Here is a 57671-nt window from a genome sequence, read left to right as displayed (position 1 = left end):
CTGCCAGCCGATGCCCTCCTCGCCGGCTTCGGCCGACTCGCGCGTGAGGCCGAGATAGCTCACCGAGATGACACGCTGGCCCTGCTGGTTGGCGCGGTCGCGATCCGCAAAGGTATAGAGCTGCTCGACGTAGCCCAGCGGATGATGGGTCTGCGTCTCCACCCAGGCGCGCAGCCCGGCCTGCAGCGAACGGTGCGAGGATTCGAACGGACCGGCCGGCAAGGCGTGGGCACCGTCGCGCGTCAGCACGCGGGGCTGGCCCTGGCTGACTGCGACCAGCACGGCGACCAGCTCGGCCGCGACCGCATCGGCGGAGGGCACGGGAGAACGGGAGTCGGCGGATGGCATGGCGTCGGAGAAAAGCCACATTGTAGAGGCTCGCCGCCCGGCAGCCACTCCTGCCGGGCCGCTCCGGCATGCCGCGGCCGCGCCCTCAGACGCCGAGATAGCGGTCCAGCCGTGCCGGCGCAGCGGCCAGGGCGGGCGCCGCCTCGTCGAGCACGACCTGTCCTTTCTCCAGCACGACGGCGCGGTCGGCATGCGCGAGCACCGCGCGGTAGTTGCGGTCGACCACCACGCAGGCGATGCCGGTCGCGCGGATGGTGGCGATGACCTGCCAGATCTCCCGCACGATGCGCGGCGCCAGCCCTTCGGTGGCCTCGTCCAGGACCAGGCACTCGGGATTGGTCATCAGCGCGCGGCCGATCGACAGCATCTGCTGCTCGCCCCCGGACAGCTCATGACCGCCGTTCGAGAGCCGCTCCTTGAGGCGCGGGAACAGGTCGAGCACGCGCGCCTCGTCCCAGTCGAAACGGCCGCTGCTGCCCTTGCCCGCCGCCATGATCAGGTTTTCCCGCACCGACAGGTTGGGGAATACGCCCCGCCCTTCCGGCACGTAGGCCACGCCCAGGCGGGCCACTTCGTGCGGCCGCGCGCGCGAGACATCGCGCCCGGCCACCACGATCTCGCCGCGGCGCTGGCGCACATGGCCCAGCAGCGTGCGCAACAGCGTGCTCTTGCCCATGCCGTTGCGGCCCAGCAGCCCGACCGTCTCGCCGCGCGCCACGCGGAAATCGATGCCGCGCAGCACGTGGCTGCTGCCGTACCATGCCTCGACGCCCGCAGCGCGCAGCATCGGCTCTCCGGAGGTCGGTTTCATGCCGCGTGCTCCTGCTCGCTCTGGGCGCCGGCATCGCCTGCGCGGTGCTCACCGTGCTCACCCTCAGCCATATCGTCCTCCCCCAGGTAAGCGAGTTGCACTTCGCGATTGACGCGGATCGCCGCGGGGCTGTCCGAGGCGATCACCGTGCCATTGACCATCACCGTGATACGGTCGGCCACGGCGAATACCGCCTCCATATCGTGCTCCACCAGCAGCACGGCATGGCCGTCGCGCAGGCCGTGCAGCAAGTCGAGCATGCGCGCCGACTCCTCCGGCCCCATGCCCGCCAGCGGCTCATCGAGCAGCAGCACCTGGGGCTGCGTCGCCAGGCACATCGCGACTTCGAGCTGGCGCTTCTGCCCGTGCGACAGCGCACTGGCCACGACCCCGGCCACGCCGGACAGACCGGCACGCTCGAGCGCCTCGTCGGCCAGGGCGCGGCTGAGGCGGCAGCCCTGCGCGCCCTCCCACAGCCGCCAGGCCCGCTGCGCGCGCGCCTGTGCGGCCAGCCGGCAGTTCTCGCGCACGCTCAGGGGCAGGAAGATATTGTTGCGCTGGTAGCTGCGGCCCACGCCATGGCGCGCCAGGCGCGGCTGCGCCCAGCCGGTGACGTCCTGCCCCTGCAGGCGCAGCCGCCCGCCCGACGGCGCCAGCTCGCCCGACAGCATATTGATCAACGTGGACTTGCCGGCGCCATTGGTACCGATCACCGCATGCACCTGCCCCAGTTCCAGCGACAGGTTCACCTCGGATACGGCCAGCAGGCCGCCGAAGCGGCGGCTCAAGCCTTCGGCCTGCAGCACGGGCGTGTTCATGGGCGTGCTCATGCTGCCTCCCCCGCGCCAGGGCTGGCGCCGCGCTGCGGCGACGGCGGCGACCGCCGCCGCAGCCGCGGACCGAGGCTGCCGCCCAGCCCGACCAGCCCGCGCGGCAGCAACGCCACGGCCAGGATGATGAAGCCGCCCATCAGCAACTGCCAGTGCCGGGTCAGGCCGCTGAACCACTCGGCCAGCAGCACGAAGGAGAAGGCGCCCAGCACCGCGCCGGCGAGGCTGCCTACGCCGCCCAGGATGACCATCAGCATAACGTTGCCAGACTGGTGCCAGGAGGCGATCTCCGGATTCACGAAGCCGAACTGGATGGCGTAGAGGTAGCCGGCCAGCCCGGCCAGCGTGCCGCCGGCGACGAAGGCGCCGAGCTGGTAGCGGTAGCTTGCATAGCCGGCCGCCCGCATGCGCTGCTCGTTGTGGCGGATGCCGACCAGGGCGTGGCCGAAACGCGAGCGCAGCAATTGCGCCAGCATCGCCACCGTCGCCGCCAGCGCGGCGAGCACCAGCCAATAGAAGGCGGCCGCCCCATCGACATTCAAGACCCGGCCGCCGGGCAGGCCGAATTCGGGCCGGAAGTAGATATAGGTGCCGTCGCTGCCGCCGGCCAGCTTGGTGTCGTGGAAGACGAAATAGACCATCTGGGCGAAGGCCAGCGTGACCATGATGAAGTAGATGCCGCGCGTGCGCAGCACCAGCATGCCGACGAGCAACGCCAGCATGGCCGCGGCGGCCATCGCCGCAGCCATCAGCAGCCAGCCGTTGCCCGGGCCGGACTGCGGCGCCAGCATCGCCGTGGCGTACGCGGCGGCGGCGAAGTAGGCGGCATGGCCCAGGCTGACCAGCCCCGTATAGCCGATCAGCAGCTGCAGCGACAGCGCGAAGATGGCCATGATCATCACCTTGCTCAGCAGCTCGATGTAGAACTTGCCCGCATCGCCGTCCAGCAGCGGCGGCAGCCAGGCCAGCGCACCCAGCGCCACCAGCCACGCCAGCACGGCCGGCCAGGCGGGACGCTCGCCCCGCCCTTCCCTCATTGCTCCTGCCAACATCCTCGCCTCCTCATGCTGCGCGGCCGCACCTGCGGCCGCCCGAGCCATCCGCCCGCGTCACCATCTATCCAGCCCGCCTTGAACAACCCTCCATGTTCAGCCCGCCTTGAACAGGCCCTGGGGCTTCCACAACAGGATCACCGCCATCAGCAGGTAGATCAGCACGCCGGCCGCCTCCTGCCAGAAGACCTTGCCGAAGGTATCGACGAAGCCCAGCAGCAGCGCCGCCACCAGGGCGCCCTTGACCGAGCCGATGCCGCCGATCACCACCACCACGAAGCATACGATCAGCACCTGCGCGCCCATGCCCGGATAGACCGAGGAAACCGGCGCCGCGATCATGCCCGCCAGCACCGCGAGCGCCACGCCCAGCGCGAACACCAGGCGGTACAGCAAGGTGATGTTGATGCCCAGCGACTGCACCATTTCGCGGTTGCTGGCACCGGCACGGATCCTCATGCCCAGCCGCGTGCGGCGGATCACCAGGTACATCGCCGCGGCGACCAGCAGGCACACCGCCGAGATGAAGAGCCGGTAGACCGGGTAGGTCATCTCGTTGCCGATCGGCAGCGCCCCGTCGAGGATGGCTGGCACCGGTACGCCATGCACGTCGTCGCCGGCGAGGATGCTGCGCAATTCCTCGAACACCAGGATCAGGCCGTAGGTCATCAGCACCTGCTGCAGGTGGTCGCGTTCGTAGAGATAGCTGAAGAACAGCCACTCCAGTACATAGCCGAAAGCCACCGCCAGTGCGATGCCCAGCGGGATGGCCACGAACAGGCTGCCGGTCAGGCTGGCCAGCGTGAAGGCCAGATAGGCGCCGAGCATGTAGAAGCTGCCGTGGGCGAGATTGATCACGCCCATGATGCCGAAGATCAGCGTCAGGCCGCTCGCCACCAGGAACAGCAGCAGGCCGTACTGCACGCTGTTCAGGCATTGGATGAGAAAGGAAACGATGTCCATGCGCCGTACCCCGGGAGCCGGTTCAAGGAAAAGGCCGCGCCCCGCGCGCGCACGGATGCCCATGCACGCGCAGTGTCGCACCGCGCGGCCGCGACGAGACCCGCCGGCTCAGAGCCGGCAGCCGCGCCCCGGGTCGGCCAGGGACTTGACGGCCACGCCGCTGACCTTGTTTTCGCGGCCGTCCACTTTGCGCAGGTAGAAGTCCTGCACGGGGTTGTGCGCCTTCGACAAGGTGAAGGCGCCGCGCGGGCTGTCGATGCGCGCGGCCTCGATGGCCTTGTAGAGTTCCGCCTTGCGGCTCATGTCGCCCTTGACCGCGCCGGTGCCGGCCGACAGCATCTGCGCGGCGTCATAGCCCTGCACGGCGTAGACGTCGGGCTGCAGCTTGAAGGTCTTGGCATACGCCAGCCGGAAGGTCTTGTCGCGCGCGCTGCCGAGACCATCCGCATAGTGCAGCGTGGTCTCCAGGCCCTGGGCCGCGGCGCCCTGTGCTTCGAGCGTGCCGTCGGTCAGGAAGCCGGAAGCGTACAGCGGGATCTTGTCCTTCAGCCCGGCCGCGGCCCAGTCCTTGACGAACTTGACGGCGCCGCCTCCGGCGAAGAAGACGAACACCGCATCGGGCTTGAGGGCCGCCACCTCGGTGATCAGCGCCTGGAACTCGACGTTGGGGAACGGCAGGCTCATCTCCTTGACGACCTTGCCGCCCTTGGACTCGAAGGCTTCCTTGAAGCCCTTGACCGACTGCTCGCCGGCCGCGTACTTCCACGTCAGCGTGACCACCTTCTTCAGGCCGCGCTCGGCCAGCACGTGGCCCATCGCATAACCGGGCTGCCAGTTGGAAAACGAGGAGCGGAAGATGTTGGCGCCGCACAGCGGGCCGGTGGCCTCGTCCACCCCGGCATTGGGGATGATCAGCAGCGTGTTGTTTTCCTTGGCCACCTTGACCAGGCCCATCTGCACGCCGGAGTGCACGGTGCCGACCACCACGTCGACCTGGTCGCGCTTGATCAGCTTGGCGGCGTTTTCCGGAGCCTTGGCCGGGTCCGACTCGTCGTCGACCTTGAAGTATTCGATCTCGCGCCCGCCCAGCTTGCCGCCCTGCTCCTGCACGTACAGCTTGAAGCCATTCTCGATGGCATTGCCGAGCGCGGCGTAGGTGCCGGTATAGGGCAGCATGAAGCCGACTTTGATCTTGCCGCCGGCGGCGGTCTGGGCGCTGGCGCCCCCGCCGATGGCCAGGGCCGCAGCCGCGGCCAGGCAGGCAGGCGCGAGCCTGCGCAATGCATTGCGATGCATGGTTCCGTCTCCTCCTGATACCCGGCCGTTCCGGGTGAACTTCGTCGTCGCCTGTCCGGCGGTGCGTGGCCACGAGGCATGCCCCGGCCGATCGCAACGGATCGGGCGGAGCCAGCCTGGCCAGCGCCCCGGTGGACTGGCGCGCAAATTATTTTAGGCTTGAAGTTTCTGCGTTTATATATGCGGATACGGCTGCCGTCAACTGCTCGGGCTGGTCACGATGGGGCGAGTGGCCGCACCGCGGCAGTTTAAGCAGGACCGTCTGCGACGCGTGCTGGTGGATACCCTCGATCTGCGCCATGGTGCCGTATTCGTCGTCCTCGCCCTGCACGGCCAGCACCGGGCATCGCAGCCCGGACAGCAGCGGCCGGAGGTCCCAGGCGCGGAATGCCGGATCCAGCCAGATATCGTTCCAGCCCCAGAACGCCGAGTCGGCATCGTCGTGGTGGCGTGCCAGCTTGTCGCGCAGGTCGCTTTCCAGATAGGCCCGCCTGGCCTGCTCGATGCTGCGCACCGACAGGTCCTCGACGAGGATGTGCGGCGCCACCACCACCACGCCCTCCACAGCCGGCGCGAAGCTGGCCGCGTAGATCAGTGCGATCGAGCCGCCGTCGCTGTGTCCGAACAACCACGGGCGGCCGTGTGCGCGCCCGGGGCCGATGTCGAGCACGTCGAACAGCGCCGGCAGCGCCTCTCGTGCCTGCCGGTGCATGAAATCGACACCCCACTTCTCTTCGTGCGGGCGCGGCGTCGAGCGCCCGTAACCGTAGCGCGAGATCACCAGGCCGCGAAAGTCGCCCGCCTCGCAAAGGCGGCGCGGATAGTTGCGCCACAGGCTGACCGATCCCAGGCCTTCATGCAGGAACACCAGCAGTGGCCGCCCGGCCCGCTCCGGCCGCAGCCACTGCGTCTCGATGCGGATGGGGCGCCCGTCGAAGCGGATCTCCGCCCACTGCGGTTGCTGCTGTTCTTGCTGCTGTTCTTGCTGCTGTTCTTGCTGCTGTTCTTGCTGCTGTTCTTGCTGCTGTTCTTGCTGATGCTGTTGCTGTTGCTGCTGTTGCACTCCGCATGGCTGCATGACTCGGTCATCCTTGGTGGCGATCCGGAAAGGCGGGGCCGGGCACGGGGTCAGGCCCCGCCCGGCGGCGTCGACGCGGCCGGTGCCGGCCGCTCGCGTTCGCGCAGCCGGAAGCGCTGGATCTTGCCGGTGGCGGTCTTGGGCAGTTCCTCCAGGCAGACGATCTCGCGCGGGTATTTGTAGGGCGCCAGGCGCGACTTGACGAAGGCCTGCAGTTCGGCGGCCATGCCCTCATGCCATTGCTGCCCGGGTCGCAGTACCACGAAGGCCTTGGGCTTGACCAGGCGGTCGGCGTCCTCGATGCCGATCACCGCCGCCTCCAGCACCGCCGGATGCTGTGCCAGCGCGGCTTCCACCTCGAAGGGCGAGACATAGATGCCGCCCACCTTCAACATGTCGTCACTGCGCCCGGCATAGGTGTAGTAGCCCTCCGCGTCGCACAGGTACTTGTCGCCGCTGCGCGTCCACGCGCCGACGAAGGTGTCGCGGCTCTTCTCGCGGTTGCCCCAGTACATCAGGGCGGCGGAGGGACCCATCACATAGAGGTCGCCGATCTCACCCGGCGCGCACGGTTGCCCGGCCTCGTTCAGCAGCTTGATCCGGTAGCCCGGCACCGGCTTGCCGGTAGTGCCGTAGCGCACCTCGCCGGGCCGGTTGGAAAGGAAGATGTGCAGCATCTCGGTGGAGCCGATGCCATCCAGGATGTCGCAGCCGAAGCGGGCGCGGAAGCGCTCACCGATATCCCGGGGCAGCGCCTCGCCGGCCGAGGTGCAGACGCGCAGCGCCACCTCCTCCCGCGCCGGCAGCCCTTGCGCCGCGAGCATGCCCGCGTACAGTGTGGGCACGCCACAGAAGACCGTGGGCCGCTGCGCCCGCAAGCGCTGGAACACGGCGGCCGGAGTGGGGCGCTCGGCCATCAGCACCGTGGCAGCCCCGACCGCGAGCGGGAAGGTCAGCGCATTGCCCAGGCCGTAGGCAAAAAACAGCTTGGCCGCGGAAAACACCACGTCGTCCTCGCGCAGGCCGAGCACCTGCCGCGCGTAGAGATCAGCGGTATGGAACAGGTTGCCGTGCGTGTGGACGGTCCCCTTGGGGCGACCAGTGGAGCCGGAGGAGTACAGCCAGAAGGCGATATCGTCCGGACCGGTCGCGGCGGCTTCCGGCAACGGCGGCGCCGTCACTGCCAGCGCGCTCACACTGCCTTGCGGCACCGCCCCCGCGTACGGCGCGGCGAGAATCATCAGGGGCTCGGTGCGGGTGCTGCCGATGGCCGCGCGCATCCGCTCCACCAGGGCCTCCGACACCACCACGGCACGCGCGCCGCTGTGGCCCAGCATATAGGCGTAGTCGTCGGCCGTGAGCAGCGTATTCACCGCCACCGGCACCACGCCAGCCAGCAGGCAGCCGAGGAAGGCGACCGGAAAATCGATGGTGTCGAGGGCGCACAGCAGGAGACGCTCCTCACGCCGCAGCCCCGCCTCCAGCAGGGCACTGGCAAAGCGTCGGCTGCGCTGCTCGAGTTCGGCAAAGGTGAGCGAAGCGGCATCGTCGAGATAGGCGATCTTGCCGGCACGGCCTGCCGCGAGGTTGCGCGCCAGCAAGTCGGCCGCGGCGTTGTAGTGCGCGGGCAGCACGGCGATCGGCGCGGCGGCGCCGGCGGTGGGGGGCGTCATCTCGGGTCTCCTCCGTTCTTCTGCGGCGCGGCGATCGGCGCCGTGTCCGCTGGCCGCACCGTGCTTGCGGGCGGTCTCCTGTTCTCGGGCGGATCGCCGCGCACGTCGATACGCGCCGCAGGCCTCCGCTCATGTCCATGCATTTTATTGCATATCGCCTATTATGCAAGCACCGTAGTGCAATATAGCGCAGCAACGACAGGGCTTATAATGCCGCCAGCCTAGGAATTCCATGCCTTGCCCGCCATGCCCCGCGATCCCTCCACCCTGCTCTCCCCCGACACCCGCGCCGCAGGTGAGCGCGACCCCTACCTGACACAACTGGGTGAGCGCATTCGTTCCCTGCGCGCCGCCCGCGGCATGTCGCGCAAGGATCTTGCACGCGGCGCCGACGTCTCCGAACGCTATCTCGCCAACCTGGAGACCGGCACCGGCAACGCCTCGGTACTGCTGCTGCGCCAGGTCGCGCATGCGCTCGATGTGCCGCTGCCGGTGGTTCTTGCAGAGGTGGACGACCAGGGCGGCCCGCGTGCCGCCGAGTTCACCCAGCTCATGCAGTGGATGGCCCAGTTGCCTGGCGACCAGCTCGCCCGCGTGCGCGAAGCCTGCCGCAACGCGCTGGCGCCTGCCGACTCGCGCGACGCGCGCCATCGCCGCGTCGCCCTGATCGGACTGCGCGGCGCCGGCAAATCGACGCTGGGGCGCGGGCTGGCGCAGGCGCTCGGTGTGCCCTTCGTCGAGTTGAACCGCGCCATCGAGGAAGAGGCAGGCGCCAGCCTGTCGGAGATCCACTCGCTGTATGGACAAGCCGCCTACCGCCGCTACGAAATGCGTGCGCTCGAGCGCGTGCTGCGCGACAACGAGCACATGGTGCTGGCGACTCCGGGCAGCCTGGTGTCGGAGCCGGCCACCTTCAACCTGCTGCTGGCACACTGCTACACCGTCTGGGTGCGCACCTCGCCGGAAGAACACATGGCGCGCGTGGTCGCGCAGGGCGACATGCGACCGATGCAGGGCAACACCGAGGCCATGACGGACCTGCGCCGCATTCTGCAGGCGCGCACGCCGCTGTATGCACGCGCGGATGTCACCATCGACACCAGCGGTCAGGATCCGCAGGCTTCGCTGCAGGCGCTGCGCGCGCAGTTGCGCTTGCTCGGCGCCTGAAGAACCGACGCGCGCCTTGCCTTGCACAAGGCGCCGCGCAAACCCGATCAAGAGCATTGCCACGATCGCGCCGAACCTGGGCGCTTGCCGGCAATCTAATGATCAGGTGCGGACGATATGGGGCCGCGGTGCACATCCAAAGTTCGCAGGGCAGCGGGTCTCACGAAATTTCCTGTTGCAATGCGCAAGCGGTTCCCATATAATCTTTTCTTCGACGGACGCGGGGTGGAGCAGTTGGCAGCTCGTCGGGCTCATAACCCGAAGGTCGCAGGTTCAAGTCCTGCCCCCGCAACCAACTACCGTCGCAGGCCTGCGGCCTGAATCACATCAAACGCCCTTCCGGGCGTTTTTTGTTTTGGGCGCGGCGATCTTTCCCTCGAAGGGAAAGGGACGCAGCCTCATGCACGACACCACCGGCCAGGCTCCTCGCACCGCCTGCAGCCGCGCTCCGCGCCCTACGACGCCCGGGTCGGGGTGATACACTTCCGCCATTCCTCCCGGACGCCCCTCATGAAATTCTGCTCGAACTGCGGCCATGCGGTCGTGCTGCGCGTGCCCGATGGCGACAGCCGCCCACGCCATGTGTGCGACAACTGCGGCACGATCCACTACGTCAATCCGCGCAACGTGGTCGGCACCATCCCGGTGTGGGAAGACAAGGTGCTGCTGTGCAAGCGCGCCATCGAGCCGCGCTATGGTTTCTGGACACTGCCGGCCGGCTTCATGGAAATCGGCGAGACCACTGCCCAGGGCGCGGCGCGCGAGACGCTGGAGGAAGCCGGTGCGCGGGTACAGGTCGGTGAACTGTACTCCATCCTCAATGTGCCGCATGTGCATCAGGTCCACCTGTTCTACCTGGCCCGGCTCGAAGATCTCGACATCGCACCGGGCGAGGAGAGCCTCGAGGTCAAGCTGGTCGCCGAGGCCGACGTGCCCTGGGACGAACTGGCCTTCCCCACCGTGGTCCATACGCTGCGCAGCTTCTACGCCGACCGTGCCGCCGGCCGCCTGCACGACGGCAGCTTCCGCGTGTACAGCTTCGACATCGACAAGCCCATGCGCCCGCTGGCCACGCGGGCGACCGTCGCTCCCTGACGGCCGGCGTGCCGCCGCGCCGCGCCGCATGATCGCCTGGCTGGAACCTCAAGACCCCTTTCCGCCGCTGGAGCGCGCGCTCGGTGCCGGCACCGACGCGCCCGGGCTGCTCGCGGCCAGCCGCGACCTGACCCCGCAGCGGCTGCTGCTGGCCTACCGGCAAGGCATCTTCCCCTGGTATTCCGAAGGCCAGCCGGTGCTGTGGTGGAGCACCGATCCGCGCATGGTGCTGGTGCCGCAGGCCTTCAAGATCTCTGCCACTTTCCGCAAGACGCTGCGCCGCGTGCTGCGCGAGCCCGAGTGGGAGATCCGCGTTGACGACGATTTCATCGCCGTGATGCACGCCTGCGCCAACACCTGGCGCGAAGGCCAGCAAGGCACCTGGATCACGCCCGACATCGTCGCCGCCTACGGCGGACTGCACCGGCAGGGCCTCGCCCACAGCGTCGAGACCTGGTACCGCGGCGAGCGCGTGGGCGGGCTCTACGGGGTGGCGATCGGCCGCATGTTCTACGGCGAGTCGATGTTCGCCCACCGCACCGATGCCTCCAAGATCGCCCTGGCGGCGCTGTGCGCCTTCCTCGGCAAGCACGGCGTGGCGATGATAGACTGCCAGCAGGAAACCGACCACCTGGCTTCGCTCGGCGCCCGTCCCATCTCCCGCGCCGATTTCGTGGCCCATGTGCGCGGCGCCACCCAGCTCCCGGCCATCGTGCCCTGGGACTTCGACAAGTCGGTGCTGGCGCGCTGGACGCAGGCGGCGGAGTCCTGAACCGGAGGCGCGCGGCAGCCCGTGGCCGATGTGCCGTCTGCCGTGCCTTGCCCGGCCGCCCCACCCGCAACAGGCGAATCATGAGCAAGCTGAAGGAATTGCCCCTGTCCGCGCTGCAGTTCTATGCCACGGCGCCCTATGCTTGCAGCTACCTGGACGGACGCATGGCCCGCTCGCAGGTGGCCACCCCCGCGCACCTGATCAATGCCGATGTGTACTCCCGCCTGGTACGCGCCGGTTTCCGCCGCAGCGGCATCTTCACCTATCGCCCTTATTGCGACGACTGCCAGGCCTGCACGCCCTGCCGCGTGCTGGTCGACCATTTCTCCCCCGACCGCAGCCAGCGCCGCGCCTGGGAACGCCACCACACGCTGCGCGCGCTGGTGGCGCCGCTGACCTACGTCGAAGAACACTACGCCCTCTACCTGCTCTACCAGTCGATGCGCCATGCCGGCGGCGGCATGGACCAGGACAGCCGCGACCAGTACGAACAGTTCCTGCTGCAGAGCCGCGTCAACTCGCGCCTGGTGGAGTTCCGCGAGCCGCCGGAGTCGCCCGAGGCCGGCCGCCTGCGCATGGTCAGCATGATCGACGTGCTGGACGACGGGCTGTCCTCGGTCTACACCTTCTACGACCCGCTCGAGGTGCGTGCCAGCTACGGCACCTACAACATCCTGTGGCAGATCCGCCAGACGCGCGAGCTGGGCCTGCCCCACCTCTACCTCGGCTACTGGATCGAACAGAGCCGCAAGATGGCGTACAAGGCGCGCTTCCAGCCGATGCAGGTATTGCGCGGCAACCAGTGGCAGCCCTTCTCCAGCGTCGAAGACGGCATCCGGAGCGACGGCGCCGGCGGCGCCTGAAGCCGGCACCCGAGGCCGGCGGCACCGCCAGTGCGCACCGCCCCGCGCGGGCCGCGCAGTTCCGGCCGCAGGCCGAAACGCTACAATGCCGCCTGGTCCGCGGCGCTTCGCCGCCGGCGCGCCGGGCCCACGCCGCCCGGCCCCGCGCCGCTTCCTTCCGTCTTCGCCAGTCTCCGGTCCTCAACGTGCTCAACGCGCTCTACCCCCTGTTTCGCCCCGCCCTCTTCTCGATGGATGCGGAGGATGCCCACCATTTCACGCTGAACAACCTGCGCCGCGCCCGGCGCCTGGGCTTTGCCGGCTGCATCGGCAACCGGGTGACCGACGATCCGCGCACTGTGATGGGCGTGCGCTTTCCCAACCCCGTCGGCCTGGCCGCCGGCCTGGACAAGGACGGCGCCTACATCGACGGGCTGGCCGCGCTGGGCTTCGGCTTCATCGAGGTCGGCACGGTCACCCCGCGCGCCCAGCCCGGCAATCCGCGTCCGCGCATGTTCCGCCTGCCGCAGGCCGATGCGCTGATCAACCGCATGGGCTTCAACAACGGCGGCGTGGACGCCTTCATCGCCAACGTGCAGGCTTCGCGCTGGAAAGCCGAAGGCGGCGTGCTGGGGCTCAATATCGGCAAGAACGCCGATACGCCGATCGAGCGTGCCGCCGATGACTACCTGTACTGCCTGGAGCGCGTCTATCCGCACGCCAGCTACGTCACCGTCAACATTTCTTCGCCGAATACCAAGAACCTGCGCCAGCTGCAGGGCGCCAGCGAACTGGATGGCCTGCTGTCCGCACTCAAGAACGCCCAGCAGCGCCTGGCCGACCAGCACAAGCGCTACGTACCGGTGGCACTGAAGATCGCGCCGGACCTCGACGCCGACCAGATCGGCAATATCGGCGACGCGCTGGTGCGCCACCGCATCGACGGCGTCATCGCCACCAACACCACCATCTCGCGCGAGGCCGTCAAGGGCCTGCCGCACGCCGAGGAGGCCGGCGGCCTGTCCGGCCGCCCGGTGTTCGCGCCGTCCACCGCGGTGGTCAAGGCGCTGCGCGCCGTGGTCGGCGATGCGGTGCCCATCATCGGCGTGGGCGGCATTTTCGGCGGCGCCGAGGCACGCGCCAAGATCGAGGCGGGCGCCCAGCTGGTGCAGTTGTACAGCGGCCTGATCTACCGCGGCCCGAACCTGGTCAGCGAGTGCGCCGCCGCGCTGCGCACGCGCTGACATGACGCGCGCCCGGCCGCTCGGCCGGGCCTCCCCATCCACGCTTCTCCCGGCAACGCACAAGGACACCCGCGCAATGGAAACCATCCGACTGGGCCGCAGCGACCTGCAGGTCTCGCGCATCTGCCTCGGCACCATGACCTTCGGCGAGCAGAACACCGAGGCCGAAGGGCACAGCCAGCTCGACTACGCGCTGTCGCGCGGCATCAACTTCATCGACGCCGCCGAGATGTACCCGGTCAAGCCTCGCGCCGAGACCTACGGCGAGACCGAGCGCATCGTCGGCAAGTGGCTCAAGCGCCAGCCGCGCGACCGCGTGGTGCTGGCCACCAAGGTGGCGGGCCCGGCACGCATGCCGTGGATCCGCAATGGCGGCGACCTGACGCCGGCCAGCATCCGCGAGGCCGTGGAGGGCTCGCTGGCGCGCCTGCAGACCGACCACGTCGACCTGTACCAGATCCACTGGCCGGCCCGCAACGCACCGATCTTCGGCCAGAAGGCCTTCGACCCGGCGCGCGAGCGCGAATGTGCCTCGATCCAGGCCCAGCTGGAGGCCATGGGCGAACTGGTGCGCGCCGGCAAGATCCGCTACGTCGGTGTGTCCAACGAGACGCCGTGGGGCGTGGCCGAATTCGTCAAGCAGGCCGAGCTGCATGGACTGCCGCGCATCGCCACCATCCAGAACCCCTACAACCTGCTCAACCGCAGCTTCGAGCAGGGGCTGGACGAAGCCTGCTACCGCAGCGAGGTCAGCCTGCTGGTGTACAGCCCGCTCGCTTTCGGCCAGCTCACCGGCAAGTACCTGGCGGGCCCCGCCGACGCACCGGTCTTCAACCAGGCCGCGCAGGGCCGCCTGACCCGCTTCTCGCCCGACTGGAGCCCGCGCTACATGCGCGCCGAGACGCTGGCCGCATCGGCCCGCTACGTGTCCCTGGCACGCGAGGCCGGGCTGTCACCGGCCTCGCTGGCACTGGCCTGGTGCTATTCGCGCTGGTTCGCCGCCAGCACCATCATCGGTGCCACCAGCCTGGCTCAACTGCAGGAAGACATCGATGCCTGGCAGGTCCGCTTGCCCGAGGACGTGATCGCGGCAATCGAGCGAATCCACGCTGAGATTCACAATCCCGCGCAATAATTGACCTCCCGGCAACGACTTTCTGGTGTTTCTGCGGCATTTTTGTGCACCGCAAAAGTCCAGCCGCCGCGGAAGTGGTATGCTCCCTGCCGCATCGCCGTCGTAACCGCCACGGCCCACGCCCGCACCCGCCCGCCGCCGGGTGCGCGGTGCCCGCGGCGGCCCGGCCATCCCGCGCCCCGCGCGGTCCGGCCAGGACGGCAAAACCATGATCCATGCGGCCTATACCACCCATGCTGCCAGTAGGGGGAGATCAAAGAAGATGAAGAGCCTCAAGTCGACCACAAAGACCATCCTGGGCGCCGCCGCCGCGCTCGCCTTGCTGTACGGCGGTGCCGTGCAGGCGCAGAGCGTCAAGGTCCTGTCGATCGTCGATCACCCGGCCCTCGACGCCATCCGCGACGGCGTGCGCGCCGAGCTGAAATCAGCCGGTTTCGACGCTGACAAGAACCTGAAGTGGGAATACCAGAGTGCCCAGGGCAACACCGGCACCGCGGCACAGATCGCCCGCAAGTTCGTCGGTGACCAGCCCAATGTGATCGTGGCCATCGCCACCCCGTCGGCGCAGGCCGTCGTGGCCGCCACCAAGAGCGTGCCCGTGGTGTACTCGGGCGTCACCGACCCGGTGGCGGCGCAACTGGTCAAGAGCTGGAGCCCGTCGGGCACCAACGTGACCGGCGTGTCGGACAAGCTGCCGCTGGACAAGCAGGTCGCCCTGATCAAGCGCGTGGTGCCCAAGGTCAAGACCGTGGGCATGGTCTACAACCCGGGCGAGGCCAACTCGGTCGTGGTGGTCAAGGAGCTGACCGGCCTGCTGGCCAAGGAAGGCATCGCGCTGAAGGAAGCCGCCGCCCCGCGCACGGTCGACATCGGCCCGGCCGCCAAGAGCCTGATCGGCAAGGTCGACGTCATCTACACCAACACCGACAACAACGTGGTATCCGCCTACGAGGCCCTGGTCAAGGTGGCCAACGAGTCGAAGATCCCGCTGGTCGCCGCCGATACCGACAGCGTCAAGCGTGGCGCCATCGCCGCGCTGGGCATCAACTACGGTGACCTGGGCCACCAGACCGGCAAGGTCGTGGTGCGCATCCTGAAGGGCGAGAAGCCGGGCGCGATCGCCTCGCAGACCAGCGACAACCTCGAGCTGTTCGTCAACACCGGCGCCGCCGAGAAGCAAGGCGTCACGCTCTCGCCGGAACTGGTCAAGGAAGCGAAGGAAGTCATCAAGTAAGCAGCGGCGCTCGCCGTGGCCCGCCCGCGCCCCGCGCCGGGCAGGCCCGCGCCCCCCGGGCCTATCGGCCCATCCCGGCGGCGGCGGCGCACGGCTTACCCAGGTGCTGCGCCACTGCCGGCCGCTTCCGGCCCAGCGCGCCGGAATTCGTCACAGGATTTCCCCATGTCCCTCTTTTCCCTTCTGGGCGCCCTGGAGATCGGCCTGATCTTCAGCCTGGTCGCCCTCGGGGTGCTGATCTCCTTCCGCATCCTGAACTTCCCCGACCTGACCGTCGACGGCAGCTTCCCGCTGGGCGGTGCCGTCGCGGCCACGCTGATCTCCGCCGGGCAGGACCCCTTCCTGGCCACCGCGGCCGCCATCGCCGCGGGCGCGGTCGCCGGCCTGATCACCGGCTGGCTCAATGTGCGCCTGAAGATCATGGATCTGCTCGCCAGTATCCTGATGATGATCGCGCTCTACTCGGTCAACCTGCGCATCATGGGCCGCCCCAACGTGCCGCTGATCACCGAGTCGACGGTGTTCACCCTGCTGCAGCCCGACTGGCTGCCCGACTACGTCCTGCGTCCGGCCCTGCTGCTGATCGTGGTGGTCGTCGCCAAGCTGGGCCTGGACTGGTTCTTCTCCTCGCAGCTCGGCCTGGCCATGCGCGCCACCGGCGCCAACCCCCGCATGGCACGCTCCCAGGGCATCGCCACCGGCCGCGCCACGCTGGCCGGCATGGCCCTGTCCAACGGCCTGGTAGCGCTGGCGGGCGCGCTGTTCGCGCAGACCCAGGGCGGCTCCGACATCTCGATGGGCATCGGTACCATCGTGATCGGCCTGGCCGCGGTCATCATCGGCGAGACCATCCTGCCGGCGCGCCGCCTCGTGCTGACCACGCTGGCCGTGGTGCTGGGCGCCATCCTCTACCGCTTCTTCATCGCGCTGGCGCTCAACAGCGACTTCATCGGCCTCAAGGCGCAGGACCTGAACCTGGTCACTGCCGCCCTCGTGACCTTCGCGCTGGTGCTGCCCGCCACGCGCAAGAAGCTGTTCGGCCGCAAGAACGGAGGTGCCTGAGATGCTGCGCGCTAAAGACCTGAAGCTCACTTTCAATCCGGGCACCCCGATCGAGACGCGCGCGCTGCGCGGGCTCAACCTGGAAATCCCCGCCGGCCAGTTCGTCGCCGTGATCGGCTCCAACGGTGCCGGCAAGTCGACCTTCCTGAACGCCGTCAGCGGCGACCAGATGGTCGACTCCGGCAGCATCACCATCGACGCCACCGACGTCACGCGCCAGCCCGCCTGGGACCGCGCCCACCTGGTGGCGCGCGTGTTCCAGGACCCGATGGCCGGCACCTGCGAGGCACTCACCATCGAGGAGAACATGGCGCTGGCGATGGCGCGCGGGAGCAAGCGCGGTTTCCGCGCGGCGCTGAACCGCCAGTCGCGCGAGCTGTTCCGTGACAAGCTGCGCCTGCTCAACCTGGGGCTGGAAAACCGCCTGACCGACCGCATCGGCCTGCTCTCCGGCGGCCAGCGCCAGGCAGTCAGCCTGCTGATGGCCTCGCTGCAGCCGTCGCGCATCCTGCTGCTGGACGAGCACACTGCGGCGCTGGATCCGAAGACCGCGGCCTTCGTGCTGGAACTGACGGCGCGCATCGTCGAGGAAAGCAAGCTGACCACCATGATGGTGACCCACAGCATGCGCCAGGCGCTGGACTACGGCCAGCGCACGGTGATGCTGCACCAGGGCCAGGTGGTGCTGGACGTCTCCGGCGACAAGCGCCGCGGCCTGGACGTGCCCGACCTGCTGCGCATGTTCGAGCAGACCCGCCACGAGCAGCTCGACGACGACGCTCTGCTGCTGGGTTGATGGCGCTCCGCCCCGCGCCGGGGCGGCGGCCCGGCCGGCAGATATGAACGCCCGCGTGCCTCGGCCCGCGGGCGTTTTCACACAAGCGAGGGCCGGCCTACTGTTGCGCCGCCTTGTCGAGCCAGCGCTTCAGCTGGTCGGTGACCGCGTTGCTGGAGAAAGAGCAGCTGTCCTGGGCGAACACGGCCGACATCTCCAGCCGGCGCAGCAGCTCTTCCATGGCCTGGCCGAACACCGGCGGCAGGCTCAGCCCTACCGCCGCGTCGCGCCAGACCTGCACCAGTCCGTCGGCGGCCAGCCGGCCCGCCACGTGTGCGTCCAGGGCGGCGCGCATGCTGGCCAGCGCCGCGGTATTGGCCGGATTGCCTTGTGCCGCCGGATGTGCATCGGTGCCGCTCATGCGCGTGCCCTCCTTTCCTTGTACAGCTCGCGGAACGTGCGTCCGGCCGGGGCCGGCATATCGCGCGTCTCCGTCCATCCCTTGCCCGCCAGCGGCAGGCTGGCGATCGACTTGCCACTGCCGCCCATGCGCGCCAGCAGGCGCGCGGCGATGCGCGTGGCCAGCGCATACAGCGCCGGGCGGCCGGCAACATAGGCCCAGGCCCGCAGCGCCACGCGCTCCTGCCACGGGCGCAGGCCCCGCTCCATCTGCTTCTCGCGCAACTTGCGCAGCAGGTCCGACAAGGGAATCGAGGCCGGGCAGACTCGGTTGCATTCGCCGCACAGTGTGGCGGCCTGCGGCAGGTCGACGGCATTGGCCAGCCCGACGTAGCTGGGTGTCAGCACGCTGCCCATCGGGCCCGGATAGACCCAGCCGTAGGCGTGGCCGCCGATCTTCTGGTAGACCGGGCAGTGGTTCATGCAGGCACCGCAGCGGATGCAGCGCAGCATCTCCTGGAACTCGCCGCCGATCAGGCCGGCACGGCCGCCGTCGACCAGCACGAAATACATGTGCTCGGGGCCATCGCGCTCGCCTTCTGCGCGTGGTCCGGTCAGCAGCGAAAAGTAGTTCGAAATGGCCTGGCCGGTGGCCGAGCGCGGCAGCAGCCGCATCACCGTGGCCAGGTCTTCCAGCGTCGGCAGCACCTTCTCGATGCCGGTCACCGCGACATGTACGCGTGGCATCACCGTGCACATGCCCTCGTTGCCCTCATTGGTGACCACCGCCACCGAGCCGGTCTCGGCGATGATGAAGTTGCCGCCGGTGACCCCCATGTCCGCCGACAGGAACTCCGGGCGCAGCACTTCGCGCGCCTCGCGGGTCATGTCGGGAATCTCGGTCAGGCGCGGTTTGTGGTGGACCTTGGCAAACAGGTCGGCGATCTCGTCCTTGTCCTTGTGCACCACCGGCGCGATGATGTGCGAGGGCGGCTCCGAGTCGTTGATCTGCAGGATGTACTCGCCCAGGTCGGTCTCGATGCTCTGCACGCCCATCTCGCCCAGCACCTGGTTCAGCCGCATCTCCTCGGTCACCATGGACTTGCTCTTGATGACCTTCCTGACGCCGTGCTTCTGCGCGATCTCCGCCACCAGGCGCGCGGCATCCGCGGTGGTCTCGGCGAACAGCACGGTCGCGCCGCGCCGCGTGGCGCTCTCCTCGAAGGTGGCCAGCCAGACATCGAGATTCTCGAGCGCCCGGTTGCGGCGCTCCTTGAGCGCGGCGCGCGTGGCGTCGAAATCGATCTCGTGGATGGCCTCGGCGCGCGCCGTGACGAACTTGGTGGAAAGCTTCTTCAGGTTCTGCTGCAGGCGCTGGTCGGCCAGCTTCTGGCCGGCGCGCGCCTTGAATTCCATGCTGTGGACTTGCATCGTGTGATGGCCTCCGCTTCTTGCCTGCCGGGCTGTGCCGCCGTTCAGGCGTCGCCAGCCAGCACCTGGGCGATGTGCAGCACGCGCGTGCGTGCGTCGCCGGTACGGCGCAGGCGGCCTTCGATATTGAGGATGCAGCCGAGATCGCCCAGCACCACGGCGTCGGCGCCGCTGTCCCGGATATTGGCGCACTTCTCGTCGACGATGGCGGTCGAGATATTGCCGTACTTGACCGAGAAGGTACCGCCGAAACCGCAGCAGGCTTCGCAGTCCTTCATCTCGGTGAGCTGCACGCCCGGCAGCCTGGCCAGCAAGGCACGCGGCTGCGCCTTGACGCCGAGTTCGCGCAGGCCCGAGCAGGAATCGTGATAGGTGATGCGTCCGGCGAAATCCGAGTCGAGGGTCTCCAGGCCGGCCACGTTGACGAGGAAGTCGGTCAGTTCGTAGACGCGCTCGCGCAGGCGCTCGTAGCGGCCGTTCAGTTCCGGGTCGTCGCGCAGCAGGTCGCCATAGTGCTGGCGGATCATGCCGGCGCAGGAGCCCGAGGGCACCACCACGTAGTCGAACATCTCGAACTCGCGCAGGAACTTCTCGGCCAGGTCGCGCGCGCCCGCGCGCTCGCCGGAGTTGTAGCCCGGCTGGCCGCAGCAGGTCTGCGCCTCCGGGACCATCACCTCGCACCCGGCCTTCTCCAGCAGCTTCAGTACCGAGAACCCGATCTCCGGGCGCATGAGGTCCACCAGGCAGGTGGCGAACAGACCGACTCGCATTGTTTCCCTTCATCGAGACCCGAAACCCCGCAATTATGCGCCCTGGCGCCTCGACTGGCGCACATGGTGCGGCCACACGCCCGGCTTCGGCAGGGAGCCCGGCGCGGACACTCGATGAATCAACGACTTAGCGCGGCAACGCGGCGGCGCCGCGCCCCCCGGAAAGCGCCCAGGAGCGCGCTTCGGCTAGAGTCTTTCTACTGGGATTGCATTTCACGTATTGAAATTTTCACGATGCGAGATAGAATCACGTAGACGCTTAAAATCTATTGCAGGGCAGCAACGCCCGACTCTCCCCATGTCTGACGCTGACAAATCGCCTGGAAAGACCTCGATCCAGGTTATCGAACGCATGATGACCCTGCTGGACGCCCTCGCCCAGCACGCAGATCCGGTCAGCTTGAAAGAACTGTCTCTGACCACCGGCCTGCACCCCTCGACCGCCCACCGCATCCTCAACGACATGGTGGCCTGCCGCTTCGTCGACCGCTCCGACCCGGGCAGCTATCGGCTCGGCATGCGCCTGCTGGAACTGGGCAACCTCGTCAAAGCCCGGCTCTCGGTACGCGAAGCGGCGCTGGCACCCATGCGCGCGCTGCATCGCGTGACCGGACAGACCGTCAACCTGTCGGTGCGCCAGGGCGACGAGATCGTCTACATCGAACGCGCCTACAGCGAGCGCTCGGGCATGCAGGTGGTGCGCGCCATCGGCGGCCGCGCGCCGCTGCACCTGACCTCGGTCGGCAAGCTGTTCCTGGCGGTCGACGAAGCCGCGCGCGTGCGCAGCTATGCCACGCGCACCGGCCTGGCCGGGCACACCCGTACCTCGATCACCGACCTGCCCAAGCTGGAGCGCGAGCTGAGCTGGGTGCGCAGCAACGGCTATGCGCGCGACAACGAGGAACTGGAGCTGGGCGTGCGCTGCATCGCGGCCGGCATCTATGACGACTCGCGCCGCCTGATCGCCGGCCTGTCGCTGTCGGCGCCGGCCGACCGGCTGCAGGACAGCTGGCTGCAGAACCTGAAGGACACCGCGCTGCAGATCTCGCGCGGCATGGGCTACACGGCCGAGGAAAGCGCCTGAGCGCAAGCGCGGCCCTGGCGCCGCGCAAGCCTCACACCCACAGCCGGTAGATCCAGAAGGACTCGTCCTCCAGGTAGCGCCGCGTGAATTCCGCCGGCGCGAAGCCGGTGATGCGCTTGGTCGCCCGGCTCAGGTGCGCCTGGTCGGCGAAACCCGCCTCGGCAGCCATGTCCGCCCACTCGAACGGCTGTCCGGCGTCGAGGCGGTCGCGCGCGGAGAAGAACAGCTCCTCGGTCCTGACGATTGCCTGCCATTCGCGCAGCGAGCGGCCGCTGTAGGCCTTGACACGGCGCTCGACCTGGCGCGCGCCGTGGGTAAGGCGCCATTGGCGCGCCTGCCAGGCAAGACGCTCGACCCAGTGGCGCCCGGCCTGCCGCAGCACCGTGGCGGCCGAACCGCCCCGCTGCGCCCGCCAGCGCGGCCCCAGGCCGCGCTCCAGCAGGGCCAGCGCGGCCGCGTCATCGGGCGTGGCCGACAGCGCATCGAGCCAACCTTGCCACGCCGGCCCCAGTAAGGCGCGGGCACAGACGAAACGGTCCTGTACTGCGGACGGATCGATGCCGAACAGGAGCCGTGCGGCATCCGGCGTGAAACATGCGATGCCGCCCCGCCCCGTGGTCGGCGCCCAGCTGACGATCGGGCGCGACTGGCTGCCCGACAAGGTCACCGAAGTGCCGAACGGATGCCAGCCCGTCCTGCCCTCGCGGCGCTCCACCAGCCCGGGTTCGATACCCTGGTACCACGACAGGCACACCAGCGGCGACGCGGGGAAGTGCGACAGGCACTGCGCGTCGCTCAAGGCCAGCGCACGCGTGTCGCGGAAGGCCACCGCCACCATGGCACCCTGCAAGGCGGGCGGCGCCGGATACAGGCAGGCTGCCTCGCCCCCCGGCGCGCGCGGCGCGCGCGCAAGCGGATCGGGACACGGCTGTCGAACGGGAATACGGGCCGGAGCGGGCTGGAGCAGTGCTGACATGTCGGCGCAGTATAGGGAGGCCGGCCGTGCGTGTCGATGTCGTTTCCGTTCAAGACCGGACGCGGCACCTTGCCCACAATGCGCCGCATGCCCACCCGCCTGCCCTCCTCCTGCCCCGTCCACGCCAGCGCGCCCTCGCGCCCGGCTTCCCCCGCCCCGCAAGACGCCTGGCCGCCGGGCCCGGCGCCCGGACTGACCGGCTGGGGACTGCTGCGCCACATGTCACGCGACTTGCTCGGTGCTCTGGCCGGGTGGAAGCAGGCCCACGGCGACATCGTCCACCTGGCGATCTGGCCGGAGCACCAGGTCATCGTCAGCGATCCCGAACTGGCGCGTGAGTTGCTCGTGGCCCGTCATGCCGACCTCGTGCGCTGGGAACGCGCCATGCACGTGTTCTCCGGATTGCAGGGCCGCAGCGTGCTCATCGTCGAGGGCGAGGCCTGGCACGGCAAGCGCACGGCGCTGCAGCCGGCCTTCGCGCCACGTCCGGTGCAATCGCTGGTGCCGACCATCGTCGCCGCCTGCGACAAGGCGCTGGCGCAGTGGCCGACCCGGGCGCCGGCCTGGCCCGTCGAGAGCGCGCTGACCGGGCTCGCCATGGACATCATCATGCAGACCCTGTTCTCGAGCGGAATCGGCGACGATGCCCGCCTTGCGGAACACGCCGTCCACGCTGCCCTGGTCGCCGCCGACAAGGAGTTCTACTGGCCGGCAAGCTGGCCCGACTGGATGCCCTGGAAACGACGCAAGCGAAACGCCGTAGCGGCCTTGCGCGCCCTGGTCGAGCGCCATCTGCTGGCGCGCCTGCGCCTGCCGCAGGATGCCTGGCCCGACGACCTGCTGACGCGCCTGCTCGGCCTGCATCGGCAGGATGCCACCGCATGGCCGCTGCAGGCCGTGCGGGACGAGTGCATGACGGCCTTCCTGGCAGGCCATGAGACCAGCGCGGCCACGCTGGCCTGGTGGGCGTGGTGCATGGCCGCGAACCCCGCCGCGCAAGCCACGGCACGCGCGGAAGTGGAGCGCGTGCTGCAGGGACGGGCACCCGGCGCCGATACGCTGCCCGGCTTGACCTACCTGACCCAGACCGTCAAGGAGACGCTGCGGCTGTACCCGACGGCGCCGGTGCTCATCAGCCGCCGCAGCAAGCGTGCGCTGACCCTCGGCCCCTGGACCTTCCCGGAGCGCACCCTGTTCATGCTCCCGGTCCAGTTGATGCACCACGATGCGCGCTGGTTCGACGAACCGCTCGCCTTCCGGCCCGAGCGCTTCGCCGCCGGCGCCCCCGACTTCCCGCGCGGCGCCTACCTGCCGTTCGGCGCCGGCCCGCGGGTCTGCCTCGGGCAGCATCTGGCGATGGCGGAACTGACGGTCGTCGCAGCCATGGTGCTGCAGCGCTTTTCGCTGTCGCTGCCGCCGGACGCGGAGCAGCTCGATACCGTGCTGCACATTACCTTGCGGCCGGCCCAGCCGATGCGGCTGGGAATCGCCCCGGCTGCGGCCACCGCTCCGGCCGCCGCGGCGAGGCCGACTGTGCGCGGGTAGCCGCACCGGCGCCCTCCCGCGGCATGGCCACCGCAAGTCCTCGCACGCCCTCGCACGCCCTCGCAAGCCCTCCACGGCACCCTGGCGGCGGTCCTCTCCCGACACCCCGGGGCCAGCCGGTCATCCATCAATACTAAGTATTAACCCTTAATTATCAGATAAGCTGCAAAGCATATAATCGGCTCCCATGCGTACCCGAGCCGTCACCCTCACCGAACAGGTCACCCAGCAGTTGAGCGCGGAAATCGCCCGCGGCGACTACCCGCTCGGCAGCCGCTTGCCAAGCGGCCGCCAGCTGGCGGAACGCTTCGGCGTCAGCGCCGCCGTGATCCGCGAGGTCACCGAGCACCTGCGTGCGCAGGGGCTGGTGGAAAGCCGCCAGGGTCTGGGCTGCATGGTGCGCGCGCGCACCGGCAGTGCCGGCTTCCGCCTGCCGGCACAACTGGCCGTGGACCGAGAGGAGATGGCCAGCCTCTATGAATTGCGGCTCGAGCTCGAAGGCGCGGCCGCTGCCCTGGCGGCGTTGCGGCGCACGCAGGACGACCTCGACACCTTGTCGGACCTGCTGCAAGGCCTGCGCCAGCGCCTGCTGGAACCGCAGCCGGCCGCCGACCTCGACACCTCCTTTCATATCGCGATCGCCGCCGCCACGCACAACAAGTACTACCAGCAACTGCTGCAGTACCTGAACGTGCAATTGCACGACGCCGTGCGCACCGCGCGCAGCAATACGCTGCGCCAGTCGGGGCTGGCCGAGGCCGTGCACGACGAACACGTGGCCGTGTTCGCCGCCATCGAGGCAGGCGACCCCGTGCGTGCCCGGGCCGCCGCCGAGGCCCATCTGCGCGGCGCGGCCGCCCGCCTCGGCCTGCGGCTGGAAGGCAAGGGCCCATTCCCAGCTGCCCCGGCCCCGGCCTGACGGCGGCGTGCCGGCATGCCGGAACCCTGCATCCGTTTCCCTGAACCCGATCTCCCTGCCTGATCATGCAACCTGACGATTTCCTGCCCCGCCTCGTCGAGGCGCTCGGCCCCGATACGGTGGCCACCCGCCCGGAAGACATCGCCCCCTGGCTCGCCGACTGGCGCGGCCTCTATCGGGGCCAGGCACAGGCGGTGGTACGCCCGCGCCGCGTCGAGGAAGTGTCGCGCGCGCTCGCCCTGTGCCAGCAGGCCGCGGTGCCGGTGGTGCCGCGCGGCGGCAATACCGGACTGTGCGGCGCCGCCACGCCGGATGGCAGCCCCCGCAACGTGGTGCTGAGCCTGGACCGCATGAACGCGATCCGCTCGATCGACACCATCGCCAACACCATGGTGGCCGAGGCCGGCTGCATCCTGGGCAACCTGCGCCGCGCCGCCGAGGCCGAGCACCGGCTGCTGCCGCTGAGCCTGGCGGCGGAAGACTCCTGCCAGATCGGCGGCAACCTCGCCACCAACGCCGGTGGCGTCAATGTGGTCCGCTACGGCATGACGCGCGAACTGGTGCTGGGCATCGAAGCCGTGCTGCCTACCGGTGAGGTGTTCCACGGCCTGCGGGCCTTGCGCAAGGACAATACCGGCTACGACCTCAAGCAATTGCTGATCGGCTCGGAAGGCACGCTGGGCGTCATCACCGCAGCCGCGCTGCGCCTGCTGCCGCGCGCCGACGTGCGCAGCGTGGTGCTGGCCGCCGTGGAGTCCCCGGCGCAGGCCCTGTCGCTGTTCTCGCTGCTCTACGCCCGCTGCGGCGCGCGCCTGCAGGCCTTCGAGTTCTTCACCGGGGACTGCGTGGACCTCGTGCTGGCCCATGCCGAAGGCGTGCAGGAGCCGTTTGCCACGCGTTACCCCGGCTATGTGCTGGTGGAGTTGGCCGACACGACCGACGAGTCCGCGCTCGGCGCCCTGCTCGAGCAAGTAATCGGCACGGCGCTGGATGACGGCTTGTGCCTCGACGCCGCGGTCTCGGCCTCGCTGGCGCAATTGCAGGCCCTGTGGAAGCTGCGCGAAGAGATCTCGGAAGCGCAACGGGCCGACGGCCCCCACCTGAAGCATGACGTCTCGTTGCCGATCGAACGGATCCCGGCCTTCATGGACAGCATGGCGCAGCGGGTGGCCCGGCTCGATCCCGGCATCCGCCCCTTCATCTTCGGCCACTTCGGCGACGGCAACCTGCACTACAACCTCTCGCGCCCGGCCGGCGCCGGCCCCGACTGGGCCACCCGGCACGGCAAGGCGGTCACGGCGGAAGTGATCGACGAAGTGGTGCGCTATGGCGGCAGCATCAGCGCCGAGCACGGCATCGGCCAGCTCAAGCGTGATGACTTCCTGCGCACCAAGGATCCGCTGGAGTTGCGGCTGATGAGCGAGATCAAGCGGGTCTTCGACCCCGCAGGCATCATGAACCCGGGCAAGCTGCTCTGACGCGGTTGCGCCGCACAGGCCGTAAAAAAACAAAGCGCCGGTCGATCGACCGGCGCTTTGTCTTACGTGCACCCGCTGCCCGGGATCAGGTCCCGCGAGGTTGCTGCGACGCCAGCACCGCCTGCGGCGACGTCGGACCCTGGGTCAGATTGGGTGCTCCGGGAAAGGGGCGCGGCTGGATCGACGGCGAGTGCTCCAGCCAGTCGCGCACGCGGGTGGCATCGGCGAAGCGCGACAGCTTGCCGACCGAGTCCAGGAACACCATCACGACATTGCGGCCGTGCACGCGCGCCTGCATCACCAGGCACTGGCCGGCCTCGGAAATGAAGCCCGTCTTCTGCAGGCCGATATCCCAGTTGCCACCGCGCACCAGGCGATTCGTGCTGACATAGTGCAGCGGGCGGCCCAGCACGTTGACCTCGTACTCGGTCTGGGTGGAGAACTCGCGGATGGTCGGGTTGCGGTAGGCCGCATTGACCAGGCGCGCCAGGTCGACCGCGCTGGAGACGTTGCTGCTCGACAGGCCGTTCGAGTCGACGTAGTGCGTGTCGTTCATGCCCAGCTCGCGCGCCTTGCGGTTCATCGCCTGCACGAAGGCAGGCAGGCCGCCCGGATAGTTGCGGCCGAGCGCCGAGGCGGCGCGGTTTTCCGAAGACATCAGCGCCAGCAGCAGCATGTCGTGGCGGCTGAGCTGGGCGCCGAAACGCAGGCGCGAGCCACTGTGCTTCTCGGTATCGCGGTCTTCCTCGGTGATGGTGAGCATCTCATCCATCGGCTGGCGCGCCTCCAGCACCACCGTCGCCGTCATCAGCTTGGTGATCGAGGCGATCGGCAGCACCGCATTGGGGTTCTTCTGGAACAGCACCTCATTGGTGTCCTGGTCCATCACCAGCGCCACGCTGGAACGCAGCGCCAGCGCGTCGGCGGTCTCGCGCAGGCCGAGCGCCTCGCCCATCGAGGGCTTGGCCGGCGTGAAGGCGGTGCGCACCGGCACCGCCTGGCGCTGCGTCACCACGTGACGCTTGCCGTTCTTCAGCACCACCACCTTGCGGGTGGCGCCTTCCGCCTTGGCGGACTTCTTGGCCGCGCCAGCGGCGGCCGTCTTCTTCGTGCTCTTGCTCGTCTTCTTGGCCGTCTTACTGGTCTTGCCGTTCGATCCGGCGTCGGCCGCGTGCGCCACGGGCACGGCGAGCAGGGACGCGGACACCATCACGGCAGTGGCGGCGGAGGACAACGAGGAGAGGCCGAAGAATCTCAGGAATGGGGAATCGGACCGGGACATGATTCGTTCAGCGCATCAGGGATGGCGCCAGTTTAGGAAAAGTTGAAATTGTTAGCAAGATTAGAGACTTACGATCGCTCCTTAAAGTTCGATTTGCAAACATTTCCACGATGCGATAAATGTTATGCAAAAAGCACTCATCGGCCGGATTCCCCAGTCACCCAACGAAACAGGCGATCCACCGGATCGCCTGCGGGACCATGCCCGGAAACGACTCGTCAGCCACAAACACAAGGTGGGAGGCCGGTTACGGCGCTCCCTCGCGATGTCACTGCGGTCTCAACTGAGAAAACGCGCGAACCCGCTGACCGGTTCACGTTCCGTGCTCAATTGATTGGCGATGGCATCCGGATCGGCGTAACCGAGGGACATCCCGCACACCACCATCTCGTCTTCCGTCAGGCGCAGATGATCGCCGATGACGCGATGGAAGCGCGCAAAGGCCGCCTGTGGACAGGTATCCAGCCCGCGCGCCCGCGCCGCGATCATCAGGCTCTGCAGGAACATGCCGTAATCGAGCCAGCTGCCCTGCTCCATGATGCGGTCGATGGTGAAGATCAATCCGACCGGCGCGTCGAAGAAGCGGAAGTTACGCGCATGCTGCTCGTGCATGCGCGCCTTGTCCTCGCGGCTGATCTCCAGCAATTCATAGAGATCCCAGCCCACCTTGCGGCGCCGCGCCAGATAGGGATCGATCCACTCGCGCGGATAGTAGGGATATTCTTCCAGATACTTGCTGTCGCGCTCCGGATCGTCGTAGGCCGCCAGCACATCGGCGCACAGGCGCGCCTTGGCATCGCCGGTCAGCACGTAGACGCGCCAAGGCTGGGAATTGGTACCGGACGGTGCGCGGCTGGCCACGCCGAGGATGTCCTCCACCGTCTCGCGCGGCACCGGGGTATCGAGGAAAGCGCGCACCGAGCGCCGGGTGAGGATGGCCCGGTCGACCGCCGCCACCTCGTCGGGCAGCGGGCCTTGCGGCTCCACGGACCTTGCTTGCTTCAGGACTTGCTTGACGGCTTGCTTCACGGCTGGTTCACCTCGCCGGCCCCTCGCCTTCCCGCCCCGTGCGGCAGGTGCGCCACGGCACCCTGCCTCATGCCGATTCCGCCAGCTCGACCGCCAGCGGCGAGAGTACCCGCCGCAGTGCCTCGGGCAGCGGGACCGGCCGGCGCGACGCGCGGTCGACGTAGACATGGACGAAGTGTCCCTGCGCCGCCGCCGTCTCCGCCTCGCCGCGGAACAGCCCCACCTCGTAGCGCACACTGGTATTTCCCAGGCGTGCCACGCGCAGCCCGGCCACCACGGTATCGGGAAAGCTAAGTGAGTCGAAGTAGTTGCATTGTGTTTCGATGACCAGGCCGATGGTCTCGCCCGCGGCCGGGTCCAGCACTCCTTGCTCGATCAGGTAGCGGTTCACCACCGTATCGAAGTAGCTGTAGTAGACGACGTTGTTGACGTGGCCATAGACATCATTGTCCATCCAGCGCGTGGTGATGGGAAGGAAATGACGATAGGCGCTGCGGGGTTCTGCTTGCGGTTTCATGGCTCGCGCTCGGTCAGGTTCAGCGAATGGACGAGTGGATGGGATGGGCCGGAAAATCGGCCCGGGAGACGGCGAAGTCTCCCGAAGGCGGCGGCGCTCAACGGCGCATGACGAGGGCTACCCCCGCCACCGCCAAGGCCATGCCCAGCGCTGCCAGCGGCGGGAAACGCTCGCCGAACAACAGCCAGGCCATCACCGCCGTGGTGGGCGGCGTCAGGTACATCAGGCTGGACACGCGCGTGGCAGCACCTTGCCGCAGCAGGACGAAGAGCAGCGAGATAGCGCCGATCGACAAGGCAAGCACCGACCATAGCAGTGCACACACCATCGCCGCGGTCCAGTGCACCTCACGTGTCTCGAACAGGAACATGAACGGCAGGCAGGCCAGCGCCGATGCCGCGAACTGGATCACCGAACCGATGCGCAAGTCGAACACCGGGCAATAACGCTTCTGGTACAGCGTGCCGATGGTGATGCACAGCAAGGCGCCCAGCGCCAGCAGCAGCGACGCCGGTGACATGCCGGCCACCGTCAGCTTGTTGGCCACCACCAGCCCGACGCCGGCGATGCCGCACAGCAGCCCAAGCCATTGCCGGGCACCGATGCGCTCGCCCAGCCGCGTGGCGATCAGCGCGGTCAGCACCGGCTGCATGCCCACGATCAGCGCCGACACGCCGGCCGGCATGCCCAGCTTGACCGCGGCCCAGACCCCGCCCAGGTAGCCAGCCTGCAGGAACAGGCCGGCCAGGGCCAGATGGCCGACCTTGCGCCAGTCGGTACGTCCCTGGCGTTGCGGCAGCGGCACCCGCGCAAGCAGCACGAAGGGAAGCATGAAGACCAGCACGCCGGCGAAGCGCAGGAACAGGAAGGTCATGGGCTCGGCATAAGGCATGCCGTACTTGGCAACGATGAAGCCGGTGCTCCAGATCAGCACGAACAGCCATGGCATGCAGGCCACCCACAGCCGGGAGCCGCCGGCACGCGTACCCGCCGCCGCGCCGCTCACGCCGCCGCTCCTGCCACGCGCGCCGTCGCGGCTGCGCCGCGCAGCGGATGGCGTAACTGATACTGCGCCGCCAGTACCACGGTCTGCACATGGACGGCCACCGTGTCCTCGATCTGCCGGCCATAGCCGCCCGCCATCGCCACGGCCACCGGCAGACGGCGCGCCAGCGCATAGTCGAAGACCAGGGCATCGCGCCGGGCCAGGCCGCCCAGGGTGAGTTTGAGCCGGCCGAGCCGGTCGCCCTCATGCGGATCCGCACCGGCCAGGTAGATGATCAGTTGCGGCGAGAAGCGCTGCGACAGCGTTTCGATCGCCTGCTGCAGCGCCTGCAGGTAGGCTTCGTCGCCGCAGCCGTCGGGCAGGCCCACGTCCAGGTCGCTGGCCTCCTTGCGGAAGGGGTAGTTCTTCTCCCCGTGCAAGGACAGCGTGAAAATGCTCGGGTCGCCGGCCAGGATGGAGGCCGTGCCGTTGCCCTGGTGCACGTCGAGGTCGACCACCGCTACGCGTGCGACGCGGCCCTCCGCCTGCAGCGCCCGTGCCGCGATGGCGGCATCGTTGAAGACGCAGAAGCCGCCGCCCTTGTCGGCATAGGCGTGATGGGTGCCGCCGGCCAGGTTGACCGCGATGCCGTCGGCCAGCGCCGCCCTGCACGCGGCGATCGACGCACCGGCGGAGCGCCGCGAGCGCTCCACCATTTCGACCGACCAAGGGAAACCGATCTCGCGCTGGCGCGCTGCATCGAGTTGCCCGGCCGATACCTGCCGCACATAGTCGGCAGTGTGGGCGCGCAGCAAGTCTGCATCGTCCGCCCGCGGCGCCTCGCACAGCTCCAGCCCGGTTACCGAGGCCGCCACGCCGTCGCGCAGCATGCGGTACTTCCGCATCGGGAAGCGGTGGTCCGGCGGCAGCGGCAAGACGAACTCGTCGGCGTAGTAGGCAAGCATGGCTCGGGCAGGCGGGGCAGCGGGGCAAGCGCGGCAGGCAGTCGCCACGCGAAGCCGAGATGTTAGCACTGCTCCCCGCCCCCCACCGGCGCGGGGGTTGCAGGCGTACGAGGCGGCACTTTTCCTCGACATGCACCCTCTTTTTTGTGCGATGCACAAAAAGCGCTTGACAGCCTCCGCGCTTCCCCTAGAATAGGAATTGTTGCAGCGCATCATCCTCGATCGAAGCGGGTGAGTGCTGCGGACGAATACGCCTGGGCTTGGCTTTACGACAGGTTCCACCTGTCACCGCTATGACATCTGGGCGGCCTAACGTTGCTTGAATCTGAACCCACCACTGGAGACTCAGCATGATCCTGACCCCGGAACAAGTTGCAGCTGCACAAAAAGCCAATCTGGAAACCCTGTTCGGCCTGACCACCAAGGCGTTCGAAGGCGTCGAGAAGCTGGTTGAACTGAACCTGCAGGTCGTCAAGACCACCTTCGCCGAAAACGTCGACAACGCCAAGAAGGCGCTGTCCGCCAAGGACGCGCAGGAACTGCTGGCCATCCAGGCTTCGCTGGTCCAGCCCGTCGCCGAGAAGGCCCTGGCCTACACCCGTCACCTGTATGAAATCGCCTCGGAAACCCAGGGCGAGTTCACCAAGGTCGCCGAAGCCCAACTGGCCGAAGGCTCGAAGAAGGTGCAAGCCCTGGTCGACAACTTCGCCAAGAACGCGCCGGCCGGCTCCGAATCGACCGTCGCCATCGTGAAATCCGCGATCAGCGCCGCCAACAACGCCTACGAGTCGGTGCAGAAGGCCACCAAGCAAGCCGTGGAAATCGCCGAAAGCAATTTCCAAGCTGCCGCCAGCGCTGCCAGCAAGGCTGCCCAGCAAGCCGGCGCCACCGCCCGCTCGGCTGCCAAGAAGCCCGCTGCCGCCTAAGTCAGGCAAAGCAGCACCGCCGCCGGCCCTGCCGGCGGCGGTCCGGCCGGCCTCGCCGGCCCGTTGGCAAAGCGCCCCTGCCACAGCAGCGCGCTTTGCCAACGGCGGTCCGATCGGACCCCTCCCCTTGTCTCCTCGGTATCCGCCTTGCGTAACGCAACGGTACTTGCGTAACGCAACGGTACCCTTGAACCCGGCAACACGCCGGGTTTTTTTCGTCCCCCCTCCTTGCATCCGACTGCCCGCCTTCCAGCTTGACCGCAGGCATTCCTGACGGCCGATTGTCTTGGCCGTTAATTGCGCAAGGATGCCGCCAATACTATCCCGTTTCACCCGGCCACCGCTCTGCCGGCAAGCCTGCGGCCCGGCCGCCCCCATCGACCTCTGCCATCGACCAGCCGCGCCATGCCGCCTGCTGTGTACGTCCTTCACCGGCCGGCTGTTTCACGGCCATATGCAATGGCCTGCCACCGGATAAGAAAAAACCCACCCAAGACAATCAAATCAAATCGGACAGATCACAGAAAAACCCATGACAAGGGGAAATATCCACCATTAATCGCGGAATAAATATCAAACAAGATAAAAGATACAAAAAGGAGAATTAAGAAAAACAAATATCGGATAAATACTATCCAAATTTCGCATTATTACTAGACCTAAGCCGCGCCGGAGCCATTAAAGTAGTCCCTGCAGATGCCTGAGAGATCACGTTCAGGCGCATGCACGCCTTCCACGGCGTCCCCGGCGGTAAAGCAGAAAGCCTCCACCGGATACCCAACCGCTCCCGTGCCCCCGGATTTTCAAAAACGTGCTGGAGCGATTTTTCAAATCATTGAAAAGGACCTTAAAAATGAAACGTATCGCCCTCGCCTCGCTCGTCGCCCTGGCGGCCGGCCTGCCCACGCTGTCGCATGCCTTCGACGGCAGGATCCAGTTCTCGGGCAAGATTTTCGACACCACCTGCAAGATCAACCCCAGCGATACCGACAAGCTCGTGGAGTTTCCCCAGCTCAAGCCTGCCGATTTCGACACCAACGGCAGACCGGCAAACACGCTCCTGTCGCCGACGGAATTCAGCATCCAGCTGTCCAATTGCACCTTCAGCGCAGGCTCCACCCCCAAGGCCAAGATCAAGTTCGACGATCTCGGCGCCCTGGTGGATCGCAACAACGGCGGCCTGATGAACCTGACCGGTACTGACTACGCGGAGAACGTCCAGGTCAACCTTTACGGCGATAGTGCCGGCACCCAGAAACTGATGCTGGGAAGCAATCCGGCCACGCCGTCCTTCGCCATCGACTCGGCCACGAACTCGGTGACGCTGAAGTACTACGCCAACCTGGTCCGCCAGGATACGACCGGCCCCGCCGGCGTGCGGCCCGGCATCTACAACTCGCAGATCCGCTACCAGATCGCCTACGAATAAGGAGGGCGAGACATGGCGCCGGCGATGCGCAGCATCCTCTTCCTCCTGGCCGCCGGTGCCATGGCGCTGGCGGCCCCGGTTCAGGCCAGCCTGGTCCTGCAGGGCACGCGCCTGGTCTTTCCCGGCAATGCCCGCGACGTATCGCTGCAGATCCAGAACAGCGGCAACGCACCCGCCCTGATGCAGACCTGGATCGACGACGGGCGCGCGGACCTGCCGCCGGATCGCGTGACCACGCCATTCATGGTCACGCCGGCAGTCAGCCGTGTCGAACCCGACAGCGGCGCCGTCCTGCGCATCAGCCGGCTGCGAGACGACCTGCCCCAGGACCGCGAGTCCGTCTATTGGATCAACGTGGTCGACGTTCCGCCCACGCCGAAGACCACGCAGAGGGACTTCGTGCTTCTGTCCTTCCGCACCCGCATCAAGCTGTTCTACCGTCCGGCACCGCTGGTCACGCGGGAAGTCTCGGTTGCAGGCGACCGGCTGACTTGGACGCTGCTGCCAGCCCCGGCGCACGCCGGTCAGCCGCCCTCGGGACGGGCCGCGCAGCAGATCGAGGTTTCCAATCCCACGCCTTATTACGTCTCCTTCAGTGCTGTAGAGGCCAAGGTCGGCGACAAGGTGGTGGATGCCGGCGGCGGCATGGTCGCCCCGTTCAGCCAGTTGCGCTTCGATCTTCACGACAACCTGCCTCGCACCGCTGAACGGCCAGCCGTCCGTTACCACGTGATCACCGACTTCGGCGGTACGCACACGCTGGAGAAGTTCCTCGATTCTCCGCCTGCGGTGACGCCGTCCCCGGTGGCGCCTCCCCCGATGACGCCATCGCGCTAGGCGCTCGCGCTGCCCTCCTCAACCCGCTGCCAAGGGGTGCGGAGGCGACGCCGCCCGTCAGTACTCGCTCGTTCCATGCGCAATCAACCCACATCTCGCTTCCCGCCAACCCGCATGCCTCGTTCGTCCCGGCACGGGCGGACGCGTTCTGCAACGCACAGCCCCATCATGCTGGCGGTCGGCCTGATGCTGCCCTCCTTCGCGCTGGGTGCCGGCCAAACGGGTGCCGGCATTGGCATGCTGCTGGAGCAGGCGCGTGCCAGCGACCCGGACAAGGCCACCGGCCCGGCGTCGAGCGAGGCCGACAGCAACGCACCGCCGGCCGCCCCTGCCAGCGCGCAGGCGTCGGCGGCGGCAGACGCCAAAGGCGCCAGCAGCGCACAAGAGGTGCCAGCCCGCACGCCGCTACACGCGGCAGAAGCAGTGGTCTTCGATAGCGCCTTCCTGGTCCAGGGCTCCGACGGCCAGCAGATCGACACCGCGCGCTTCGCGCGCGGCAATCCGGTCGAGCCCGGAAAACATCGCCTCGACCTGATGGTCAACGGGCAGTGGCGCGGATTGGAAGACGTGGAGTTCCGCCGCGCGTCGGATCGAGCCGAGGCTGAGCCCGTCCCCTGCTTCAGCCGCGAATTGCTGGCCCGGGCCGGCGTGGACCTGGACAAGGCCGCGCGCGGCCAGGACCAGCTGGGCAATACCCAGATGCCCGAGGGCCTGGTGTGCGCGCCGCTCTCCGACTATGTGCCAGGGGCCGAGGTGCGCCTCGACCAGGGCGAGCAGAAGCTCTACCTCACGGTGCCGCGCATCTTCCTGCGCAGCGGCAGCTCGCCCACCTATGTCGCCCCCGAGAACTGGGACCAGGGCATCCCGGGCGCGCGGCTCAACTACCACACCAACCTGTTCACGACCCAGGCCAACGGCAGCAGCCAGACCAGCGGCTATGCCGGCCTGGACATGGGAGTGAACATCGGCAGCGTACGCCTGCGCCACAGCGGCACCGTCGCCTGGTCGCCGCAAAGCGGCCTGGACTACCAGCGCGGCCTGACCTATGCCCAGACCGATCTCCCACCCTTGCGTTCGCAGCTGCTGCTCGGCGAAAGCACCACGGGCGCCGAATTCTTCGACCCCGTCTCCTTCCGCGGCGTGCGCCTGAGCAGCGATGACCGCATGCTGCCCGACATCTATCGCAGCTACGCGCCCGTGGTGCGCGGCACGGCGAACTCGAACGCAAAGGTCACCATCCACCAGCGCGGCTACCAGATCTACGAAACCACGGTCGCGCCCGGGCCATTCGCCATCGACGACCTGCAGGCGGCCAGCTACGGCGGCGACCTGGAAGTGCGCGTCACCGAGGCCGGCGGACAGGTGCATACGTTCACCGTTCCCTTCGCCACGGCGGTGCAGATGCTGCGCCCCGGCGCCCACCGCTTCAGCGCGACCCTGGGCCAGACCAACGACCCCAGCCTGAGCCATCGGCAGTTCCTGTTGCAGGGGGTCTACCAATACGGCCTCGACAACGACCTGACCGTCTACGGCGGCGCCTCGCTGACCAACGGCTACCAGTCCGCGCTGGCCGGGGCCGCCATCAATACCCCCGTCGGCGCATTCACCGCCGACGTCACCGCATCGAATACCAGCCCGCCTGGAGGGAGAAGCCACCGCGGGACGAGCTATCGCCTGACCTACAGCAAGAACCTGCCGCAGGCCGGTACCGACTTCTCCCTGCTGGCCTACCGCTATGCCACCCCGGGCTACCTCGGCCTGTCCGACGCAGTGGCGATGCGCGACCGGGCTGACCGCGGCATCAGCTTCGGCAGCACGACGCGCATGCGCACCCGGCTCGACGCCAACATCAGCCAGCGCCTCGGCAATACCGGCGGCAGCATCTACCTGACCGGCTCGTCGATGCAGTACTGGAACCAGCCCGGGACCGTGCTTTCTTTCGCGGCGGGCTACAGCAACAGCTGGCGCGGCATCACCTACAGCGTGTCCGCCCAGCGGCTGACGACCCAGTCCCTCGCCTCGTCGGCCGGCAACCGCACCAATACCCTGATCAGCGTCAATCTCAACATCCCGCTCGGACGCGAAGTGGGCGGCGCGCCGACGCTGAGCCTCTTCACCACCCACGACGACCGCGCCGGCACGCAAGGCATGCTGGGTGCCAGCGATACTTTCGGCCAGTTGAGCCAGGGCTACTACAACCTGTCGCTCTCGGGCGACAGCAGCAGCAATCGCGCGACCGCCAACGCCAGCGTCAGCTACCGCCTGTCCAGCGCCGATGTCGGCGCCAGCGTGTCCTGGGGCAACGGCTCGCGCCAGGGCTCGCTGAGCGCATCCGGCGGCGTGGTCGCGCACCCTGGCGGCGTCACGCTGGCACGCTCGCTGGGCGAGACCATCGCGCTGGTCCATGCCCCCCACGCCGAAGGCGCGCGCACCACCTCGCAGACCGAGATCGATCGGCACGGCTACGCCGTGGTCACGGCATTGTCGCCCTACCGCCTCAATACCATCGAGCTCGATCCCAGCGGCATGTCGCAGGACGTCGAACTCAAGCAGAGTGCGCGCAGCGTGGCGCCCCGCGCAGGCGCTATCGTCCGCCTCGACTACCCCACACAGCGTGCCTTCCCGATCCTGATCGACAGCCGCCAGCCGGACGGCAGGCCGCTGCCCTTCGCCGCCACGGCGGTCGACGCCCGCAGCGGAGCCGTGATCGGCGCAGTGGGCCAGGGCAGCCGGCTGGTGGTCCGCACCGATCAGGAGCGCGGCAGCATCCTCGTCCAGTGGGGCGGACAGCAGTGCCAGATCGACTATGCGCTGCCGGCCAGCGACGGCGCGCGGCAGCGCGGCTTCCAGCAGTTCGAGCTGCCCTGCCGTCTGCTCCCCGCGGCACGGCCCGCCGCACCGGACCGCAGCGGCACGGGAGGCGCCGGCGAACAGGCGGACTGGACGCGCCGCGAAGCCTACGGAGCCGACCAGGCATCCGCCGCCGGCCGGCATTTCGCGACGCCTTGGCGTGCCACCGGCTCCGTCACATGGTGAGCCCGGCGGCGCACTCGCGTATCCCCCCATCCGGCATGCCCGCATCGCGGGCAATGTCGGCACGGTCGGCACGGTCGGCACTGCAGGCGCTGCTTGCCGCGCTGGCGGCGCTAACGCTGCAGGCGTGCGGCCTGCTGCCGGGCGCCGGCAGCGCACACGCGGCCCTCGCCGTCACAGGCACCCGCTTCATCTATCCCGCCGGCTTGACGCAACAGACCATCCGCGTCGCCAACAGCGGCGACCAGCCGGTGCTGCTGCAGACCTGGCTGGATCGCGGCGCGCCGGATGCCGACCCAAGCACGCTGGCCGTGCCCTTCCTGCTCACGCCGCCGCTCGTACGCCTCGACCCCAAGGGGAGCGTCGCCCTGCAGCTCCGCCACAGCGGCGAAGCCATGCCCGAGGATCGCGAGTCCGTGTTCTGGATCAACTTCCTGGAAGTGCCGCCTCGCCCGCCCGGCGACAACTGGCGCTTGAAGCTCGCCGTGCGCCTGCGCATGAAAGTCCTGTACCGCCCGCGCGGCCTGGATGGCAGTCCGGAACGCGCCATCGCGCGCCTGCGCTGGCAGCTGCGGCCCGGCGAACGGGGAGCCGGCCCGACACTGGAAGCCCGCAACGACTCGCCCTACTTCGTCAGTCTCGCCGAGGTTGCGCTAGCGGGAACGCCGTCGCCGCTGCGCCTCGGCGGCCTCACGGTGCCGCCTTTCGGCAGCGCCGCGCTGCCGTTGCCACAGGGCATCGAAGCCTTGCCCCCCGGGACCCCGTTGCGCTACCAGGCCGCGGGCGACGGTGGCGAGGCCATCCACGGCGAAGCCGAGATCGCCCGGGACGGCTCGCCCGCGCCATGAGCAAGGAGCACTGGATTCTTTTGCAGCCCGCCCCATCGGTGGCGGGCTGCAGCCGTCTTCCGGTCCACCCTGGGCCCGGATGCCCGCTCTGCCGAAGTCCGGCTGAGTCCTTTCAACAACAAGAGGTATGCAAGATGAACCGTAGTTACATCCTGGTCTGGAACACGGCCCAGCAATGCTGGCAGGTTGCGCACGAAGGCGCGCGTCGGCAAGGCAGGCGAGGCAAGCCGGCGCTGGCGGCCACTGCGGCGGCGGCGGCCTTGCTCGGGCTCGTCGCCGCCCCATCGGCCCATGCCCTGCCGAGCGGCCAGAACATCGCCGGCGGCAGCGCTGACATCCAGAAGGATGCGAGCCAGCAGGCGATGTCGATCAACCAGAAGACCGACAAGCTGATCATCGACTGGAACGATTTCAACATCGGCGCAGGCGAGCGCGTGAGCTTCAACCAGCCCGGCAGCGCTGCCGTGGCATTGAACCGGGTCATCGGCAACAACAGCAGCGAGATCTTCGGCAGGATGGAGGCCAACGGGCGAGTCTTCCTGGTCAACCCCAATGGCGTGCTGTTCGGCAAGAGCGCCCAGGTCAACGTGGGCGGCCTGGTCGCTTCCACCCACGGCATCTCCGACCAGCAGTTCCTCGCACCAGGCCATAACTACAGCTTCACCGATTCGAACTCCCCCAACGCCGTCGTCAACGAAGGCACCCTCACCGCCGCGGTGGGCGGCAGCATCGCCCTGCTGGGAGGCCGCGTACGCAACGATGGCCTGATCCTGGCTCCGATGGGCAGCGTGGCACTCGGTGCCGGCGGCGACGCGATGGTGCGTTTCGGCGCCGCCGACGGCCTGCTCAACCTGGAGATCAACGGTGCCGCCGCGGACGCGCTGGCGCACAATGGCGGCCTGCTCAAGGCCGACGGCGGCCAGGTGTTGATGACCGCACGCGGCAGCGGCGCCCTGCTGCAGGCCGTGGTCAACAACGTCGGTGCGATCGAAGCCAATACACTGAGCCGACGTGCGGGCAAGATCACGCTGGACGGCGGCGACGTCGGCCGTACCTTCGTCGGCGGACGGCTCAGCACCAGCGCAATGAACACGGTCGGCGACGGCGGCGAAGTCGTGACCCGCGGCCGGGGCCTCGATGTCGGTCTGGGCCTGATGGTCGACACGCGCGCCAGCAACGGCATGCACGGCAACTGGACGCTCAGCGCCCCGGACATGACGATCGGCCGCTACGCCAACGACAGCAGCGCCAATGCCTACAGCGGTACGCTGGCACAGAACCTTGCCACCACGCACATCAAGGCCAGGAGCGAGACCGGAGACCTTTCCCTCAAGGGCCCGGTGGCCTGGAACTCCAGCAACCATCTGTCGCTGGAGGCGGCCGGAAGCCTCCACGTGAACGCCCCGGTGAGTGCCAGCGGCATCCGCGCCGGACTGATGCTGAACGCCGGCAACCAGGTGAATATCAACGACAAGCTCACCCTCAGCGGCACTGCCAGCGAACTCGAGATCAACGCGCCGGGCGAACGCAACTTCGGCGATAAGGGCTCGGTCACGCTATCTGGGAGCAGTGCCGGCTTCACCGCCAACGGCATCCGCCACACCGTGATACAGAATGTCGCCCAGCTGCAGCAGATCGACACCAATCTCTATGGCCACTATGTACTGGGCAACGGCATCACAGGCGGCCGCCTGCTGTCCATCGGCGGGCCGTACGGCGTCTTCCGCGGCAGCTTCGACGGCCTGGGCAACACCATCAGCGGACTCTCGATCACCGGGCGCGGCGCCAATGTCGGTGTGTTCTCGGAAGCGGCCGGCTCCATCAGCAACGTGAAGCTGGCAAACCTCAGTGTGACCGACAACGCTTATGGCCCGGTCCCGGGCTCCGTGGGAGCTCTGGCAGGCGTGAACCGGGGCCTGATCCGCAACGTCAGCACGGAACGGGTCAACGTCAGCAGCAACACCTCGCGCTCGACCACTGTCGGCGGGCTGGTGGGAATCAATACCGGCACGCTGGAGAACGTCAGCACCAGCGGTTCCGTCTACGGTGGCGTCAACGCGCGCGCCGTCGGTGGCGTGGCCGGTGAGAACATCCTCGCCGGCGCCGGCGACCCGGCCGCGATCCGCGGTGCGGTCTCCCGCGCGCAGGTGTCCGGCGGCGTGCTCAACGACATCGGCGGCGGCATCGGCGGCATCGCCGGCGTCAACAACGGGGGCACGCTGCAGGATGTCCGCAGCGAAGGTGCCGTCACCGCCAGCCGGGCCGGTGTCAACGCGGGCGGCATCGCCGGCTTGAACGCCAACGCCGGCACGATCGAGAGCGCCAGCGCCAGCGGTCGCGTGCAGGGCAACCAGCGCGGCAACGCCGGCGGCGTGGTCGGCTTGAACTCGGGGGCCACCATTGCCGCCTCGCAGGCCAGCGGCCAGGTCAACGGCAGCGCCACCGCCAACCTGGGCGGCATCGCCGGTCTCAACGCCAATGGCGGCCGCCTCGCCCATGTCGCGGCCACCGGGCCGGTCGTCGATGCCTCCGGCGCCAATGTCGGCGGCGTGGTGGGCGCCAACAGCTTCGGCACCGTGTCCCATGCCACGGCATCCGGACAGGTGCGCGCAGGCAACAGCAGCCGCGTGGGGGGTGTGGTCGGCAGCAACCTCTATGGCGGCGAGGTGCTCAACGCCAAGGGCTACAGTGACGTCTCCGGCGGCTCCACCAGCCTGGCCGGCGGCGTCGCCGGCTACAACCTCGGCGCATTGACCGCCGCAGAAGGACATGGGAAGGTCACCGCCGGCAACAACGCCAGCGCGGGCGGCGTCGCCGGCGCCAACCTCGGCACTATCGTCGGCGGCATCGGCCTGGGCGAAGTGACCGGCGGCAGCCGCAGCAATGTCGGCGGCGTGGTCGGCGACAACCAGGGCACGGTGTCGTATTCCCACGCGAACGGCTCGGTGCGTGGCGGAACATACGCCGCGCTGGGCGGACTGGCCGGCGTGAACCGCAGCGTGATCGATTACTCCACCGCCGCCACCCGCGTCAACTACCAACCGGCGGGCTACCAGCAGGTCTATGGCGGCCTCGCCGGCCTCAACACCGGACGCATGACGGGCAACGTCGCCTATGGCGCGGCCTCCCTGCTACCGCCGGCAGGTTCGAACTCCGGCCTGCTGCAATAACGGTCCAGGATGGCCCGGCAGCCCGCCATGCCGGGCTGCACGCCCTGGCCTCGGACACGGTTGTTCCGCCTCGGCAGAACAAGCAATCTTCCTCGGAGTACCCTATGACCCGCAATTCCCCAGCATGGACGCAGCGCCCCCGGCGCCGCCGTGCCCGCGCCCTCGCGGGGGCCTTCAGACTTCTCCTCCTCCTGCTGCCGGCTTCCGTCGCGGCGGCCAGCTACAACGGTGCGATGAGATGCAGCGTTCCCTTGCCGCCGAGCGGCGACGGTGGCTGGAGCGGCACCGGCCTCACCGCAGCGGCAAAGCCCGGCGACGTCCTGCTCAAGCGCACCGTCTCTTTCTTCGTCCGTTTCGAGACAAAGCGCACCCAGTCGCCGCAGGTCCTCGCGGCCTTGGGCAACTGGATCAATCCGGTCCAACTGGTCAACACCGACATCATGCCGGTGGTCCTCGCAAACGATCCGACACCATTCGTATCGAAGATCGGCATCCGCATGAGCCACAAGGATCAGGCGATCTATCGGGGCCCGCAGCAGCAGACCATCCTGAATGTCAAGGAACTCGCTACAGAGGACACCAACTATGCCTTCGACCTCTTCCAGGAACTCGTACTGCTGGTCGACCCGAAGGAACTGCCCGCCGGGGATATCAAGATCACCGGCATCGCCAAGGGTGCCATGGTGGAACTGTTCACCTACTCGGTGGATGCGAGCAAAGGCATCGTCGGCCAGACCGTCGGGCCCCATGCGGAGGTCAACGCCTGCAACAGCAACCTCGCCACGGGCAAGCTGATGAATGCCCTGATCCCGCGCGAGACGATCCCCAACCGATGCAAAGTCGAAGTCACGACCATTCCCGTGACGATGAAGAACTATTCGCTCCTCAACGTGGCGGAACCCGCCTGGGAAGACCCGGGATCGGACCCATTCACCTTGAAGCTCAGCGATTGCGCGCAAAACGCCAAGCCGCAGATATGGTTCCGCGATGAGAACGAGCCCGGCAACACCTCCGACACGCTCAGCGTCAGCGGTGGCGCCGGCGGTATCGGCATCGCCATGTTCAGCCTTCCCACCGGCAAGCCCGCAAGGCGCGTCAAGTATTTCAGTTCGGCTCCGCCCGCCGGCAGTTCCGGCCACCACGCCATGGAAGTCAACGGCACGGAAGCCACGCTCAAGTTCTTCGCACGCTATGTGCGCACCGGGGAACCGCTGGCGGCGGGGGATGCCAACGGCCTCGCCAGCTACTTCATCACCTTTCCCTAATCCGTTGCGTCGGAGCAAGCGCACCCGAGCGGCGTTGCATCCAGGTCGCAGGCCAGGCGGGAAGCACGGCCATCGCGCGCGGCGATGGCGAGCCTTTGCAACGACGCAGACGGCCCGAAGGCGCTGTCGATCGGGCATGCCCTTCGAAGGACGCAGTGCACTAGTGAGCCTTCCTAGCGAAAGTCCCGCGAAGAGCGGGAGACAACCTGAGGACGGAAGCGTCCCTGCCAGCCCCCGAGCCTGCCAGCCAGTGCTTTCCTCTGTTTCCGCCGCCCCCGGGATGGAAAGCGACCTTGCCTGCAACCTGTCATCTGGACCAGAGGAAACCGACCATGTCTACAGACACTATCCGCGTCATCATTGCCGATGACCATCCTGCCATCGTGATGGGTGTCCAGCACGAACTGCAGAAGGACCTGTCTCTCGCGATCGTGGCCCGCGCCAGGAACTCCACCGAGTTGTTCAAGTCGCTGGAAGAACTGGAGTGCGATGTGCTGATCTCCGACTACGCCATGCCGGGCGGCATGCACGGCGACGGCATCGCCCTGTTCTCCCAGCTCCGGCGCCGCTACCCGACCTTGCGCCTGGTCGTGCTGACGATGCTGAACAATCCCGGACTGATCCGCGCCCTGCTGCGGCTGGGCATCAACTGCATCCTCAGCAAATCGGACCGCATCGGTCATGTCAGCGCCGCCACGCAATCCGCCTTGCTGCACCAGCCCTACTTCTCGCCGTCGATCAAGGATCAGGTGGTCGGCCAATCGCTGGCGTCCCGCAATGTGCTGACCGCGCGCGAAGCAGAGATCGTGCGCCTGTTCGGCGGCGGCATGACCATCTCCGAGATCGCCCGCCAATGCAACCGCAGCGTGCAGACCATCAGCACGCAGAAGATCAGCGCCATGCGCAAGCTCGGTATCAAGCGGGACTCGGACCTGATCCGCTACGCCAACGACTGGGAGCGCAGACATGACTGAGCATCGCCGCCGAGGAACCGCCGGCCGGGCGCCGAAAAAAAAAGAGCAGGCCACAGGCCTGCTCCCGTCTTGCGAAGACCCTGCCCTCAGCGCTTGCGCGGCGGCGGAACGTCGGTGCAGACGCCTTCGTAGATCTCGGCCGCCATGCCCACCGACTCGCCCAGCGTCGGGTGGGGGTGGATGGTACGGCCGATATCGACGGCGTCCGCGCCCATCTCGACCGCCAGGCAGATCTCGCTGATCAGGTCGCCGGCATGCGTGCCGACGATGCCGCCACCGATGATGCGGTGGGTCTCTTCATCGAACAGCAGCTTGGTGAAGCCCTCGTCGCGGCCATTGGCGATGGCGCGACCCGATGCTGCCCACGGGAACATGCCCTTGCCGTACTTGATGCCCTGTGCCTTGCATTCGTCCTCGGTCAGGCCGGCCCAGGCCACTTCCGGATCGGTGAAGGCCACCGACGGGATCTGCTTGGCGTCGAAGAAGGCCTTCTCGCCATGCGCCGCCTCGGCCGCGACGTGGCCTTCATGCACCGCCTTGTGCGCCAGCATCGGCTGGCCGACGATGTCGCCGATGGCAAAGATATGCGGCACATTGGTGCGCATCTGCTTGTCGACGTCGATGAAGCCGCGCTCGGTCACGGCCACGCCGGCCTTCTCGGCGCCGATGCGCTTGCCGTTGGGCGAGCGGCCCACCGAGACCAGCACGAGGTCGTAGCGCTGCGGCTCGGCCGGCGCCTGCTCGCCCTCGAACCTGACGTAGATGCCATCGGCCTTGGCTTCCACCCCGACCGTCTTGGTCTTGAGCATGACCTTGCCGAAGCGGTCCTTGTTCTTCTTCTCCCAGACCTTGACCAGATCGCGGTCCGCGCCGTTCATCAGGCCGTCGAGCATTTCCACCACGTCGATCTCGGCGCCCAGCGTGCTGTACACGGTCGCCATTTCCAGGCCGATGATGCCACCGCCGATGACCAGCATCTTGTTGGGCACCTCAGGCAGCTCCAGCGCACCGGTGGAATCGACGATGCGCGGATCCTCGGGGATGAAGGGCAGCTTCACCGCCTGGCTGCCGGCGGCGATGATGGCCTTCTCGAAGCGGATCACGGTCTTCTTGCCGGTGGCCTGCTTGCCTTCGCCTTCGGTCAGCTCGACCTCCAGGTGATGCGGGTCGAGGAAGCTGCCGATACCGCGCACCACCTGCACCTTGCGTGCCTTGGCCATGCCGGCCAGGCCGTTGGTCAGCTTCCCCACCACCGACTGCTTGTAGTGACGCAGGCCGTCCAGGTCGATCTTGGCCTCGCCGAACAGGATGCCATGGGCTGCCAGCGCCTTGGCCTCGTCGATCACCGCCGCATTGTGCAGCAGTGCCTTGGAAGGGATGCAGCCGACGTTCAGGCAGACGCCGCCCAGCGTGGCATAGCGTTCGACCAGCACGGTGCTCATGCCCAGGTCGGCCGCGCGGAAGGCGGCGGAATAGCCGCCGGGGCCGGCGCCCAGCACCAGCATCTCGCACTGGATGTCGGCGCCGCCGCCATGGGTCGCGGCGGCCGGCGCGGCGGCTGCAGGTGCCGGCGCAGCGGCAGCGGGTGCCGGCGCGGCAGCGGGCGCCGGGCTGGGGGCCTGGGCCGCGCCGGTCTCGACCGTGCAGATCACCATGTCCTGGCCGACCTTGTCGCCCACCTGGATGCGCACATCGACCACCGTGCCCGCCACCGAGGACGGCACGTCCATGCTGGCCTTGTCCGACTCCAGCACGATCAGGGACTGCTCCACCTCGACCGTGTCGCCGGGCTTGACCAGCACCTCGATCACTTCCACTGCGTCGAAATCGCCGATATCCGGCACCTTGACCTCGATCACACTCATGCTTTGCTCCTCAATGCGCCGCCCGCCCGTCGGGATCAGGCAACGCCGTCGTTGTTGGGTGCCATGCCCGCCGCGCCGTCCGCCGCGCGCAGGCGCAGCACATGCACTTCGACCGGGCCGGCCGAACTCTTGTCGAACTCCACGCCGGCCTCGACCCCGATGCGGGCGATCCGCGCCGCGTCGAACCCGGGGCTGTCGTAGACGGCATGCATCGCGCCGAGCGCGTAGTTACGGCCGGAACCGATGCCCCAGAAGCGGTCGAAGGCAAACACCTCGCGATACGAATACACGCCGAAGATTCCCTCGGGATTGGCGATCAGGCAGACGATCTGCGACGACTCGTAAGGATCGTCCTCGTCCTCCTTGGTGTTGATGAAGTACTCGGTCTTGAGCCTCTCATGCACCTTGAGGAAGGTCCGGAACACGTCGTCGCGCGAGCCCAGCCGGCACTCCTCGCCCAGCCCGGACAGCAGGCTGCGCATCACCGGGAAATGCGCGGTGGTGCCGGCCAGCGCGATGAAGCTCTCGCCGACCGGGAACACCTTCTGGTTGCGCTCGTAGGCACGCGACAGGCGCGTGTCGCCGAAGGTGACCAGCGCGTCGGCCGCGATCGCCACCTCACCGTCCTTCTTGACGACTACGCAGGTAGTCATGGCTCGCCTCGTCTTGCTCGTCGTTGCCTCGCCGCGGGCACGGCGGCACAGCCGCCGCGCCCCGCCCGCTTACAGCAGGATGCGGCGGAAGTCGGCCAGCAGCTGCGCGAAATAGACATTGAAGCGCGCGGCCTCGGCACCGTCGATGACGCGGTGGTCCCACGACAGCGACAGCGGCAGCGTCAGGCGCGGCACGAACTGCTTGCCGTCCCAGACCGGCTTCTGGTACGACTTGCACACGCCCATGATGGCGACCTCGGGCGCATTGATGATCGGCGTGAAGTAGGTGCCGCCGATGCCGCCCAGCGACGAGATCGAGAAACAGCCACCCTGCATCTGGTCCGGCTTCAGCTTGCCGTCGCGCGCCAGCTTGGCCAGCTCGCTCATTTCCTGGCCGATCTCGAGCACGCCCTTCTTGTCGGCGTCCTTGATCACCGGCACCACCAGGCCGTTGGGCGTGTCGGCGGCGAAGCCGATGTTGAAGTACTTCTTCAGCACCAGGTTGTCGCCATCGAGCGAGGCGTTGAAGGTGGGGAACTTCTTCAGCGCCGCCACGGCCGCCTTGATCATGAAGGCCAGCATGGTGACCTTGACGCCCTGCTTCTCGTACTCCTTGTTCAGCTGGACACGGAAGGCTTCCAGGTCGGTGATGTCGGCCTCGTCGCAATTGGTGACGTGGGGAATCATCACCCAGTTGCGGTGCAGGTTCGCGCCCGAGATCTTCTTGATGCGCGACAGCGGCTTGCTTTCCACCTCGCCGAAGCGGGTGAAGTCGACCTTCGGCCACGGCAGCAGGTTCAGCTCGCCACCGCCGGCTGCGGCCGGCGCCGCCTGGGCGGGCGCCGCCACCTGGCCGCTCATCACGCCCTTGACGAAGTTCTGCACGTCCTGCTGGGTGATGCGGCCCTTCGGGCCGGTGCCCGGCACGCGCGACACGTCCACGCCCAGCTCGCGCGCGAACTTGCGCACCGAGGGGCTGGCGTGCGCGGCCTTGCCACTCACGCCAGCCGGCGCGGGGGCCACCTGGGCGGCGGGCGCGGCAGCCACGGGAGCGGCCGGCGCCGGGGCGGCCGGTGCCGGCACGCTGGCGGCAGCCGCCGCCGGCGCGCTCGCCGCAGCCACCGGTGACGCCGGTGCCGCGGCTGCGCCGGCGGCCTCCAGGATCAGCAGCAGCGTGCCTTCGGCCACTTCGTCGCCGATCTTGACCTTGACTTCCTTGACGGTGCCGCCGACCGGCGTCGGCACGTCCATGGTGGCCTTGTCCGATTCGAGCGTGACCACGGCATCCTCGGCCTGGATCACATCGCCAGGCTTGACGTGGATCTCGATCACGGGCACGCCCTTGTAGTCGCCGATATCCGGCACCTTGACCTCGACGGTGCCGCCGGCTGCGGCGGGAGCCGGGGCCGGGGCCGCCGCCGGCACGGGGGCCGGGGCAGGCGCAGCGGCCGGAGCCGGAGCCGGCGCGGCGGCCTGGGCAGGCGCCGGCGCGGGTGCGGCAGCCCCTGCGGGCTCCAGCATCACCAGCACGGTGCCTTCGGACACGTTGTCGCCGACCTTGATGCGGACTTCCTTGACCGTGCCGGCCTGCGGCGACGGCACGTCCATCGTCGCCTTGTCGGACTCCAGCGTGACCAGGGCGTCCTCGGCCTGGATGGTATCGCCCGGCTTCACATGCACTTCGATGACGGGAACGGCGTCGTAGTCGCCGATGTCCGGCACCTTGATTTCAATCGCTTGACTCATTCAGTGTCTCCTGGACAGGCACGGGGCGCGACAGGCACAAGCGGCGAGGTTACCCCCGCCGCCGGCATCTGTCACGCCGCCACGCCGCAAGGCTTCCGGACACGGCCGGACGCCATGCGGCACTCCCGCGCCTGCGGGGGTTGGTGCGGACGGCCCGATCAGACCGTGGTCGGATTCGGCTTGTTGGGATCGAGGTTGTACTTCTTGATCGCCTCGGCCACCTTGTCGCGGCCGATCGCGCCTTCGTCGGCCAGCGCCTTGAGCGCGGCCAGCGTGACCCAGTAGCGATCCACCTCGAAGAAGTGGCGCAGCTTCTCGCGCGTATCCGAGCGGCCGAAACCATCGGTGCCCAGCACCGAGAAACGGCGCGGCACGAAGGGGCGGATCTGCTCGGCGAAGGCGCGCACGTAGTCGGTGGAAGCGATCACCGGACCGCGCACGGTCTTCAGGCTCTTGGCCACGTGCGACTCGCGCTGCGGCTCGGTCGGGTGCAGCAGGTTCCAGCGCTCGACGTCCTGGCCTTCGCGCGCCAGCTCGGTGAAGCTCGGGCAGCTCCACAGGTCGGACTCGACGCCCCAGTCCTTTTTCAGCAGTTCCGCAGCGGCGATCACCTCGCGGAAGATGGTGCCCGAACCCAGCAGCTGCACGCGCGGCGCATTGCTGTTCTCGACGCCCTTGCGGAACTGGTACATGCCCTTGACGATGTCGCGCTCCACGCCAGCCGGCATTTCCGGATGCTCGTAGTTCTCGTTCATCACCGTCAGGTAGTAGTAGACGTCCTCCTGCTCGGCGTACATGCGGCGCAGGCCGTCCTGCATGATCACGGCCAGTTCGTACTGGAAGGTCGGATCGTAGGAGATGCAGTTCGGGATGGCGGCATGGAACACGTGCGAGTGGCCGTCCTCGTGCTGCAGGCCTTCGCCGTTCAGCGTGGTACGGCCCGAGGTGCCGCCCAGCAGGAAGCCGCGCGAGCGCATGTCGGCCGCGGCCCAGCACAGGTCGCCGATGCGCTGGATGCCGAACATCGAGTAGTAGATGTAGAAGGGGATCATCTGCACGCCGTGCGTCGAGTACGACGTGGCGGCGGCGATCCAGTCGCACATGGCGCCGGCTTCGTTGATGCCTTCCTGCAGCACCTGGCCGGTCTGCGACTCCTTGTAGAACATGAGCTGGTCATGGTCCTCGGGCACGTACTTCTGGCCCTCCTGGTTCCAGATGCCGATCTGGCGGAACAGGCCTTCCATGCCGAAGGTGCGCGACTCGTCGGGCACGATGGGCACCACGTGCTTGCCGACCTGCTTGTCCTTGAGCAGGGTGTTCAGGATACGTACGAAGGCCATCGTGGTGGACACTTCGCGGCCCTCGCCGGTGGCCTTGAGCAGTGCCTCGAACGCGGACAGCGCCGGCACCGGCAGCGGCTCGGCCTTCTGGCGGCGGGCCGGCAGGTAGCCGCCCAGGTTCAAGCGCGCCTGGCGCATGTATTCCAGTTCCTTCGAGCCTTCCTCGAAGGTGACGTAGGGCACTTCCTCGATCTTGTCGTCCGGCACCGGGATGTTGAACTGGTCACGGAAGCGGCGGATCGCCTCCACCGGCATCTTCTTCTGCTGGTGGGTGATGTTCATGGCCTGGCCGGCGTCGCCCATGCCATAGCCCTTGATGGTCTTGGCCAGGATCAGCGTGGGCTGGCCCTTGTGCTCGGTCGCAGCCTTGTAGGCGGCGTAGATCTTGTGCGGATCGTGGCCACCGCGGTTCAGGCGCCAGATGTCTTCGTCGGACCAGTCGGCGACCATGGCCTTCAGATCCGGCGTGTTGAAGAAGTGCTCGCGCACGTAGGCGCCGTCCTTGGCCTTGAAGGTCTGGTACTCGCCGTCCACGCACTCCATCATGCGCTTCATCAGCAGGCCCTTGGTGTCGCGTGCCAGCAGCGAGTCCCAGCGGCTGCCCCACACCACCTTGATCACGTTCCAGCCGGCACCGCGGAATTCCGACTCCAGTTCCTGGATGATCTTGCCGTTGCCGCGCACCGGGCCGTCCAGGCGCTGCAGGTTACAGTTGATGACGAAGACCAGGTTGTCGAGCTTCTCGCGGCCGGCCATGCCGATCGCGCCCAGCGATTCCGGTTCGTCGGTCTCGCCGTCGCCCAGGAAGGCCCACACCTTGCGGCCTTCGGCCTGCACCAGGCCGCGGCTGTGCAGGTACTTCATGAAGCGGGCCTGGTAGATGGCCATGATCGGGCCCAGGCCCATCGACACAGTCGGGAACTGCCAGAAATCCGGCATCAGCCACGGGTGCGGATAGGACGAGATGCCCTTGCCGTCCACTTCCTGGCGGAAGCTGTCGAGCTGCTCGGTGCTCAGGCGGCCCAGCAGGAAGGCGCGCGAATAGACGCCGGGTGCCGAATGGCCCTGCACGAAGACCAGGTCGCCGCCGTGCTTGTCGGACGGCGCGTGCCAGAAGTGGTTGTAGCCGACATCGTACAGCGTCGCCGCCGAGGCGAAGGACGAGATGTGGCCGCCGACGTTGGTGTGCTTGTTGGCGCGCAGCACCATCGCCATGGCGTTCCAGCGGGTGTACGAGCGGATGCGGTGCTCGATGTCCTGGTCGCCGGGGATGCGGGCCTGCTGCTCGACCGGAATGGTGTTGATGTACTGCGTCTCGGCGTGGAACGGCTGGGTGACGCCGTTCACGCGTGCGTATTCGATCTGCTTGTCGATCAGGAAGGCGGCGCGTTCAGGACCTTCGGCACCGATCACGCCCTGCAGGGCCTCGAGCCATTCATGGGTTTCCTGGGGATCTGCGTCGTTGGCGCTGCCGGCGCCGAGGATCTGTTCTGGTACGGCTGACATGACTGTCGTCTCCTGGTGAGTTCCAGCGTCGGCCCCTGCTGTTGGCTCGGGCCCGCTCTGTCGGTGTAACCGCGGCGCGGCGGCGATTGCGGATGCCTCCACCGCGCCGTGCTGCCTCGGGCTGCCGCGCGCTGGCGCGTGGCTTTCCCGCCCTCGTTGTTCGGTGCGACCGATTCTATGGAAGCTGCATGCGCAGCACAAGCGGAATTTTCAAATTACGGTATCGTTTCTTATAATGTGAAATATTGACGCAACGCACCACAAGCCACTCCGTTCCCGCCCACATCGTCGCCCTACGCTCTGGCAGCGGCGCCCCGCCCGACACCACGCCGGCCACCGCCGGCATGGCGCGGCGGCACCAGGCGGCCGGCGCCTTCATAGGCGCTTTCCCCAAGCGACGCACTGCAATATTCCCGCTACACTGGCCCGTCAGCCGTCAATCCCGTCATGTCGTTCCTCGCCCGCCTCCTGCATGGCCTGCGCGCCGCCGCCCTCCCTCCTTCCGCTTCCGGCCCGGCCCAGGCGCAATCCAGCGGGCCGCCCTCAGCGGGCGGCGGCATGGCGCCGCTCGACAGCCTGGGCCCGGCCGATGACGCCATCGCGGCAAGCCCGCCGCCGCGCAGCCTGTGGTGGCTGCGCTGGCGCAACCTGGTCGCGACCAGCTGGTTCATGTTCATCCCGCTGGTGGCCATCGTGCTGTTCACCGTGGCCATGGGCGTCATCCTGTGGTCGCTGCACGAGACCGAGCGCCAGCAGCAGCGCGACGCCCTCTACCGCGACGCAGCCTGGGCGCAGCAGCGCGTGCGCCTGTCGCTGCTGAGCAACCAGGACCAGCTGGCCTCGCTGGCCCGCGACATCGCCGCCGCCCAGCTCGACCAGGGCGCCTACCGCACCGCCGCGCAGGAGATCCTGCGCGAAAACCCGGAAGTGGTCTTCATCAACTGGCTCGACGCCACGCGGCGCAGCCGCTGGTCGCTGCCGTCCACCTCGGAGTTCGCCAACCGCCTGCGCGAGACGCAGGACCAGCCGCTCGAGCCGGAAGTCCTCGACACCTTCGACGCCGCGCGCGAGACGCAGCGCGTGGTCTACTCGCGCCCGCTGGTCAACGACCGCGGCGACAGCTTCATGCTGATGGAGGTGCCGATCGTGCGCGATAACGAGTTCCTCGGCACGCTCGGCGCGCTGTACTCCATCAACGGCATCCTGACCCACCTGCTGCCGCCGGAGCTGACCGAACGCTACCGCTTCTCGCTGATCGACAAGAACAACCTGGTGCGCGCCAGCACCTCACTGCGCCCGGTTCCCGGCAATGCGCTGTCCTACGAGGTCCTGCTGGATCCGCCCGGCCATTCGCTGTCGCTGCGCGCCGACGCCTATCCGCCGCCCTCCAACCTGCCCAACAATATGCTGCTGTGGCTGGTGGTCGGGCTGTCCTGTTTCCTGCTGTGGAGCCTGTGGAGCATGTGGCGCCACACCAGCCGCCGCTCCGAGGCACAGCGCGCGCTGCTGGCCGAGACCTCGTTCCGCCGCGCGATGGAAAACTCGATGCTGATCGGCCTGCGCGCGCTCGACCTGAAAGGCCGCATCACCTACGTCAACCCCGCCTTCTGCCGCATGACCGGCTGGCAGGAAGGCGACCTCGTCGGCCGCCTGCCGCCCTTCCCCTACTGGCCCGCCAACGACCAGCCGGAGATGCAGAAGCAGATCGACCTGACGCTGCAGGGCAAGTCCCCGGCCGGCGGCTACGAAATGCGCGTGATGCGGCGCGACGGCAGCAGCTTCTTCGCCCGCATGTACGTCTCGCCGCTGGTGGACAGCCGCGGCCGCCATACCGGCTGGATGAGCTCGATGACGGACATCACCGAGCCCAAGCGCGCGCGCGAGGAACTCGCCGCCGCCCACGACCGCTTCACCACCGTGCTGGAAAGCCTGGACGCGGCGGTCTCGGTGCTGGCCACCGACCGTCCCGAACTGCTGTTCGCCAATCGCTACTACCGCCAACTGTTCGGCTGGGACGCCGACGGCCACCTCAAGCTGGCCGGCGACGAGGTGGACAAGGAACAGGTATCGGGCGACCACACCGACCACGTCGACGGTTACGCCGGCCTGCCCGCCTCGGAGCTGATGCCCTACAGCTCCGATGCGCGCGAGATCTTCGTGCCGGCCATGCAGAAGTGGTTCGAGGTGCGCCGCCGCTATATCCAGTGGGTGGATGGCCACCTGGCGCAGATGCAGATCGCCACCGACATCACGGTGCGCAAGGCCGCCGAGGAGATGGCGCGCCAGCACGAGGAGCGGCTGCAGTTCACCAGCCGCCTGACCACCATGGGCGAGATGGCCTCCTCGCTGGCGCACGAGCTGAACCAGCCGCTGGCGGCCATCAACAACTACTGCATGGGCGCGGTCGCGCGCCTGCACTCGGGCCGCAGCACGCCGGAAGACCTGATCCCCATCCTGGAGAAAACCTCGGCCCAGGCGGTGCGGGCCGGCACCATCATCAGCCGCATCCGCGGCTTCGTGAAGCGCAGCCAGCCGCAGCGCCGCGAGGCCGCCCTGCACGAGATCGTGGCCGACGCGGTCGGGCTGGCCGACCTGGAGGCCACGCGCCGCCGCGTCACCATCCTGACCCGCCTGCCGGCGCCACCGGTGCTGCTTTACGTGGACCCGGTGCTGATCGAGCAGGTACTGGTCAACCTGCTGAAGAACGCGGTCGAGGCCATGTCGGGCCTGCCGGCCATGCGTGCCACCGGCGTGGTGCGCCTGCACGCCCGCATCGAGCAGGGCGACCTCGGCCAGAACGTGCACATCGACGTGATCGACCAGGGGCCGGGCGTGGACGAGGCGACCAAGGAGCGCCTGTTCGAGCCCTTCTTCAGCACCAAGTCGGATGGCATGGGCATGGGCCTCAATATCTGCCGCTCCATCATCGAGTCGCACCAGGGCCGCCTGTGGGTGGAAAACAATGCGGATGGCATCGGTTGTACGTTTAAAATCACGCTGCCGATGCATCCCGGGCTGACCGAGCAGTAAGTCCTCCCGCCCCTCGGGGGTGGAGCGACGCCCGCGATGCGCTGCCATCAGCCGCCATCAGCTGCCATCCGGCGCCAAGGGCGTTTACACTTGGCAGCTACGACTTCGTTGTCCCAGGAGACTTCATGACCGCAACGCCAAACCCCACCTCCCACCGCGGCGAGACCGTCTTCATCGTCGACGACGATGAAGCGATGCGCGACTCGCTCACCTGGCTGCTGGAGGGCAATGGCTACCAGGTTCGCAGTTTCAGCAGCGCCGAACAATTCCTCGCCGCCTACGACGCCGGCCAGGTCTCCTGCCTGATCCTCGACGTACGCATGCCGGGCATGAGCGGCCCGGAGCTGCAGGAACGGATGATCGCCGAGAACATCAACATTCCGATCGTCTTCATCACCGGCCACGGCGACGTGCCGATGGCCGTGTCGACGATGAAGAAGGGCGCGATCGACTTCATCGAGAAGCCCTTCGATGAGGCCGAACTGCGCGCGCTGGTCGAGCGCATGCTGCAGAAAGCGCGCAGCGACCACTCCGTCGCGCGCGAGCAGCGCGCCGCCAAGGACCTGCTGGGCAAGCTGACCACGCGTGAGCAGCAGGTGCTGGAACGCATCGTGGCGGGCCGCCTGAACAAGCAGATCGCCGATGACCTGGGCATCTCCATCAAGACCGTCGAGGCGCACCGCGCCAACATCATGGAGAAGCTCAACGTCAACACGGTGGCCGACCTGCTGCGCCTGGCGCTGTCGCGCAACAGCTGAGGCGCATCGCCTGAACCGCAAGCCCCGGGGCCGCGCCAGCTGCCGGCCCGGCGCAGGCTCAGCGGCGCAGATAGTCCTCATCGAGGAAAGTCAGCACCCATTGCGGGCGATAGACCACGAATACCGCGACCAGCATCCCGCTCAGGAAGGCCTCGCCGAAGGCCAGCACGAGCAGCCCGGTCAGGACATCCGCCAGGGGCACCACACCGCGCGCCCCGCCCCACTCGCGCCACAAGGCCTGCGCGACCCCCGCGCCGAGCGCCGCCAGGCCCGCGCTGAAATAGCCGTGGCCGAGAATGAAGATGAAGGGGTGGTGTGGCAGCCAGCGCCGCATCGCCGCCTGCAGCACCGCCGCCAGCAGCGCTGGCGCCAGGCCCATCCAGACGAAGCGCGGCCACAGCGCCGCCCAGCCGATTTCCTGCCAGCCGCTGCCGGCCAGGAAAGCCAGTCCCAGCAACGAGATGACGTCGACCGCGAACAGCGACAGCAGCGCCAGCGGCAGGCCGAACAAGGTCGTCAGCAGCGCGGCGCCGGTCAACTGGAGCACCAGCCCGCCCGGCAGCGTGGCACGCACGGTCCATAACAATGCCGTCAGCACGAGGGCGCCCAGCCAGCCATGCTGCAGGTCATCGTGCGCCAGCGGGCGCCACGGCCGCTGCCACACGGCCCAGGCAAGACCGGCGAGCGACAGGACGGGCAGCAGAAATGGGAGGGTGGCGGGCATGCCGCCATGCTAGCAGCGGCCGGGATGGCCGCACTTGCACCGGATCAAGCCCGCCCACCCGGATCTCCGGCGGCGCACCGCACAAAAGATGCGCATGAATCACCCGCCTCCTTCCAAGCGCCCATCATTTCCAGGACCCCGTGCACTCACTAGAATAAAGACATCGATGTGGCGAGGCCGACGGCCACACGCCACGCACGGGAGATGCGATGAAGACCCTGTCCCCCAAGGAGGAGCGGGCGCACTGGCGCCCCTCCGACCGCGCCCTGAACGCCATCGCCGCGCTCATCGGCCTCGTCACGCTGGCCGTGGGCGTCGGCTGGCTGATCTACTCCTGGACGGTCGACCTTGAAGTGCCATTCTTCGAGATCCCGCTCGTGATCACCGTCCCGGTGATCGCCGCCGCCGCCTTCCGCTGCCTCTGGGACTGAGCGCGGCAGCCGACGCCCTCCGGACCGAGGAAGGCGGACGCCTCCCGCCCGGTCGGCCGGCGGCGCCCGCGTGTCGCCGCGCGGCGCGGCGCGGCGAGCTGCCCGGCGCACCACGCCGCCACGCGCGCAGGTGCCCGGTGCCGGCCAGACCTTATAATTCGGCTTTCGCATCGCTTTCCCTACCCCTCCATCGCTTTCCCCATGTCCGCCCAATTGATCGACGGCAACGCGCTTGCCAAACAAATCCGTTCCGAAGCCGCCGAGCGCGCCGCCCGCCTGACCGCACGCGGCCACCGCCCCGGCCTCGCCGTGGTGCTGGTGGGCGAGGATCCCGCCAGTCAGGTCTACGTGCGCAACAAGGTCAAGGCGTGCGAGGACAACGGCTTCCATTCCTCGCTGGACCGCTACCCCGCCGACCTGTCCGAGGCCGAGCTGCTGGACCGCATCGCACAGCTCAACCGCGACCCGCAGATCCACGGCATCCTGGTGCAGCTGCCGCTGCCCAAGCACATCGACAGCCATAAGGTGCTGGAGGCGATCGCTCCCGAGAAGGACGTCGACGGCTTCCACGTGGCCAACGCCGGCGCGCTGATGACCGGCGCGCCGCTGTTCCGCCCCTGCACGCCCTACGGCTGCATGAAGATGCTGGAGTCGGTCCAGTACCCGCTGCGCGGCGCCCGCGCGGTCGTGGTCGGCGCCTCCAACATCGTCGGCAAGCCGATGGCCATGCTGCTGCTGCAGGCCGGCGCCACCGTGACCATCTGCAACAGCAAGACGCGCGACCTGGCCGCCCACACCCGCGATGCCGACGTGATCGTAGCCGCGGTGGGCAGGCGCAACATCCTCACCGCCGACATGGTCAAGCCTGGCGCCGTGGTGATCGACGTCGGCATGAACCGCGACGACAACGGCAAGCTGTGCGGCGACGTGGACTTCGCCGGGGTCAAGGAAGTCGCCGGATACATCACGCCGGTACCGGGCGGCGTGGGCCCGATGACCATCACCATGCTGCTGGTCAACACCCTGGAGGCCGCCGAGCGCGCCGCCGGCTGACCCCGCCGCGCCGCCTGCGCCGCACCCGCCACATCCGGGGGTGGAAATGCGGCGCACCGCCCCCATCTGCCGGATATCGCCTGACTGCCTGACGCCCGGGCCCGCCAACCAGAGAACCGCCATGGACCAAGCCTCCCAAGCCAACGCCAACCCGCTGCTCGACTTCAGCGGCCTGCCGCGCTTCGCCGAAATCCGCCCCGAGCACATCACGCCTGCGCTGGACATCCTGCTGCAGGCTGCCGAGGCGGCCGTCGCGCGCGCCGAGGACCCGGCCACGCCGGCCACCTGGGAAGAGGCCGTCACGGCCCTGGAAGCCGCCACCGAGCCGCTGGGCCGCGCCTGGGGCGTGGTCGGCCACCTGAGCGCCGTGGCGGATTCGCCCGAGCTGCGCAAGGCGCACGCTGACAACCTGCCGCGCATGACCGAATTCTGGTCCTCGCTCGGCCAGAGCCTGGCGCTGTTCGAGAAGTACAAGGCGCTCTCGCAGAGCGAAGCCTTCGCGCAGATGAATGCCGCGCGGCGCCAACTGATGGAGAACGAACTGCGCGGCTTCCGCCTGGGCGGCGCGGAACTGCCGGAGGCGCAGAAACCGCGCTTTGCCGAAATCCAGGAGGAGCAGGCCCGGCTGTCGAAGGACTTCTCCGATCACGTGCTGGATGCCACCAACGCCTACGCGCTCTACGTAGACGATGCCGAGCGGCTGCAGGGCCTGCCCGAGGACGTGCGCGAAGCGGCCCGCCTGGCCGCCGGCAAGGACGGCAAGGACGGCTGGAAGTTCACGCTGCACTTCCCTTCCTACTTCCCGGTGCTGCAGTACGCGGATGACCGCGCGCTGCGGCAGACCCTGTACGAGGCCAACGTCACCCGTGCCTCGGAACTGGGTGCGCAATACGGCAACGGTCAGGCCCAGTGGGACAACACCGGCAATATGCGCCAGCAGCTCGCGCTGCGCGGCGAAGAGGCGCGCATGCTCGGCTACCGGAACTACGGCGAGGTCTCGCTGGTGCCGAAGATGGCGCAATCGCCTGCCGACGTATTGCGCTTTCTCGATGAACTGGCGGCCAAGGCCCGCCCCTTCGCCGAGCGCGACTGGGCGGAATTGCAGGATTTCGCCGCCAAGGAGCTCGGCCTGGCCGCGCTGCAGCCCTGGGACGTGGCCTACGCCTCGGAAAAGCTGCGGCAGCAGCGCTACGCCTTCTCCGAACACGAGGTCAAGCAGTACCTGCCCGAGCACAAGGTGCTGCAGGGCCTGTTCGGCGTCGCCGAGAAGCTGTTCGGCGTGCGCATCGCCGCCGAGCAGGCACAGACCTGGCATCCGGACGTGCG

The 57671-nt window shown here is 68.1% G+C and carries 48 protein-coding genes and 1 tRNA gene (2 of these 49 cut by a window edge); 27 read left to right on the top strand and 22 right to left on the bottom strand.

All coding sequences use genetic code 11. The annotated features are described in order from the left end of the window. The 8 genes from BKK79_RS19375 to BKK79_RS19340 form a co-directional block, all read right to left on the bottom strand. Window positions 1–348: the 5' portion of an NUDIX hydrolase gene (locus BKK79_RS19375; protein WP_071016436.1), read on the bottom strand. 603 nt of this gene lie to the left of the window's left edge; 348 of the gene's 951 nt are visible here — the first part of the coding sequence; it begins with the start codon at window positions 346–348; its stop codon lies off the left edge, out of view. Window positions 349–433: 85 nt separating this feature from the next. Then, window positions 434–1159: an ABC transporter ATP-binding protein gene (locus BKK79_RS19370; RefSeq protein WP_071013432.1), complete on the bottom strand. Its 726-nt coding sequence runs from the start codon at window positions 1157–1159 to the stop codon at window positions 434–436. Beyond that, the gene (locus BKK79_RS19365) at window positions 1156–1989 is read right to left on the bottom strand and encodes an ABC transporter ATP-binding protein (RefSeq protein ID WP_071038266.1); all 834 of its coding nucleotides are present in this window, start codon (window positions 1987–1989) and stop codon (window positions 1156–1158) included. The genes BKK79_RS19370 and BKK79_RS19365 overlap by 4 nt, the downstream gene beginning before the upstream one ends. Next, the gene (locus BKK79_RS19360; RefSeq protein WP_084084794.1) at window positions 1986–3041 is read right to left on the bottom strand and encodes a branched-chain amino acid ABC transporter permease; all 1056 of its coding nucleotides are present in this window, start codon (window positions 3039–3041) and stop codon (window positions 1986–1988) included. Before BKK79_RS19360 ends, BKK79_RS19365 begins: the two co-directional genes overlap by 4 nt. 96 nt (window positions 3042–3137) lie before the next feature. Beyond that, window positions 3138–4004 (bottom strand): branched-chain amino acid ABC transporter permease, encoded by an 867-nt coding sequence (locus BKK79_RS19355; RefSeq protein ID WP_071013438.1) that lies wholly within the window; start codon window positions 4002–4004, stop codon window positions 3138–3140. A 108-nt stretch (window positions 4005–4112) separates the two neighbouring features. Further along, window positions 4113–5300 (bottom strand): ABC transporter substrate-binding protein, encoded by a 1188-nt coding sequence (locus tag BKK79_RS19350; RefSeq protein WP_071013440.1) that lies wholly within the window; start codon window positions 5298–5300, stop codon window positions 4113–4115. Window positions 5301–5448: 148 nt separating this feature from the next. Further along, on the bottom strand, window positions 5449–6243 hold the full coding sequence (locus BKK79_RS19345; protein WP_071038575.1) for an alpha/beta fold hydrolase: 795 nt from the start codon (window positions 6241–6243) through the stop codon (window positions 5449–5451). Window positions 6244–6428: 185 nt separating this feature from the next. Beyond that, window positions 6429–8051 (bottom strand): benzoate-CoA ligase family protein, encoded by a 1623-nt coding sequence (locus BKK79_RS19340; RefSeq protein WP_071038264.1) that lies wholly within the window; start codon window positions 8049–8051, stop codon window positions 6429–6431. A gap of 246 nt (window positions 8052–8297) precedes the next feature. Between BKK79_RS19340 and BKK79_RS19335 the strand changes: the two genes are divergently transcribed. The 10 genes from BKK79_RS19335 to BKK79_RS19290 all read left to right on the top strand — a co-directional run bounded on the left by BKK79_RS19335 (window position 8298) and on the right by BKK79_RS19290 (window position 17398). Then, the gene (locus BKK79_RS19335) at window positions 8298–9218 is read left to right on the top strand and encodes a helix-turn-helix transcriptional regulator (protein WP_071038263.1); all 921 of its coding nucleotides are present in this window, start codon (window positions 8298–8300) and stop codon (window positions 9216–9218) included. Between the two features lie 219 nt (window positions 9219–9437). Next, window positions 9438–9513 (top strand) — tRNA-Met (locus BKK79_RS19330). 215 nt (window positions 9514–9728) lie between these two features. Continuing rightward, a complete protein-coding gene (locus BKK79_RS19325) occupies window positions 9729–10313 on the top strand; it encodes an NUDIX hydrolase (protein WP_071013447.1) in 585 nt (194 codons plus the stop codon). A gap of 28 nt (window positions 10314–10341) precedes the next feature. Further along, window positions 10342–11085, top strand: a complete 744-nt coding sequence (gene aat / locus BKK79_RS19320) for a leucyl/phenylalanyl-tRNA--protein transferase (RefSeq protein ID WP_071013450.1) — start codon at window positions 10342–10344, stop codon at window positions 11083–11085. A gap of 80 nt (window positions 11086–11165) precedes the next feature. After that, complete coding sequence (locus BKK79_RS19315; protein WP_071013452.1) at window positions 11166–11948, top strand: arginyltransferase; 783 nt, start codon at window positions 11166–11168, stop codon at window positions 11946–11948. 185 nt (window positions 11949–12133) lie between these two features. Continuing rightward, a complete protein-coding gene (locus BKK79_RS19310) occupies window positions 12134–13171 on the top strand; it encodes a quinone-dependent dihydroorotate dehydrogenase (RefSeq protein ID WP_071038262.1) in 1038 nt (345 codons plus the stop codon). 76 nt (window positions 13172–13247) lie between these two features. Further along, on the top strand, window positions 13248–14306 hold the full coding sequence (locus tag BKK79_RS19305) for an aldo/keto reductase (protein ID WP_071038261.1): 1059 nt from the start codon (window positions 13248–13250) through the stop codon (window positions 14304–14306). A gap of 262 nt (window positions 14307–14568) precedes the next feature. Continuing rightward, the gene (locus tag BKK79_RS19300) at window positions 14569–15540 is read left to right on the top strand and encodes an ABC transporter substrate-binding protein (RefSeq protein WP_071013458.1); all 972 of its coding nucleotides are present in this window, start codon (window positions 14569–14571) and stop codon (window positions 15538–15540) included. Window positions 15541–15705: 165 nt separating this feature from the next. Continuing rightward, window positions 15706–16602 carry an ABC transporter permease gene (locus BKK79_RS19295; RefSeq protein ID WP_071013461.1) on the top strand — a complete coding sequence of 299 codons (897 nt, stop codon included), beginning with the start codon at window positions 15706–15708 and terminating at the stop codon, window positions 16600–16602. Between the two features lies 1 nt (window position 16603). Next, window positions 16604–17398 (top strand): ABC transporter ATP-binding protein, encoded by a 795-nt coding sequence (locus tag BKK79_RS19290; protein WP_071013463.1) that lies wholly within the window; start codon window positions 16604–16606, stop codon window positions 17396–17398. A 97-nt stretch (window positions 17399–17495) separates the two neighbouring features. Here the strand turns inward: BKK79_RS19290 and BKK79_RS19285 are convergent, their stop codons facing one another. The 3 genes from BKK79_RS19285 to BKK79_RS19275 are packed head-to-tail and all read right to left on the bottom strand — an operon-like array spanning window position 17496 to window position 19977. Beyond that, window positions 17496–17798, bottom strand: a complete 303-nt coding sequence (locus BKK79_RS19285; RefSeq protein ID WP_071038260.1) for a hypothetical protein — start codon at window positions 17796–17798, stop codon at window positions 17496–17498. After that, a complete protein-coding gene (locus BKK79_RS19280; protein ID WP_071013468.1) occupies window positions 17795–19207 on the bottom strand; it encodes a LutB/LldF family L-lactate oxidation iron-sulfur protein in 1413 nt (470 codons plus the stop codon). The genes BKK79_RS19285 and BKK79_RS19280 overlap by 4 nt, the downstream gene beginning before the upstream one ends. Before the next feature lie 44 nt (window positions 19208–19251). Then, the gene (locus BKK79_RS19275; RefSeq protein ID WP_071013471.1) at window positions 19252–19977 is read right to left on the bottom strand and encodes a (Fe-S)-binding protein; all 726 of its coding nucleotides are present in this window, start codon (window positions 19975–19977) and stop codon (window positions 19252–19254) included. A gap of 298 nt (window positions 19978–20275) precedes the next feature. Here BKK79_RS19275 and BKK79_RS19270 point away from each other — a divergent pair, with 298 nt between their 5' ends. Further along, complete coding sequence (locus tag BKK79_RS19270; protein ID WP_071013474.1) at window positions 20276–21061, top strand: IclR family transcriptional regulator; 786 nt, start codon at window positions 20276–20278, stop codon at window positions 21059–21061. A gap of 31 nt (window positions 21062–21092) precedes the next feature. On the opposite strand, the gene BKK79_RS19265 is transcribed toward BKK79_RS19270, so the two are convergent. Next, a complete protein-coding gene (locus BKK79_RS19265; RefSeq protein ID WP_071038259.1) occupies window positions 21093–22037 on the bottom strand; it encodes a helix-turn-helix domain-containing protein in 945 nt (314 codons plus the stop codon). Window positions 22038–22124: 87 nt separating this feature from the next. Between BKK79_RS19265 and BKK79_RS19260 the strand changes: the two genes are divergently transcribed. The 3 genes from BKK79_RS19260 to BKK79_RS19250 all read left to right on the top strand — a co-directional run bounded on the left by BKK79_RS19260 (window position 22125) and on the right by BKK79_RS19250 (window position 25979). Continuing rightward, entirely contained in the window at window positions 22125–23582 is a 1458-nt protein-coding gene (locus BKK79_RS19260; protein ID WP_071038574.1) for a cytochrome P450, read from the top strand. Between the two features lie 187 nt (window positions 23583–23769). Next, window positions 23770–24501 (top strand): FadR/GntR family transcriptional regulator, encoded by a 732-nt coding sequence (locus BKK79_RS19255; protein WP_071038258.1) that lies wholly within the window; start codon window positions 23770–23772, stop codon window positions 24499–24501. A gap of 65 nt (window positions 24502–24566) precedes the next feature. Beyond that, a complete protein-coding gene (locus tag BKK79_RS19250) occupies window positions 24567–25979 on the top strand; it encodes an FAD-binding oxidoreductase (protein ID WP_071038257.1) in 1413 nt (470 codons plus the stop codon). Between the two features lie 85 nt (window positions 25980–26064). Here BKK79_RS19250 and pbpG read toward each other — a convergent pair whose 3' ends face one another. From pbpG to BKK79_RS19225, 5 genes are all read right to left on the bottom strand, one after another. Beyond that, window positions 26065–27261, bottom strand: coding sequence for a D-alanyl-D-alanine endopeptidase (gene pbpG, locus BKK79_RS19245; RefSeq protein ID WP_084084790.1), 1197 nt, complete (start codon window positions 27259–27261; stop codon window positions 26065–26067). Window positions 27262–27540: 279 nt separating this feature from the next. Further along, window positions 27541–28248: a nitroreductase gene (locus tag BKK79_RS19240; RefSeq protein ID WP_071038572.1), complete on the bottom strand. Its 708-nt coding sequence runs from the start codon at window positions 28246–28248 to the stop codon at window positions 27541–27543. Window positions 28249–28357: 109 nt separating this feature from the next. Further along, entirely contained in the window at window positions 28358–28807 is a 450-nt protein-coding gene (locus BKK79_RS19235; protein ID WP_071013484.1) for an acyl-CoA thioesterase, read from the bottom strand. A gap of 97 nt (window positions 28808–28904) precedes the next feature. Then, the gene (locus BKK79_RS19230) at window positions 28905–29756 is read right to left on the bottom strand and encodes a DMT family transporter (RefSeq protein WP_071038571.1); all 852 of its coding nucleotides are present in this window, start codon (window positions 29754–29756) and stop codon (window positions 28905–28907) included. A gap of 53 nt (window positions 29757–29809) precedes the next feature. After that, on the bottom strand, window positions 29810–30757 hold the full coding sequence (locus BKK79_RS19225; protein ID WP_071038256.1) for a histone deacetylase family protein: 948 nt from the start codon (window positions 30755–30757) through the stop codon (window positions 29810–29812). Window positions 30758–31107: 350 nt separating this feature from the next. Here BKK79_RS19225 and phaP1 point away from each other — a divergent pair, with 350 nt between their 5' ends. The 8 genes from phaP1 to BKK79_RS19185 all read left to right on the top strand — a co-directional run bounded on the left by phaP1 (window position 31108) and on the right by BKK79_RS19185 (window position 43239). Continuing rightward, window positions 31108–31683, top strand: a complete 576-nt coding sequence (phaP1, locus tag BKK79_RS19220; RefSeq protein WP_071013489.1) for a TIGR01841 family phasin PhaP1 — start codon at window positions 31108–31110, stop codon at window positions 31681–31683. Window positions 31684–32536: 853 nt separating this feature from the next. Next, on the top strand, window positions 32537–33112 hold the full coding sequence (locus BKK79_RS19215) for a fimbrial protein (protein ID WP_071013492.1): 576 nt from the start codon (window positions 32537–32539) through the stop codon (window positions 33110–33112). A gap of 12 nt (window positions 33113–33124) precedes the next feature. Then, entirely contained in the window at window positions 33125–33949 is an 825-nt protein-coding gene (locus BKK79_RS19210) for a fimbria/pilus periplasmic chaperone (protein WP_071013495.1), read from the top strand. A 168-nt stretch (window positions 33950–34117) separates the two neighbouring features. Continuing rightward, entirely contained in the window at window positions 34118–36985 is a 2868-nt protein-coding gene (locus BKK79_RS19205) for a fimbria/pilus outer membrane usher protein (protein ID WP_071038255.1), read from the top strand. Between the two features lie 53 nt (window positions 36986–37038). Further along, window positions 37039–37830, top strand: coding sequence for a fimbrial biogenesis chaperone (locus BKK79_RS19200; RefSeq protein ID WP_198173292.1), 792 nt, complete (start codon window positions 37039–37041; stop codon window positions 37828–37830). Window positions 37831–37964: 134 nt separating this feature from the next. Next, window positions 37965–41000 (top strand): two-partner secretion domain-containing protein, encoded by a 3036-nt coding sequence (locus tag BKK79_RS19195; RefSeq protein ID WP_071038254.1) that lies wholly within the window; start codon window positions 37965–37967, stop codon window positions 40998–41000. A 104-nt stretch (window positions 41001–41104) separates the two neighbouring features. Then, the gene (locus BKK79_RS19190; RefSeq protein ID WP_157128442.1) at window positions 41105–42265 is read left to right on the top strand and encodes a fimbrial protein; all 1161 of its coding nucleotides are present in this window, start codon (window positions 41105–41107) and stop codon (window positions 42263–42265) included. Window positions 42266–42597: 332 nt separating this feature from the next. Beyond that, window positions 42598–43239 (top strand): response regulator, encoded by a 642-nt coding sequence (locus BKK79_RS19185; protein ID WP_071013508.1) that lies wholly within the window; start codon window positions 42598–42600, stop codon window positions 43237–43239. Window positions 43240–43325: 86 nt separating this feature from the next. On the opposite strand, the gene lpdA is transcribed toward BKK79_RS19185, so the two are convergent. From lpdA to aceE, 4 genes are all read right to left on the bottom strand, one after another. Continuing rightward, a complete protein-coding gene (gene lpdA, locus BKK79_RS19180) occupies window positions 43326–45104 on the bottom strand; it encodes a dihydrolipoyl dehydrogenase (RefSeq protein WP_071038252.1) in 1779 nt (592 codons plus the stop codon). A 35-nt stretch (window positions 45105–45139) separates the two neighbouring features. Then, the gene (locus tag BKK79_RS19175; RefSeq protein WP_071013514.1) at window positions 45140–45757 is read right to left on the bottom strand and encodes an MFS transporter; all 618 of its coding nucleotides are present in this window, start codon (window positions 45755–45757) and stop codon (window positions 45140–45142) included. Between the two features lie 69 nt (window positions 45758–45826). Then, window positions 45827–47503: a dihydrolipoyllysine-residue acetyltransferase gene (gene aceF / locus BKK79_RS19170; protein ID WP_071038251.1), complete on the bottom strand. Its 1677-nt coding sequence runs from the start codon at window positions 47501–47503 to the stop codon at window positions 45827–45829. Between the two features lie 158 nt (window positions 47504–47661). Beyond that, window positions 47662–50349, bottom strand: a complete 2688-nt coding sequence (gene aceE / locus BKK79_RS19165) for a pyruvate dehydrogenase (acetyl-transferring), homodimeric type (protein ID WP_071013520.1) — start codon at window positions 50347–50349, stop codon at window positions 47662–47664. A gap of 447 nt (window positions 50350–50796) precedes the next feature. Between aceE and BKK79_RS19160 the strand changes: the two genes are divergently transcribed. Both BKK79_RS19160 and BKK79_RS19155 read left to right on the top strand, forming a co-directional pair. Beyond that, complete coding sequence (locus BKK79_RS19160) at window positions 50797–53379, top strand: PAS domain S-box protein (RefSeq protein WP_071038250.1); 2583 nt, start codon at window positions 50797–50799, stop codon at window positions 53377–53379. A 125-nt stretch (window positions 53380–53504) separates the two neighbouring features. Continuing rightward, complete coding sequence (locus BKK79_RS19155; protein ID WP_071013525.1) at window positions 53505–54137, top strand: response regulator transcription factor; 633 nt, start codon at window positions 53505–53507, stop codon at window positions 54135–54137. 58 nt (window positions 54138–54195) lie between these two features. On the opposite strand, the gene BKK79_RS19150 is transcribed toward BKK79_RS19155, so the two are convergent. Beyond that, window positions 54196–54861, bottom strand: coding sequence for an energy-coupling factor ABC transporter permease (locus BKK79_RS19150; protein WP_071038249.1), 666 nt, complete (start codon window positions 54859–54861; stop codon window positions 54196–54198). Window positions 54862–55070: 209 nt separating this feature from the next. Here BKK79_RS19150 and BKK79_RS19145 point away from each other — a divergent pair, with 209 nt between their 5' ends. From BKK79_RS19145 to BKK79_RS19135, 3 genes are all read left to right on the top strand, one after another. After that, complete coding sequence (locus tag BKK79_RS19145; RefSeq protein ID WP_071013530.1) at window positions 55071–55292, top strand: hypothetical protein; 222 nt, start codon at window positions 55071–55073, stop codon at window positions 55290–55292. Between the two features lie 201 nt (window positions 55293–55493). Further along, on the top strand, window positions 55494–56345 hold the full coding sequence (gene folD / locus BKK79_RS19140) for a bifunctional methylenetetrahydrofolate dehydrogenase/methenyltetrahydrofolate cyclohydrolase FolD (RefSeq protein WP_071013533.1): 852 nt from the start codon (window positions 55494–55496) through the stop codon (window positions 56343–56345). A 121-nt stretch (window positions 56346–56466) separates the two neighbouring features. Further along, on the top strand, window positions 56467–57671 hold the 5' portion of the coding sequence (locus BKK79_RS19135) for a M3 family metallopeptidase (RefSeq protein WP_071013535.1). It continues 883 nt past the right edge of the window; only the first 1205 of its 2088 coding nucleotides appear in the window; the start codon lies at window positions 56467–56469; the stop codon falls past the right edge of the window.

The sequence above is a fragment of the Cupriavidus sp. USMAA2-4 genome (genome assembly GCF_001854305.1).
Taxonomy (GTDB): Bacteria; Pseudomonadota; Gammaproteobacteria; order Burkholderiales; family Burkholderiaceae; genus Cupriavidus; species Cupriavidus malaysiensis.
Note: the sequence above shows the minus strand (reverse complement) of the source record. Positions and strands in the feature narration are given on the sequence as shown.

What these genes read in the sequence shown, in the direction of transcription:
- folD (WP_071013533.1), top strand. Translation starts at nt 55,494, where the DNA reads ATGTCCGCCCAATTGATCGACGGCAACGCGCTTGCCAAACAAATCCGT.
- BKK79_RS19145 (WP_071013530.1), top strand. Translation starts at nt 55,071, where the DNA reads ATGAAGACCCTGTCCCCCAAGGAGGAGCGGGCGCACTGGCGCCCCTCC.
- BKK79_RS19270 (WP_071013474.1), top strand. Translation starts at nt 20,276, where the DNA reads ATGTCTGACGCTGACAAATCGCCTGGAAAGACCTCGATCCAGGTTATC.
- BKK79_RS19155 (WP_071013525.1), top strand. Translation starts at nt 53,505, where the DNA reads ATGACCGCAACGCCAAACCCCACCTCCCACCGCGGCGAGACCGTCTTC.
- aceF (WP_071038251.1), bottom strand. Translation starts at nt 47,503, where the DNA reads ATGAGTCAAGCGATTGAAATCAAGGTGCCGGACATCGGCGACTACGAC.
- BKK79_RS19370 (WP_071013432.1), bottom strand. Translation starts at nt 1,159, where the DNA reads ATGAAACCGACCTCCGGAGAGCCGATGCTGCGCGCTGCGGGCGTCGAG.
- BKK79_RS19160 (WP_071038250.1), top strand. Translation starts at nt 50,797, where the DNA reads ATGTCGTTCCTCGCCCGCCTCCTGCATGGCCTGCGCGCCGCCGCCCTC.
- BKK79_RS19290 (WP_071013463.1), top strand. Translation starts at nt 16,604, where the DNA reads ATGCTGCGCGCTAAAGACCTGAAGCTCACTTTCAATCCGGGCACCCCG.
- BKK79_RS19150 (WP_071038249.1), bottom strand. Translation starts at nt 54,861, where the DNA reads ATGCCCGCCACCCTCCCATTTCTGCTGCCCGTCCTGTCGCTCGCCGGT.
- BKK79_RS19190 (WP_157128442.1), top strand. Translation starts at nt 41,105, where the DNA reads ATGACCCGCAATTCCCCAGCATGGACGCAGCGCCCCCGGCGCCGCCGT.
- BKK79_RS19365 (WP_071038266.1), bottom strand. Translation starts at nt 1,989, where the DNA reads ATGAGCACGCCCATGAACACGCCCGTGCTGCAGGCCGAAGGCTTGAGC.
- BKK79_RS19200 (WP_198173292.1), top strand. Translation starts at nt 37,039, where the DNA reads ATGTCGGCACGGTCGGCACGGTCGGCACTGCAGGCGCTGCTTGCCGCG.
- BKK79_RS19230 (WP_071038571.1), bottom strand. Translation starts at nt 29,756, where the DNA reads ATGCCATGGCTGTTCGTGCTGATCTGGAGCACCGGCTTCATCGTTGCC.
- BKK79_RS19265 (WP_071038259.1), bottom strand. Translation starts at nt 22,037, where the DNA reads ATGTCAGCACTGCTCCAGCCCGCTCCGGCCCGTATTCCCGTTCGACAG.
- phaP1 (WP_071013489.1), top strand. Translation starts at nt 31,108, where the DNA reads ATGATCCTGACCCCGGAACAAGTTGCAGCTGCACAAAAAGCCAATCTG.
- BKK79_RS19295 (WP_071013461.1), top strand. Translation starts at nt 15,706, where the DNA reads ATGTCCCTCTTTTCCCTTCTGGGCGCCCTGGAGATCGGCCTGATCTTC.
- lpdA (WP_071038252.1), bottom strand. Translation starts at nt 45,104, where the DNA reads ATGAGTGTGATCGAGGTCAAGGTGCCGGATATCGGCGATTTCGACGCA.
- BKK79_RS19185 (WP_071013508.1), top strand. Translation starts at nt 42,598, where the DNA reads ATGTCTACAGACACTATCCGCGTCATCATTGCCGATGACCATCCTGCC.
- BKK79_RS19225 (WP_071038256.1), bottom strand. Translation starts at nt 30,757, where the DNA reads ATGCTTGCCTACTACGCCGACGAGTTCGTCTTGCCGCTGCCGCCGGAC.
- BKK79_RS19335 (WP_071038263.1), top strand. Translation starts at nt 8,298, where the DNA reads ATGCCCCGCGATCCCTCCACCCTGCTCTCCCCCGACACCCGCGCCGCA.
- BKK79_RS19315 (WP_071013452.1), top strand. Translation starts at nt 11,166, where the DNA reads ATGAGCAAGCTGAAGGAATTGCCCCTGTCCGCGCTGCAGTTCTATGCC.
- BKK79_RS19255 (WP_071038258.1), top strand. Translation starts at nt 23,770, where the DNA reads ATGCGTACCCGAGCCGTCACCCTCACCGAACAGGTCACCCAGCAGTTG.
- pbpG (WP_084084790.1), bottom strand. Translation starts at nt 27,261, where the DNA reads ATGTCCCGGTCCGATTCCCCATTCCTGAGATTCTTCGGCCTCTCCTCG.
- BKK79_RS19360 (WP_084084794.1), bottom strand. Translation starts at nt 3,041, where the DNA reads ATGTTGGCAGGAGCAATGAGGGAAGGGCGGGGCGAGCGTCCCGCCTGG.
- BKK79_RS19300 (WP_071013458.1), top strand. Translation starts at nt 14,569, where the DNA reads ATGAAGAGCCTCAAGTCGACCACAAAGACCATCCTGGGCGCCGCCGCC.
- BKK79_RS19235 (WP_071013484.1), bottom strand. Translation starts at nt 28,807, where the DNA reads ATGAAACCGCAAGCAGAACCCCGCAGCGCCTATCGTCATTTCCTTCCC.
- BKK79_RS19250 (WP_071038257.1), top strand. Translation starts at nt 24,567, where the DNA reads ATGCAACCTGACGATTTCCTGCCCCGCCTCGTCGAGGCGCTCGGCCCC.
- BKK79_RS19285 (WP_071038260.1), bottom strand. Translation starts at nt 17,798, where the DNA reads ATGAGCGGCACCGATGCACATCCGGCGGCACAAGGCAATCCGGCCAAT.
- BKK79_RS19280 (WP_071013468.1), bottom strand. Translation starts at nt 19,207, where the DNA reads ATGCAAGTCCACAGCATGGAATTCAAGGCGCGCGCCGGCCAGAAGCTG.
- BKK79_RS19275 (WP_071013471.1), bottom strand. Translation starts at nt 19,977, where the DNA reads ATGCGAGTCGGTCTGTTCGCCACCTGCCTGGTGGACCTCATGCGCCCG.
- BKK79_RS19325 (WP_071013447.1), top strand. Translation starts at nt 9,729, where the DNA reads ATGAAATTCTGCTCGAACTGCGGCCATGCGGTCGTGCTGCGCGTGCCC.
- BKK79_RS19175 (WP_071013514.1), bottom strand. Translation starts at nt 45,757, where the DNA reads ATGACTACCTGCGTAGTCGTCAAGAAGGACGGTGAGGTGGCGATCGCG.
- BKK79_RS19340 (WP_071038264.1), bottom strand. Translation starts at nt 8,051, where the DNA reads ATGACGCCCCCCACCGCCGGCGCCGCCGCGCCGATCGCCGTGCTGCCC.
- BKK79_RS19210 (WP_071013495.1), top strand. Translation starts at nt 33,125, where the DNA reads ATGGCGCCGGCGATGCGCAGCATCCTCTTCCTCCTGGCCGCCGGTGCC.
- BKK79_RS19355 (WP_071013438.1), bottom strand. Translation starts at nt 4,004, where the DNA reads ATGGACATCGTTTCCTTTCTCATCCAATGCCTGAACAGCGTGCAGTAC.
- BKK79_RS19260 (WP_071038574.1), top strand. Translation starts at nt 22,125, where the DNA reads ATGCCCACCCGCCTGCCCTCCTCCTGCCCCGTCCACGCCAGCGCGCCC.
- BKK79_RS19205 (WP_071038255.1), top strand. Translation starts at nt 34,118, where the DNA reads ATGCTGGCGGTCGGCCTGATGCTGCCCTCCTTCGCGCTGGGTGCCGGC.
- aceE (WP_071013520.1), bottom strand. Translation starts at nt 50,349, where the DNA reads ATGTCAGCCGTACCAGAACAGATCCTCGGCGCCGGCAGCGCCAACGAC.
- BKK79_RS19305 (WP_071038261.1), top strand. Translation starts at nt 13,248, where the DNA reads ATGGAAACCATCCGACTGGGCCGCAGCGACCTGCAGGTCTCGCGCATC.
- BKK79_RS19350 (WP_071013440.1), bottom strand. Translation starts at nt 5,300, where the DNA reads ATGCATCGCAATGCATTGCGCAGGCTCGCGCCTGCCTGCCTGGCCGCG.
- BKK79_RS19215 (WP_071013492.1), top strand. Translation starts at nt 32,537, where the DNA reads ATGAAACGTATCGCCCTCGCCTCGCTCGTCGCCCTGGCGGCCGGCCTG.
- BKK79_RS19195 (WP_071038254.1), top strand. Translation starts at nt 37,965, where the DNA reads ATGAACCGTAGTTACATCCTGGTCTGGAACACGGCCCAGCAATGCTGG.
- aat (WP_071013450.1), top strand. Translation starts at nt 10,342, where the DNA reads ATGATCGCCTGGCTGGAACCTCAAGACCCCTTTCCGCCGCTGGAGCGC.